The organism is Nonomuraea sp. NPDC047529 (genome assembly GCF_040642995.1).
Classification (GTDB): domain Bacteria; phylum Actinomycetota; class Actinomycetes; order Streptosporangiales; family Streptosporangiaceae; genus Nonomuraea.
The window spans coordinates 1-56,213 of the sequence record NZ_JBEYTJ010000032.1 but is presented as its reverse complement, the minus strand read 5'-3'; the positions used below and the strand labels follow the sequence as shown (position 1 = coordinate 56,213).

Annotated in this window: 58 protein-coding genes and 1 pseudogene (1 of these 59 running past the window's edge); 31 read left to right on the top strand and 28 right to left on the bottom strand. The window is 69.8% G+C overall.

Translation table 11 applies throughout. The annotated features are described in order from the left end of the window. On the top strand, positions 1-114 hold the final stretch of the coding sequence (locus ABZ815_RS37640; protein WP_357705974.1) for a xanthine dehydrogenase family protein molybdopterin-binding subunit. The gene continues 1,944 nt to the left of window position 1, outside the view; the window shows 114 of its 2,058 coding nt (coding positions 1,945-2,058); the start codon falls outside the window, past its left edge; the stop codon is at positions 112-114. On the opposite strand, the gene ABZ815_RS37635 is transcribed toward ABZ815_RS37640, so the two are convergent. Continuing rightward, positions 68-988: an AraC family transcriptional regulator gene (locus ABZ815_RS37635; protein WP_357705973.1), complete on the bottom strand. Its 921-nt coding sequence runs from the start codon at positions 986-988 to the stop codon at positions 68-70. The genes ABZ815_RS37640 and ABZ815_RS37635 overlap by 47 nt on opposite strands. A 325-nt stretch (positions 989-1,313) precedes the next feature. Between ABZ815_RS37635 and ABZ815_RS37630 the strand changes: the two genes are divergently transcribed. From ABZ815_RS37630 to ABZ815_RS37620, 3 genes are all read left to right on the top strand, one after another. After that, a complete protein-coding gene (locus ABZ815_RS37630; protein WP_357705972.1) occupies positions 1,314-1,700 on the top strand; it encodes a transposase in 387 nt (128 codons plus the stop codon). Between the two features lie 69 nt (positions 1,701-1,769). Then, positions 1,770-2,171: a hypothetical protein gene (locus tag ABZ815_RS37625; protein ID WP_357705971.1), complete on the top strand. Its 402-nt coding sequence runs from the start codon at positions 1,770-1,772 to the stop codon at positions 2,169-2,171. Next, a complete protein-coding gene (locus tag ABZ815_RS37620; RefSeq protein ID WP_357705970.1) occupies positions 2,107-2,652 on the top strand; it encodes a transposase in 546 nt (181 codons plus the stop codon). Before ABZ815_RS37625 ends, ABZ815_RS37620 begins: the two co-directional genes overlap by 65 nt. A 38-nt stretch (positions 2,653-2,690) precedes the next feature. Here the strand turns inward: ABZ815_RS37620 and ABZ815_RS37615 are convergent, their stop codons facing one another. From ABZ815_RS37615 to ABZ815_RS37585, 7 genes are all read right to left on the bottom strand, one after another. After that, positions 2,691-3,113, bottom strand: a complete 423-nt coding sequence (locus ABZ815_RS37615) for a S26 family signal peptidase (protein ID WP_357705969.1) — start codon at positions 3,111-3,113, stop codon at positions 2,691-2,693. Next, positions 3,110-4,948 (bottom strand): ABC transporter ATP-binding protein, encoded by a 1,839-nt coding sequence (locus tag ABZ815_RS37610; protein ID WP_357705968.1) that lies wholly within the window; start codon positions 4,946-4,948, stop codon positions 3,110-3,112. Before ABZ815_RS37610 ends, ABZ815_RS37615 begins: the two co-directional genes overlap by 4 nt. After that, entirely contained in the window at positions 4,945-5,493 is a 549-nt protein-coding gene (locus ABZ815_RS37605) for a hypothetical protein (protein ID WP_357705967.1), read from the bottom strand. Before ABZ815_RS37605 ends, ABZ815_RS37610 begins: the two co-directional genes overlap by 4 nt. Positions 5,494-5,571: 78 nt before the next feature. Then, entirely contained in the window at positions 5,572-5,748 is a 177-nt protein-coding gene (locus ABZ815_RS37600; RefSeq protein ID WP_357705966.1) for a hypothetical protein, read from the bottom strand. Positions 5,749-5,792: 44 nt separating this feature from the next. Further along, positions 5,793-5,963, bottom strand: a complete 171-nt coding sequence (locus ABZ815_RS37595) for a hypothetical protein (protein WP_357705965.1) — start codon at positions 5,961-5,963, stop codon at positions 5,793-5,795. A 27-nt stretch (positions 5,964-5,990) separates the two neighbouring features. Next, positions 5,991-6,179, bottom strand: a complete 189-nt coding sequence (locus ABZ815_RS37590) for a hypothetical protein (protein WP_357705964.1) — start codon at positions 6,177-6,179, stop codon at positions 5,991-5,993. A gap of 74 nt (positions 6,180-6,253) precedes the next feature. Beyond that, positions 6,254-7,600, bottom strand: a complete 1,347-nt coding sequence (locus tag ABZ815_RS37585) for a tetratricopeptide repeat protein (protein WP_357705963.1) — start codon at positions 7,598-7,600, stop codon at positions 6,254-6,256. 11 nt (positions 7,601-7,611) lie between these two features. Between ABZ815_RS37585 and ABZ815_RS37580 the strand changes: the two genes are divergently transcribed. Both ABZ815_RS37580 and ABZ815_RS37575 read left to right on the top strand, forming a co-directional pair. Further along, positions 7,612-7,773 carry a hypothetical protein gene (locus tag ABZ815_RS37580; RefSeq protein WP_357705962.1) on the top strand — a complete coding sequence of 54 codons (162 nt, stop codon included), beginning with the start codon at positions 7,612-7,614 and terminating at the stop codon, positions 7,771-7,773. A 107-nt stretch (positions 7,774-7,880) separates the two neighbouring features. Next, positions 7,881-8,216, top strand: coding sequence for a hypothetical protein (locus tag ABZ815_RS37575; RefSeq protein WP_357705961.1), 336 nt, complete (start codon positions 7,881-7,883; stop codon positions 8,214-8,216). A gap of 236 nt (positions 8,217-8,452) precedes the next feature. On the opposite strand, the gene ABZ815_RS37570 is transcribed toward ABZ815_RS37575, so the two are convergent. Beyond that, on the bottom strand, positions 8,453-9,037 hold the full coding sequence (locus tag ABZ815_RS37570) for a TetR/AcrR family transcriptional regulator (protein WP_357705960.1): 585 nt from the start codon (positions 9,035-9,037) through the stop codon (positions 8,453-8,455). 140 nt (positions 9,038-9,177) lie between these two features. Here ABZ815_RS37570 and ABZ815_RS37565 point away from each other — a divergent pair, with 140 nt between their 5' ends. Next, on the top strand, positions 9,178-9,972 hold the full coding sequence (locus ABZ815_RS37565) for an SDR family oxidoreductase (protein ID WP_357705959.1): 795 nt from the start codon (positions 9,178-9,180) through the stop codon (positions 9,970-9,972). Next, positions 9,969-10,910 carry a DMT family transporter gene (locus tag ABZ815_RS37560; protein ID WP_357705958.1) on the top strand — a complete coding sequence of 314 codons (942 nt, stop codon included), beginning with the start codon at positions 9,969-9,971 and terminating at the stop codon, positions 10,908-10,910. The genes ABZ815_RS37565 and ABZ815_RS37560 overlap by 4 nt, the downstream gene beginning before the upstream one ends. On the opposite strand, the gene ABZ815_RS37555 is transcribed toward ABZ815_RS37560, so the two are convergent. Continuing rightward, on the bottom strand, positions 10,817-11,185 hold the full coding sequence (locus tag ABZ815_RS37555) for a nucleotide disphospho-sugar-binding domain-containing protein (RefSeq protein WP_357705957.1): 369 nt from the start codon (positions 11,183-11,185) through the stop codon (positions 10,817-10,819). The genes ABZ815_RS37560 and ABZ815_RS37555 overlap by 94 nt on opposite strands. A gap of 113 nt (positions 11,186-11,298) precedes the next feature. Between ABZ815_RS37555 and ABZ815_RS37550 the strand changes: the two are divergent. Beyond that, a pseudogene (locus ABZ815_RS37550) lies at positions 11,299-14,451 on the top strand (Tn3 family transposase). Positions 14,452-14,569: 118 nt separating this feature from the next. Here the strand turns inward: ABZ815_RS37550 and ABZ815_RS37545 are convergent. Then, the gene (locus tag ABZ815_RS37545; RefSeq protein ID WP_357705956.1) at positions 14,570-15,208 is read right to left on the bottom strand and encodes a response regulator transcription factor; all 639 of its coding nucleotides are present in this window, start codon (positions 15,206-15,208) and stop codon (positions 14,570-14,572) included. 316 nt (positions 15,209-15,524) lie between these two features. Then, entirely contained in the window at positions 15,525-16,652 is a 1,128-nt protein-coding gene (locus ABZ815_RS37540; RefSeq protein ID WP_357705955.1) for a sensor histidine kinase, read from the bottom strand. A gap of 165 nt (positions 16,653-16,817) precedes the next feature. Here ABZ815_RS37540 and ABZ815_RS37535 point away from each other — a divergent pair, with 165 nt between their 5' ends. The 4 genes from ABZ815_RS37535 (at position 16,818) to ABZ815_RS37520 (ending at position 20,862) form a co-directional block, all read left to right on the top strand. Next, entirely contained in the window at positions 16,818-18,287 is a 1,470-nt protein-coding gene (locus tag ABZ815_RS37535; RefSeq protein WP_357705954.1) for an alpha/beta fold hydrolase, read from the top strand. After that, positions 18,284-19,243, top strand: a complete 960-nt coding sequence (locus tag ABZ815_RS37530; RefSeq protein WP_357705953.1) for an ATP-binding cassette domain-containing protein — start codon at positions 18,284-18,286, stop codon at positions 19,241-19,243. Before ABZ815_RS37535 ends, ABZ815_RS37530 begins: the two co-directional genes overlap by 4 nt. Beyond that, positions 19,240-19,992, top strand: coding sequence for an ABC transporter permease subunit (locus ABZ815_RS37525; protein ID WP_357705952.1), 753 nt, complete (start codon positions 19,240-19,242; stop codon positions 19,990-19,992). The genes ABZ815_RS37530 and ABZ815_RS37525 overlap by 4 nt, the downstream gene beginning before the upstream one ends. A 285-nt stretch (positions 19,993-20,277) precedes the next feature. Further along, on the top strand, positions 20,278-20,862 hold the full coding sequence (locus tag ABZ815_RS37520) for a recombinase family protein (RefSeq protein WP_357705951.1): 585 nt from the start codon (positions 20,278-20,280) through the stop codon (positions 20,860-20,862). A gap of 25 nt (positions 20,863-20,887) precedes the next feature. Here the strand turns inward: ABZ815_RS37520 and ABZ815_RS37515 are convergent, their stop codons facing one another. Next, positions 20,888-21,136 carry a hypothetical protein gene (locus tag ABZ815_RS37515; protein WP_357705950.1) on the bottom strand — a complete coding sequence of 83 codons (249 nt, stop codon included), beginning with the start codon at positions 21,134-21,136 and terminating at the stop codon, positions 20,888-20,890. 145 nt (positions 21,137-21,281) lie between these two features. Beyond that, a complete protein-coding gene (locus ABZ815_RS37510; protein WP_357705949.1) occupies positions 21,282-21,902 on the bottom strand; it encodes a hypothetical protein in 621 nt (206 codons plus the stop codon). Positions 21,903-21,996: 94 nt separating this feature from the next. On the opposite strand from ABZ815_RS37510, the gene ABZ815_RS37505 reads away from it, so the two are divergent. From ABZ815_RS37505 to ABZ815_RS37495, 3 genes are all read left to right on the top strand, one after another. Continuing rightward, positions 21,997-22,503, top strand: coding sequence for a MauE/DoxX family redox-associated membrane protein (locus ABZ815_RS37505; RefSeq protein ID WP_357706043.1), 507 nt, complete (start codon positions 21,997-21,999; stop codon positions 22,501-22,503). 156 nt (positions 22,504-22,659) lie between these two features. Further along, positions 22,660-22,809, top strand: a complete 150-nt coding sequence (locus ABZ815_RS37500) for a hypothetical protein (protein WP_357705948.1) — start codon at positions 22,660-22,662, stop codon at positions 22,807-22,809. 250 nt (positions 22,810-23,059) lie between these two features. Beyond that, positions 23,060-23,443, top strand: coding sequence for a tyrosine-type recombinase/integrase (locus tag ABZ815_RS37495; RefSeq protein ID WP_357705947.1), 384 nt, complete (start codon positions 23,060-23,062; stop codon positions 23,441-23,443). A 91-nt stretch (positions 23,444-23,534) separates the two neighbouring features. Here the strand turns inward: ABZ815_RS37495 and ABZ815_RS37490 are convergent, their stop codons facing one another. The 3 genes from ABZ815_RS37490 to ABZ815_RS37480 form a co-directional block, all read right to left on the bottom strand. After that, positions 23,535-23,681, bottom strand: coding sequence for a hypothetical protein (locus ABZ815_RS37490; protein WP_357705946.1), 147 nt, complete (start codon positions 23,679-23,681; stop codon positions 23,535-23,537). A 51-nt stretch (positions 23,682-23,732) separates the two neighbouring features. Next, entirely contained in the window at positions 23,733-24,548 is an 816-nt protein-coding gene (locus ABZ815_RS37485; RefSeq protein WP_357705945.1) for a hypothetical protein, read from the bottom strand. Positions 24,549-24,853: 305 nt separating this feature from the next. Next, on the bottom strand, positions 24,854-25,228 hold the full coding sequence (locus ABZ815_RS37480; RefSeq protein WP_357705944.1) for a hypothetical protein: 375 nt from the start codon (positions 25,226-25,228) through the stop codon (positions 24,854-24,856). A gap of 1,114 nt (positions 25,229-26,342) precedes the next feature. Between ABZ815_RS37480 and ABZ815_RS37475 the strand changes: the two genes are divergently transcribed. The 4 genes from ABZ815_RS37475 (at position 26,343) to ABZ815_RS37460 (ending at position 31,009) form a co-directional block, all read left to right on the top strand. Further along, entirely contained in the window at positions 26,343-26,777 is a 435-nt protein-coding gene (locus ABZ815_RS37475) for a DUF3237 domain-containing protein (RefSeq protein ID WP_357705943.1), read from the top strand. Positions 26,778-26,832: 55 nt separating this feature from the next. Next, the gene (locus ABZ815_RS37470; protein ID WP_357705942.1) at positions 26,833-29,601 is read left to right on the top strand and encodes an AAA family ATPase; all 2,769 of its coding nucleotides are present in this window, start codon (positions 26,833-26,835) and stop codon (positions 29,599-29,601) included. A 134-nt stretch (positions 29,602-29,735) separates the two neighbouring features. After that, positions 29,736-30,110 carry a hypothetical protein gene (locus ABZ815_RS37465; RefSeq protein WP_357705941.1) on the top strand — a complete coding sequence of 125 codons (375 nt, stop codon included), beginning with the start codon at positions 29,736-29,738 and terminating at the stop codon, positions 30,108-30,110. 74 nt (positions 30,111-30,184) lie between these two features. Next, positions 30,185-31,009, top strand: coding sequence for an enoyl-CoA hydratase/isomerase family protein (locus tag ABZ815_RS37460; RefSeq protein WP_357705940.1), 825 nt, complete (start codon positions 30,185-30,187; stop codon positions 31,007-31,009). Positions 31,010-31,012: 3 nt separating this feature from the next. On the opposite strand, the gene ABZ815_RS37455 is transcribed toward ABZ815_RS37460, so the two are convergent. The 4 genes from ABZ815_RS37455 to ABZ815_RS37440 form a co-directional block, all read right to left on the bottom strand. Beyond that, complete coding sequence (locus ABZ815_RS37455; protein ID WP_357705939.1) at positions 31,013-31,624, bottom strand: hypothetical protein; 612 nt, start codon at positions 31,622-31,624, stop codon at positions 31,013-31,015. An 86-nt stretch (positions 31,625-31,710) separates the two neighbouring features. Then, positions 31,711-32,124 (bottom strand): hypothetical protein, encoded by a 414-nt coding sequence (locus ABZ815_RS37450; RefSeq protein ID WP_357705938.1) that lies wholly within the window; start codon positions 32,122-32,124, stop codon positions 31,711-31,713. Between the two features lie 9 nt (positions 32,125-32,133). Further along, complete coding sequence (locus tag ABZ815_RS37445; protein WP_357706042.1) at positions 32,134-32,505, bottom strand: transposase; 372 nt, start codon at positions 32,503-32,505, stop codon at positions 32,134-32,136. A gap of 492 nt (positions 32,506-32,997) precedes the next feature. Further along, positions 32,998-34,320 carry an NAD(P)/FAD-dependent oxidoreductase gene (locus ABZ815_RS37440; RefSeq protein WP_357705937.1) on the bottom strand — a complete coding sequence of 441 codons (1,323 nt, stop codon included), beginning with the start codon at positions 34,318-34,320 and terminating at the stop codon, positions 32,998-33,000. A 181-nt stretch (positions 34,321-34,501) separates the two neighbouring features. On the opposite strand from ABZ815_RS37440, the gene ABZ815_RS37435 reads away from it, so the two are divergent. From ABZ815_RS37435 to ABZ815_RS37425, 3 genes are read left to right on the top strand one after another with little or no spacing between them, the layout of a single operon-like run. Continuing rightward, entirely contained in the window at positions 34,502-35,329 is an 828-nt protein-coding gene (locus ABZ815_RS37435; protein WP_357705936.1) for an alpha/beta hydrolase, read from the top strand. Between the two features lie 5 nt (positions 35,330-35,334). Next, positions 35,335-35,967 (top strand): VOC family protein, encoded by a 633-nt coding sequence (locus ABZ815_RS37430; protein ID WP_357705935.1) that lies wholly within the window; start codon positions 35,335-35,337, stop codon positions 35,965-35,967. Positions 35,968-36,013: 46 nt separating this feature from the next. Continuing rightward, positions 36,014-38,752, top strand: coding sequence for a LuxR family transcriptional regulator (locus ABZ815_RS37425; protein ID WP_357705934.1), 2,739 nt, complete (start codon positions 36,014-36,016; stop codon positions 38,750-38,752). Positions 38,753-39,082: 330 nt separating this feature from the next. Here the strand turns inward: ABZ815_RS37425 and ABZ815_RS37420 are convergent, their stop codons facing one another. Together ABZ815_RS37420 and ABZ815_RS37415 are read right to left on the bottom strand one after the other, a co-directional pair. Further along, the gene (locus ABZ815_RS37420; RefSeq protein ID WP_357706041.1) at positions 39,083-40,105 is read right to left on the bottom strand and encodes an aldo/keto reductase; all 1,023 of its coding nucleotides are present in this window, start codon (positions 40,103-40,105) and stop codon (positions 39,083-39,085) included. 2 nt (positions 40,106-40,107) lie between these two features. After that, a complete protein-coding gene (locus ABZ815_RS37415; protein ID WP_357705933.1) occupies positions 40,108-40,713 on the bottom strand; it encodes an NAD(P)H-dependent oxidoreductase in 606 nt (201 codons plus the stop codon). 105 nt (positions 40,714-40,818) lie between these two features. Here ABZ815_RS37415 and ABZ815_RS37410 point away from each other — a divergent pair, with 105 nt between their 5' ends. Continuing rightward, positions 40,819-41,451 (top strand): TetR/AcrR family transcriptional regulator, encoded by a 633-nt coding sequence (locus tag ABZ815_RS37410; protein ID WP_357705932.1) that lies wholly within the window; start codon positions 40,819-40,821, stop codon positions 41,449-41,451. A 586-nt stretch (positions 41,452-42,037) separates the two neighbouring features. Here the strand turns inward: ABZ815_RS37410 and ABZ815_RS37405 are convergent. Beyond that, the gene (locus ABZ815_RS37405) at positions 42,038-42,742 is read right to left on the bottom strand and encodes a MarR family transcriptional regulator (RefSeq protein WP_357705931.1); all 705 of its coding nucleotides are present in this window, start codon (positions 42,740-42,742) and stop codon (positions 42,038-42,040) included. Between the two features lie 189 nt (positions 42,743-42,931). On the opposite strand from ABZ815_RS37405, the gene ABZ815_RS37400 reads away from it, so the two are divergent. The 3 genes from ABZ815_RS37400 to ABZ815_RS37390 all read left to right on the top strand — a co-directional run bounded on the left by ABZ815_RS37400 (position 42,932) and on the right by ABZ815_RS37390 (position 46,234). Further along, positions 42,932-44,038 carry a serine hydrolase domain-containing protein gene (locus ABZ815_RS37400; RefSeq protein ID WP_357705930.1) on the top strand — a complete coding sequence of 369 codons (1,107 nt, stop codon included), beginning with the start codon at positions 42,932-42,934 and terminating at the stop codon, positions 44,036-44,038. Beyond that, positions 44,035-45,147, top strand: coding sequence for a DUF418 domain-containing protein (locus tag ABZ815_RS37395; RefSeq protein WP_357705929.1), 1,113 nt, complete (start codon positions 44,035-44,037; stop codon positions 45,145-45,147). Before ABZ815_RS37400 ends, ABZ815_RS37395 begins: the two co-directional genes overlap by 4 nt. A gap of 652 nt (positions 45,148-45,799) precedes the next feature. Continuing rightward, a complete protein-coding gene (locus ABZ815_RS37390) occupies positions 45,800-46,234 on the top strand; it encodes an SDR family NAD(P)-dependent oxidoreductase (protein WP_357705928.1) in 435 nt (144 codons plus the stop codon). 998 nt (positions 46,235-47,232) lie between these two features. Here ABZ815_RS37390 and ABZ815_RS37385 read toward each other — a convergent pair. Next, positions 47,233-47,394 carry a hypothetical protein gene (locus ABZ815_RS37385; RefSeq protein ID WP_357705927.1) on the bottom strand — a complete coding sequence of 54 codons (162 nt, stop codon included), beginning with the start codon at positions 47,392-47,394 and terminating at the stop codon, positions 47,233-47,235. A 29-nt stretch (positions 47,395-47,423) separates the two neighbouring features. Here ABZ815_RS37385 and ABZ815_RS37380 point away from each other — a divergent pair, with 29 nt between their 5' ends. The 4 genes from ABZ815_RS37380 to ABZ815_RS37365 all read left to right on the top strand — a co-directional run bounded on the left by ABZ815_RS37380 (position 47,424) and on the right by ABZ815_RS37365 (position 53,565). Continuing rightward, positions 47,424-48,008 carry an RNA polymerase sigma factor gene (locus ABZ815_RS37380; RefSeq protein ID WP_357705926.1) on the top strand — a complete coding sequence of 195 codons (585 nt, stop codon included), beginning with the start codon at positions 47,424-47,426 and terminating at the stop codon, positions 48,006-48,008. Then, entirely contained in the window at positions 48,008-49,063 is a 1,056-nt protein-coding gene (locus ABZ815_RS37375; RefSeq protein ID WP_357705925.1) for a CU044_5270 family protein, read from the top strand. The genes ABZ815_RS37380 and ABZ815_RS37375 overlap by 1 nt, the downstream gene beginning before the upstream one ends. 98 nt (positions 49,064-49,161) lie before the next feature. Continuing rightward, positions 49,162-50,043, top strand: coding sequence for a hypothetical protein (locus ABZ815_RS37370; RefSeq protein ID WP_357705924.1), 882 nt, complete (start codon positions 49,162-49,164; stop codon positions 50,041-50,043). A 468-nt stretch (positions 50,044-50,511) separates the two neighbouring features. Next, positions 50,512-53,565 (top strand): S8 family serine peptidase, encoded by a 3,054-nt coding sequence (locus ABZ815_RS37365; RefSeq protein WP_357705923.1) that lies wholly within the window; start codon positions 50,512-50,514, stop codon positions 53,563-53,565. Positions 53,566-53,727: 162 nt separating this feature from the next. Here the strand turns inward: ABZ815_RS37365 and ABZ815_RS37360 are convergent, their stop codons facing one another. From ABZ815_RS37360 to ABZ815_RS37350, 3 genes are all read right to left on the bottom strand, one after another. Further along, complete coding sequence (locus ABZ815_RS37360; RefSeq protein WP_357706040.1) at positions 53,728-53,910, bottom strand: GNAT family N-acetyltransferase; 183 nt, start codon at positions 53,908-53,910, stop codon at positions 53,728-53,730. 101 nt (positions 53,911-54,011) lie between these two features. Continuing rightward, positions 54,012-54,866, bottom strand: coding sequence for an IS5 family transposase (locus ABZ815_RS37355; protein WP_357705922.1), 855 nt, complete (start codon positions 54,864-54,866; stop codon positions 54,012-54,014). A 10-nt stretch (positions 54,867-54,876) separates the two neighbouring features. Next, a partial coding sequence (locus ABZ815_RS37350; protein ID WP_357705921.1) for a transposase occupies positions 54,877-56,213 on the bottom strand: 1,337 nt, incomplete at its 5' end.

The following is a 56,213-nucleotide window of genomic DNA, read 5'->3' as shown; positions in this document are numbered from 1 at the left end:
GCCGGCGAGATCGGCAACGTCGGCACGGCCGCCTCGATCGCGAACGCCGTCTGGCACGCCACCGGCGTCAGGCAGAGATCCCTGCCGATCCGTCTCGATCGCGTGCTGGAGTGAGGCGCCTGGCGTCCTGGCTCGGCGACGCGCCGAACTGGCGACGATACTCGCGGCTGAACTGGGACGGGCTGGTGTAGCCGACGCGCCGGCTGACGGCGGCGACGTCACCCGGCGCCGCGGCGAGCTGGAGCCGTGCCTGCTGGAGGCGGATCTGCTTCTGGAACTGGATCGGGCTCATCGCGGTGACGGCGTGGAAGTTGCGGTGGAAGGCCGAGACGCTCATCCCCGCCAGTCTGGCCACGTCCTCGACGCCGAAGGGCTGCGCGTAGTGGTCGCGGATCCACTGCACCGCGCGGGCGACGTGGCTGAGGCTGCTGTCGGGAAGCCCGAACTGGCGCACGATCGCGCCCTGCTCGCCCGTGATCAACCGCCACAGGATCTCCCGTTTGACCAGCGGCGCGAGGACGGTGATATCGCCGGGCCGGTCGAGCAGGCGCAGCAGGCGGACGAGCGCGTCGAGCAGCTCGGCGGAGGCGGTGCTGACCGCCAGCCCGGGCGGCGCATCGTCGCCGAGCTCCGGCAGATCGTCCGGGCCCGCCTGCAGCAACACCTCCGCGATGGCCGCCGGATGCAGGGTCAGCCCGACCCCGAGCCCGGGTCGTTCGGCGTCGGCCTTCGCGAAATGGGCGGTCACCGGCAGGTCGATCGAGGCGACGAGGTACTGCCCCTCGTGGTACTCGTACAGGCGGTCGCCCAGCGCGAACCGTTTCGTGCCCTGGGCGACGAGCGCCAGCACCTTGCCGTAGGTCGTCGGTGTCGGAGGCTGGGGGCGTTCGGCCTTGAAGATCAGCACATCCTCGATGGGAGTGGCGAGATCAGGTCGAGCATGGCGGATGAGGAGGTCGCGCAGCTCGTCGAGGGCCATGGTTCCCATCCAAACACCGCGCGAGGTTCGGCGACAATCGGGCCCACACACCCGGGTGGAGGCGTGGCGGCCGAGGAAGCAGAAGATGGCGCCAGCGCCAGTGCGCTGATCCGCCAGAGGGCCGCTCACGCCGCGGTGAGGTCGAGCCGGGTTTCCCTGTCCAGCCGGAACCGGCCGTAGGGGTTCACGTGAGCCCAGAACAGCGGGCCATCTGGCATAACCGAGCAACCGGCTGGCCCGCCGCCCAATCACCGATCAGACTTGGGACTTACTCGGGCCTTTCCCCTTGAGCGTGGACACCTTGGAGACTGGATCTTGAGGTCCAGGGGAAGAGATGTCCCTGATGGTGATGAAGAACTACCCGCCCGAGTTCAAGGCCGACGCGGTGGCGTTGGTACTGTCCAGGCCGGACCGGACGATCACGTCGATCGCGCGAGATCTCGGGGTCAGCCGCGAGACGCTGCGCGTGTGGGTACGCGCCGCGCAGGCTCAGGGTGAAAGCGGGCAACGAGCGGCCAGCCGGGTCGGACCCGGCAAGGACACCTCGGCCGGGCACCTACCCTCGGACGACGTGCTGGAAGAGGAGAACAAGCAGCTCAAGGCGCGGATCCGGGAACTGGAGCAAGAGCGCGACATCCTGCGCAAGGCGGCCAAACTTTTCGCGAACGAGACAAACGGGCCTTTCCCCTTGAGCGTGGACACCTTGGAGACTGGATCTTGAGGTCTAGATCGCTGATGTGAAATTTGGTGATCGGCTGCAGGCGTGACGAAGGGCGTCCATGGTCGGTGTGTGAAGACCGACTTGTACGCCCTTCTGACCGCACTCTATGTGCATCTGGACGATCACGTGATGCCTTCGCGGGGCCGGCCTCGCGGGCGAGGCCGGCCGCCGGTGCTGACCCCGGCCGAGGCGGTGGTCGTGGCAGTGGCGCAGGTGCTGCTGCGCTGTGATGACGAACGCCGCTGGATGCGGATGGCGGCCGGCCGGATCGGGCACCTGTTCCCCAGACTGCCGTCCCAGTCGCAGTACAACCGGCAACTGCGTGACCTGGGGCCGTCCATGTCAGCGGCGGCGCTGTGGCTGGCCCGCCAGATCCCGACCTGGCACGCACGAGCCGTTGCGACTGATGGACGGTATCCCGATCCGCTGCGGCGCCTCGCGGGTGACGGTCAACAGATCACACCTGGGTGAGATCGCCGGATACGGCATGGACAAGTCCCACCACGCCTTCTACTGGGGCGCCACGCTGATGCTGATCACCACCGCCGACGGCGCGGTGACCGGCTTCAGCCTGGCCCACCCCAAAGAGCTCGATGAACGCAAGCAGGCCCTGCACCTGCTACACGTCCACCAGATAGCCGACGGGCCATGCCCGATCGTGTGCGACAAGGGATTCGCCGGAGCCGGCATCGAGAAGGCCGCCGCCGATCTCGGCCATCTCCTGATCCGGCCGGCCCGCGAAGACGAGCCCGCACCTGCCCTGCCATTGCCCGGCTGGCTGCGTCAGCGCATCGAGGCGATCATCTGGACCCTGAAGAACCAGCTCGGCCTCGAACGCCACAACGCCCGCCACCCGAACGGCCTCTGGGCACGCATCAGCCAACGCATCCTCGCCCTCAACGCCGCCATCTGGCACAACTGGAACACCGGCGCACCCGTGAAACGGTCCTGACTGCCTACGACCACTGACCCAAACTTCACATCAGCGATCTAGCGCGGGGTCAGCTTGCGCAGGACCACGCCGAGCAGGCGGTCGGCCCTCAGGTACCCCGACACGCGGGAGTCGTACGACTGCGCGGGGTTGTCGCCCACGACGACGAGGCGACCGGCGGGCACCTGAGTTCCCGGCGCGTCGCGGAGCGCGGGGATCTGCTCGCGGGGGATCGGGTCGCCGGGGACCGCTGCCAGGCGTTTGATGATCCACCGAGTCTCACCCTCGTCCGCCATCCGTGCCAGCACGACGACCTGGCCGGTGCGGACGCGGGTGGGTCTGGCCCGCCGTACGAGGACGCGCTCTCCTGGCTGGTAGGTGGGCAGCATGCTGTTGCCCTCGACGGTCACCACCAGGTAGCGCAGCCGCAGCCAGGCCAGCGCGAGCAGCGCCGGGGCGGCGATGGCGACGACGGCGGTCACGGCGTGACCGCCAGGTCGTCGCGGTAGCCGCTGGCCTGGCGGCCGTACAGGCCCGCGTAGGTGCCGCCCGCGGCCAGGAGTTCGGCGTGCGTGCCCCGCTCGGTGACGACGCCGGCGGACAGCACCACGATCGCGTCGGCGTCGCGAGTCGAGCCGAGCCGGTGCGTGATCACCACGCTGGTCCTGCCCCTCCTGAGGCGCGCGAGCTGGGTGTGCACCTCGTACTCGGCCTCGGCGTCCAGGCCCGCGCTCGGCTCGTCGAGGATCATCAGGTCCCTGTCGCTGCGCAGGAACGCCCTGGCCAGGGCCAGGCGCTGCCACTGCCCGCCGGACAGCAGCACCCCGTCCTCCTCCTCGTCCTGCTCGGGCGCGAAATCGCGGCTGAGCAGCGTGTCATAGCCGTACGGCAGGGCCGACACCGCATCGTGGACCCCCGCCTCGCGGGCCGCGCGCTCCAGCCGTACGTGATCCTGGGCGGCGGTCAGGTCGCCGACGCCGACGTTCTCGCGGGCGGTCAACTCATAGGCGACGAAGTCCTGGAACACCGCGCCGACCCTGGCACGCAGCGACTCGGGCGGTACATCGCGGATGTCGACGCCGTCCCACAGGATAGAGCCCCGGGTCGGGTCGTAGAAGCGGCACAGCAGCTTGACCAGTGTGCTCTTGCCCGCGCCGTTGCGCCCCACGAGAGCGACCGTCTGCCCGTGCGGGATGAACAGGTCGACGCCGCGCAGCACCCACGGGTGCTCGTCGCTGTAGCGGAACCACACGTCGCGCAGCTCGATCCCGCCCCGCAGCTCGGGCAGTACGGCGGGCTCGGCGGGGGCGGGCAGCCCCGGGCCCTCGCCGGTAATCCTGATGTGGTGGTGGAAGATCAGCAACTGCTCGTGCGCCATCACGCCGGCCGACACCACCGTGTTCAGCGCGCCCTGCACGCCCGCCACGGCGGCCACGAACATCGACACGTCACCGACGCTCAGGCTGCCCTGCCCGGCCGCCAGGATCGCCCAGACCAGGCCGATCCCCGCCACCACCGCCGCCGCGCTCGCCAGCCCGGCCTGCACGGCGAACTCGCGCCTGTCCATCGAACGGCGGGCGGCGTTGGCGGTGCGCACCTCGCCCAGCATGCGCCCGCGCAGGAACGAGCCCAGGTCGAACAGCCGGATCTCCTTGGCGGCCTCCGCGGTCGACATCAGCCGGGCGTAGAACATCTCCCTGCGCTCGACCGGGCCGATCCGCCACATCATGTTCACCCGGCTGCGCGAGAGCCGCAGCTCGATCAGAAACGCGGGCAGCGCCGACAGCAGCACGAGCCCGGTGAACAGCGGGCTGATCACCAGCAGCGAGCCCACGAAGCCCGCTACGGTGATGGCGCTGCGCACGGCTGACAGCCCGGTGTCGATCAGCCTGCCGGGGTTGCTCGCGCTCTGCTGCGCCATCCGCAACCGGTCCAGGAAGGCCGGGCTCTCGAACGGCGCCAGGCCGGTGAAACCGCAGATCGCGGTGAACAGCTCGTCCTTGGCCCGCAGCGAGACCCGCCTGTCGACCTCGGCCCGCAGGTACTGCCCTGCCTGCGCGGCCGCCGCGGCCAGCGTGGTGATCATCGCGATCCCTACGGCCTGTCCCGGCAGCGCGGAGACCTCTCCGCGGGCGATGCCGTCGAGCACGGCCTTGGTCAGCCAGGCGAGCACGACCGGAGCGCCCGCGCCCACCAGCGTCACGGCCAGGTAGCCGATGACCTGCGCGGGCGCCGCCCTGCACACCATCGCGGCACCCCGCGCCGCGCCCGCGGCCAGGTGGCTGAACCCGGGGGTCTCCCGCCTGCCGCCTATCACGCCGCGGACCCGCTGGGCAGCCGCGCGACGTCGCCCACCCTTCCTGTTACCGCGCCCTCTCCGACCAGGAAGAAGCTGGGGAACGAGTTGACGTCGAACGCCGCGCTGACGGCACCGCCGCCGTCCTCGAGCACGACCTGGGCCACCGGGGACAGGCTGCCGACCATCTGCTCGTGGCCGCCGCCGTGCCCGTCGACCACGACGAGCACCCGGGATCTGTCCTGGCCAGATGCCCAGGAGACGAGTTCGGGCAGCTTCTTGCGGCAGGTGGCGCACTCGGCTGCGATGAACGCGACCACCGTGTCGTCGGGGAGCTTGTCTCGTGCCACCACGGCGCCGTCCACCGTACGCACGTCGAAGTCGCCGACACGGTCGCCTACGGCCAGGCCACCCTTCCCGAACAGCCCGCCCATCTCCACGACCTCGTCCAGGGCGTCGATCAGCTTGACGTGTTCCTTCAGCCGCCTGGTCACGGCGAGGGTCATCGCCAGGTCGACCAGGCACAGCACGCCGACAAGCACCGCGACGGCGATCACGAACGGCACAGCACACCTCCGGTCCGTAACGGGGGTGCCCGGCAGGGGGCGGCCGGGCACCAGATCAATCAGCGAGGCCGCTTACCGCTAGCAATAGCGGCGCGTGCAGTCGCCGCAGTGGCTGCTCCCGTTGGGGTAGAAGCAGCAGTACGCCCCGTTGAACGTGGCACCGCAGCAGTAGTAGCCGCAGTCGGTGGCGCGGGCGATGGCGTGGGGGGCGACCTTTTCCAGGATCCGGTCGGCCAGGTTGGTCAGGGTCTTCATCGAATCTTCCTCCGTTGTCACGGCATGTCGGTCCGCGGCGCCGCTCACACAGCGTTGTTCTCCTGTTTGGCCTCCAGCTCGCCCGCGACGGCGGCGTAGAGTGCGTCGATCCGCGTGGTGTGGTCACGCAACCGCCTGACCACCGCGAGGGTCAACATCAGGTCCACCGCGCACAGCGCGCAGGCGAAGACCACGAGAGCTACCGCGAACGGCATGACTACCTCCGGTTACTTGGGGTTACTTCAGCACCATTTCCGCGCGTCGTAGCTCGTGATGCAGGAACCGCAGTAGCTGTTGCCGTTGGGGTAGTAGCAGCAGTACCTCCAGTAGTCCGCGCGGCAGCACTGGTACTCGCAGTCGGTCGCACGGGCGGTGGCGTGCGGGGCGACTCTCTCCAGGAGCCGGTCGGCCCACCTGGACATCGTGCGCATGGAACCTCCCTTGTGGGGATTGGCCGGTTGCCCGGAGCATGCGCCGAAGGTCTCAGTGGATTCTCAACGGTTTCTCAATGCCTGCGCCCGCTGCCTGATCTTCGTGGCGTTCGCGTCGCCGACGGCCTCGTAGCACTCGATCGCCCGTTTCCACGCCTCGTACGCCGCCTCCACGTTGCTCGCCTCCGCCTGCGTCTCGCCGAGCCTGACCAGCGTCTCGGCGGCCGCGTGCAGGTCGTCGCAGCTCTGCAGCAGGTCGGCGGCACGCTCGTGGCACTCGTCCGCCCGCGCTTGGCCCGCCACCAGCTGGTGTTGTTCAGCGCCCGCGGCTTGCCGATGGCGTCGCCCGCCTGCCTGAACAGTTCCATCGCCCGTACGGCGTGCCCGAGCTCCCGCCCCGGCCTGATCCTGCTCAGCGGCACCGTCAGGCCCAGGTGGACGTGCGCCTCCAGCACCGGCTCGTCGAAGTCGGCGTGCAGCCGCAGCGCCCGCTCGAAGTGGGTGACGGCATCCCCGTCGTGGCCGAGCCGCAGGTGCGCGCGGGCCAGGCTGTTGTGGCAACGCGCCGCGGCCAGCCCGTCGCCCAGGCGTTCCGCCGCGCCGAGCGCGACCTCCTGGACGTCGAGGATCTCCGTCCACGGTCCCCGGCGCTGCCCGAACTCGGAGAACCCCCACCCCAGCAGCCGGGCGTGCCTGTCCAGCCCGGCCGCGACGGCCTCGGCGAGCAGCGCGGGCAGCACCAGCGGCTCCGCGACGAACCAGCGGGTGGCCTGGGCGGGACCCGCGAACGCCTGGACGATCACGCCGGAGCGCGGGGGATCCAGCGGCATGTTCTCCCGGTGCGGATGGCAGGCAGCGCTTGCCGCCGCCGCCGTGTGCACGTAGTGGTCGAGCAGGCGGCGCGTGGCGGCCTGCCGTACGGGCTGGTCGTCTGTGTCACGGCTGCGCTCGGCGGCGTACTCGCGCAGCAGGTCGTGCAGGCGCAGCCGACCGCCCATGCGCAGCTCGACCAGGTTGGCGTGGTCGAGCCGGGTGACCGTCTCCCTGGCCACGGGCACCGGCAGCGCCGCCAGGCTCGACACGGCCGCCAGCGGCAGATGGGCGCCCGAGTCGCGGCCGAGCAGGCGGAACAGCCGGGCGGCGGGTTCGGGCAGGTCGCGGTAGGAGCGACCGAGCACCTCGCGCAGGTCGATGGCCGGATCCTCGTGCGCGAACGGCTCCAGCCCCGGCCGCGCCAGATCGGCGGCGTCGGACAGCGACAGGTCGGTCCTGCACGACAGCCGCGCGCCCACGGTCGCCAGCGCGAGCGGCAGCCGGCCGCACCGGCGGATGGCCTGCTCGGCGGCGTCCGGCTCGGCGCGCAGCCGGGACGCGCCGAGCCGTTCCGACAGCAGCAGCCGCGCGTCGTCCTCGGGCAGCACGTCCAGGCAGCATGGACGCGCCGGCCGTCACCGACAGCCCGGACAGGTCCGAACGGCTGATGATCAGCGTCAGGCAACCCTGCGTGCCCGCGAGCAGCGGACGGACCTGGGCCGCGTCGCGGGCGTCGTCGAGCACGACCAGGACCCGGCGCGAGGACAGCACGCTGCGGTAGAGCCCGGCCTGCTCCTCCAGGCTCACCGGCAGCTCCCCGTCGGGCACGCCGAGCGCGCCGAGCAGCCTGGGCAGCACCGCGGCGGCGTCGCTGGCGCCCAGGTCGGCGTGGAGCTGGCCGTCGGGGTAGCGCTCGCGGTTCAGGTGCGCCCAGCGCAGCGCGAGCGACGACTTGCCCCCGGGCGGGCCGTGGATCACGCGGACGGCAGCCCGCTCGCTGCCCAGCCGTTCGAGCTCGGCCTCGCGGCCGACGAAACAGGCCAGGTCGAGCGGGAATCGCGCGGGCGCGGAGGACTCGGCCGCGCGCGACGCGTGCTTGTCGGCGTGCAGCAACCGCTGGTGCACCCGCTGCCGCTCCGGGCCTGGGGCGACGCCCAGTTCCTCCGCCAGTACGGCACGCGTGTTGGCCCGGCGCTCGGGTCCGTGACACCAGACGCAAAGTAGCTGTGAGTGACTGTAGGCTCCCAGACGCGTGGACATAAGCACCATTAGCGAGCAACGCAACCTGCGGAAACGTGCTCGCCACCGTTATCGGGGCAGGGGGCGCCGGACTGGGCGCCGGACTCATCCCCGAACGCCTGGATCGAAATCCGGAGTCGAGAGCCGCAGCCCTCACGCGCCGCGACCTGCGTCAACGCTCTACTTTGCCCCCAGTGACGGCGACCCGAGCACCGGGCCGTCTAGGGGGCGGAACGGGACGGCCGCGGCCCGGCGCCGTGGAGGAGGGTGTCGATGATGCGCGCCGCGAGCGTGTCGGGGTCGGCGCCTTCCGCGTTGCCGTGGAGCGATTCGCCGATGAGCGCGTAGTAGACCCTGCGCACCCAGTCGAGGTCGGCCTTCTCGTCGATGAGCCCGTCGTTCTGGGCCCTGCGCAGGGTGAGGGCGCAACTGTCGTTGATGTCGCGCTGCAACAGCGAGGCCTCGCTGCCCGGCTCCGCGGGCAGGGCCAGGGCGAAGGCCCAGGCGCTCTTCACCTCCAGCACGTTCGCGGTGATCCTGTGCATCGCGACGAGGGGCGGCGCGGTGTCGGGCCTGCCGTCGTCGATGGCCTTGACGAGCTGGCGGGCCGCTGAGGTGGCGAGCGCGTCGGTGAGCGCCTGCCGGTTGGCGAAGCGCCGGTGGATGGTCGTGCGCGCCACGCCCGCCTCGGCGGCGATCTGTTCCATCGACGCGCCCGGGTCTGCGGCGAGCACGTGTTCTGCCGCCTCCAGGATCACGCGAACGCTGCGTTCCGCGTCCGCGCGCAGTGTCTTGTCACTCATCATGCCTCCGGTATAGCCCACTTAACCAGCAGAATCTTACAGCATCGATGCAGTTCGAAGGCTAACTGCATCATCTGTGTTGCAGATTTTCTGAATATTGATACATACTGCTCTCAGTTGCTCCACCTCACCAAGGGGAAGACATGAACCGCACCGCTCTCGTCACCGGCGCCTCGTCCGGTCTCGGCGCCGAGTTCGCCATCCAGCTCGCCGCCCAGGGACACGACGTGATCCTCGTGGCCCGCTCGGGCGACCGACTGGCCGCGCTCGCCGAGCGCCTCGTCGCCGACCACGGCGTGCGTGCCCACGTGCTGGTCCAGGACCTCGCGAGGCCCGACGCCGCCCGGCGCGTGGCCGAGCAGGTGACAGACCGCGGTCTGCACGTCGACCTGCTGGTCAACAACGCGGGTTTCGGCACGTGCGGCCGCTTCGAGGAGATCTCGACCGGGCGTGACCACGAGCAGTTGATGGTCAACGTGGTCGCCCTCGTGGACCTCACCCACGAACTCCTGCCCGGCATGCTCGCGCGCGGCGGCGGCTCGGTCATCAACGTGGCCTCGAACGCCGGGTTCCAGCCCTCGCCGTACTTCGCGGTGTACGGAGCGTCCAAGGCGTTCGTCCTGAACTTCGGTCTCGCTCTCCGCCAGGAGTACCGCAAGCGCGGCATCCGCGTGCTCACCCTGTGCCCCGGCCCGGTTGAGACCGGCTTCTTCGAGGCCATCGGCACCCGCAACGCCGCCGTCACCGGCTCGTTCACCACGCCGAAGCCGGTCGTGCGCGCCACGTTGCGGGCGCTGGAGCGCGGGCGCGGCTACGTCGTCCCCGGGTTCGGCAACGCGCTGGGCGCGCACCTGACGCCGCGCCGTCCCCGCACGCTGGTCGCGGCGATCGCCGAGCGCGTCACCCGCAAGGTCCTGGTCGCCGAGTCCGCGGCGTGAAGCTCTCCGCTCCCCTCGCCGCGGGCTCGGCGATGCTGCTCGTCGGCACCTCGACCGCGGTATCGGCGACCGTCGCCGCCTACCCCGTCTTCACCGGCCAGGCCCTGCGTTACGCGCTCGCCGCGGTGATCCTCCTGTTCGTCGTCCGTCGTCAGCGGCTCCCCCGCGTCCGGCTGAACGCGCGTGACGTGCTGCTGCTGTTCGCGCTGGCCGGCACCGGCCTCGCCGGGTTCAACCTCTTCCTCGTCGAGGCCACCAGGCACGCGGGCCCCGCGATGATCGGCACGGTCATCGGCGCGGTACCGCTGGTCATGGCGCTCGTGGGACCGTTGTCGGAAGGACGGCGTCCCGCGCTCCGCACGGTCGGCGCGGCCCTCGTGGTCGCGCTCGGCGCGGCGGTCGCCGCCGGGCTCGGATCGGGAAGCGTGAAGGGCCTGCTGCTGTCGCTGGGCGCGCTCGCCGGTGAGGTGGCCTTCTCGCTGCTGGCCGTGCCCTTGCTGCCCAAGCTCGGCCCGCTGCGGGTCGCGGCCTATCCCGCGGCACTGTCGGTGCCGATGCTGCTGATGGCGGGGCTCCTGCTGGAGGGCACGTCGGCGCTTCGGCTGCCGACGGCCGGGGAAGCGGCCGGTTTCGTCTACCTCGGCGCGGTCGTGACGGCCGCGGCCTTCTTCCTCTGGTACGACGCGCTGCGCCGGCTCGGCGCCGACCGCGCGGGACTGTTCGCCGGGCTCGTGCCGGTGGGCGCGTTGCTCACGACCGTCGCCCTCGGCCTCGGCGAGGCGGGTCTCGCCGACGTGGCGGGAGCGCTGGTCGTCGCCCTGGGCGTGGTGCTCGGGGGGCGCGGTCAGCGGGCACCGAGAAGGCGGTTGACCGCCGTGACGACGGGCGCCGCGCCGTCCTCGGCCGCCACGCCCGCGGCCGGCGCCTCGGCCCGTTGACGGAAGCCGGGCTCGGTGAGCGCGGCGGTGAGGGCGTCGGCCAGGCGGGCGGGCGTCAGGCGGCGGAACGGGATCGGCGGCGGCGCCACGCCGAGCGCCGCCAGCCTCGACGCCCAGAACGGCTGGTCGTTCATGACCGGCACCGCCACGGCGGGCACGCCCGCCCGCGCCACGGCTCCCGTCGTGCCGCCGCCGCAGTGGTGGGCCACCGCCGCCACCTGGGGGAACAGCGAGTCGTGCGGGACGTCGGGGTTGAGGAACCCAGGAACAGCCATTGGCGCTGAGAATGATCTTGCTCGAAGTGTGACGTCCGGCTTCGGTGTGTGATCGGGCCAGCTTCGAGATCCGGGCATCTGGCGCGATCGTCGCTTTGACGGTGATCAGTGACATGTCTACCGTTGTCGCCCATGCCGGTGGGGTTTTGTCTGATGACCAGGTCAGGGCGTATACGGCGTTCGATGAGCTGCCGTCACTGTCGGACCTGGAGAAGTTCTTCTTCCTGGACGCGTTCGATCGGGACGTGATCGCGAAGTCACGCCAGGACTCGCATCGCCTGGGCGTGGCCGTTCAGATCGGGACGGTCCGGTACAAGGGGCTGTTCCTAGAGGATCCGCTGGCGGTGCCGTGGCCGGTGGTGGACTATCTGGCCGCGCAGTTGGGAATCGGCGATCCGTCGCAGGTGAAGAGGTACGGGGAGCGGCTGAAGACGGCGTATGAGCACGCGTGGATGATCCGGGACGCTTACGGTTACCGCGACTTTGATGATCACGAGCCGTGGGAGGGGCGGGTGCTGGCGAGGTGGTTCCGGACGTTCCTGCATGGTCGGGTGTGGACGCATGCCGAGGGGCCGACGGCGTTGTTCGATCAGTCGGTGGCGTGGCTGCGCAGGCACCGGGTGTTGCTGCCGGGGGTGACGGTGCTGGAACGCCTGGTAGCCAGCGTCCGTGAGCAGGCCGATGAGCGTTTGTATGCCACGGTGGCGCGTCAGGTAGACCGCGCCGATGCGGCGTTGCGGCGGGAGCTGTCAGGGCTGCTGGTGGTTCCTCCCGGGGCGCGGATGTCGGAGCTGGAGCGGCTGCGGCAGGCGCCCAAGAGGCAGTCGGGCACGGAGATGGCGCGGGCGCTGCAGCGGGTGGACGACATCGCCCGGTTCCGCCTGGGGCGGGTGCGCATCGACAAGGTGCCGGTCCGGCGACTGAAGACGCTCGCCAAGTACGGGGCAGGCAGCAAAGCGCCGCTGCTGGCCCGTCTGCATGAGCCGAGGAAGACCGCGACGATGCTGGCGGTGACCCGGTCACTGGAGGCCGAGGCGATCGACGACGCCCTCGATCTGTTCGCGCTGCTGATAGCCTCGCGGCTGATCTCGCCGGCGCGCCGCAAGTCCTCGGGCGACCGGCTGGCGATGCTGCCGAAGCTGGAGAAAGCCTCCAGGCTCCTGTCCCGGGCGGGCCGGGTGCTGGTTGAGCAGCTCGACCCGGTCGCCGAGGCGGGCGCCGACCTGGACCCAGCGGCGCTGTGGACGGCCGTCATCGCCGAAGCCGGGGCGAGCAAGGAGCAGGTCCTGGCCGCGCTGGAACAGGTCGACCAGCTCGTCCCCGACGACGACGGCGCGGCCGAGGCGGCCCTGCGCGCGGCGCTGGTCGACAAGTACAACACCGTCCGGCCGTTCTTGAAGCTGCTGGGCGAGTCCAAGGCCCTGGGCGCGGCGGCCGGAGGCCGCAAGGTCCTGGCCGCGGTGCGCGCTCTGCCGGAGCTGACGCGCCGGCACGTCTCCCGCAAGCCCCTCATCCCGAAGGAGATCGACGCGTCCCTGGTGACCGCGGCCTGGAAGCGGCCGGTGTTCGCCAACCCCGACCTGCCCGAAGGCGCGGTGGATCGCGACGCCTATGTGGTCTGTGTCCTCGAGGGGCTGTTTCGGGCACTCCAGGTGCGCGACGTGTTCGCCGCACCGTCGCTGCGGTGGGCCGACCCGCGCGCCCACCTGCTGGACGGCAAGGCGTGGGAGGCGATCAGCGAGGACGTGCTCGCCTCCCTGTCGCTCACCGACCCCGTCGAGACCCACCTCGATGCCAAGCTGCTGGCGCTGGACGCGGCGTGGCGGCAGATGGCCGGCCGACTCGAAGAAGCCGGCGACGACGCCCTGGTCCGTGTGGTCACCCCGTCTGACGGACACGCCCGCTTGTCGGTGGAGAAGCTCGGCGCGCTGGGCGAGAGCCCGTCGTTGAAGTGGCTACGTGCGGCCTGCCAGGCGATGCTGCCCCGCATCGACCTGCCCGAACTGCTGCTGGAGGTGCACTCCTGGACGCCTATGTGCACCTGGCCGACATCTCCACGCGCATGCACCACCTGCCCCGATCCCTGGTCGCTCTGCTGATCAGCGAGGCCTGCAACGTCGGCCTCACCCCGGTGATCAAGGACGGGGACGAGGCGCTGACCCGCGGCCGGCTCTCGCACGTCGACCAGAACTACGTGCGGGCCGAGACGCACGCCGCGGCGAACGCGATCCTGATCGAGGCCCAGCGCGGCGTGCCGATTGTGGGGCGGCGGGCTGCTGGCCTCGGTCGACGGGCTGCGGTTCGTCGTCCCGGTCCAGACGATCAACGCCGCCCCCTCGCCGGAGTACTTCGGCTACAAGCGCGGCCTGACGCTCTTGAACGCAGTCAATGATCAAGTGATGGGGATCGGGCAGATGGTCGTGCCCGGGACGCCGCGCGATTCGCTGTACATCCTCGACACCCTGATCAACATCGACGCCGGTCCGCAGCCCGAGGTCGTCACGACCGACCAGGCGTCCGATTCGGACACAGTATTCGGCATCTTCTCCATGCTCGGCTACCGGTTCGCGCCCCGCTTCGCCGACCTGGGCGATCAGCGGTTCTGGCGCTCGGAGGTGCCCGGCAGCAACACCCCGGGCGACTACGGGCCGTTGGAGGCGATCGCCCGTAACAAGATCAACCGGCAGAAGATCTGCACCCAGTGGTCGGATATGACCCGGGTTGCCGGGTCGCTGGTGACCAACCAGGTCCGCGCCTACGACCTGCTGCGCATGTTCGCCCGCAGCGGGCGTCCGACGCCGCTGGGGCAGGCGTTCGCCGAGTACGGCCGGATCGACAAGACGTTGCACCTGCTTTCCATCTTGGACCCGATCGACGACACCTACCGCCGCAAGCTGAACAAGCAGCTCACCGTCCAGGAGTCCCGGCACCGGCTCGCCCGTAAGATCTGCCACGGCAGCAACGGGCAGATCCGCAAGGCGTACCGTGAAGGACAAGAAGACCAACTAGCCGCGTTGGGGCTGGTCGTCAACGCGGTCGCGCTGTGGAACTCGAAGTATCTGTCGGCCGCGGTGGACCGGCTGCACGCCGAAGGCGTCCCGGTCAAGGATGAGGACGCTGCCCGGCTGTCCCCGCTGGGCCACGCCCACCTCAACGTCCTGGGCCGCTACTCCATCTCCTCCTCCGCCCCGGCCGAAGGACTGCGGCAGCTCGGCGAGATCCCGGACCTCCCCGATGGTGGCGGCGTGAACGAGGAGGGGGTGTAGATGCCCGGGCTCGCGGGCCACGACATGCGTCCTGGTCCCGATGCCTTCCTCGCATGCCCGGTGTGCGGGCCGGCGTGGTGGAGCGCTGACGCCGCCGGCGGTCACGGCGCGCGGTCGGCTAACGCGGCGTGACCAGGCGGGCCTCGTAGGCGGCGATGACGAGCTGGGCGCGGTCGCGGGCGTTGAGCTTGGCCAGCAGACGGCCGATATGCGTCTTGACGGTCCCGGGACTCACCTGGAGCTGCACGCTGAGCTCGGCATTGGACAGTCCGTGGGCCACGAGGGTGAGCACTTCGCGCTCCCGGTCCGTCAATGTGTCGAGCCCGTGAAAGGGCTGCTGGGGCGGCCGCTGTACGAACTCCGTGATCAGTCGGGTGGTGACGGTCGGCGCGAGCAGCGTCTCACCCGAGGCCACCACTCGGATCCCCTTCAGGAGGTCGTCCGGAGGCGCGTCCTTGAGCAGGAACCCGCTGGCGCCCGCGCGCAGCGCCGAATAGACGTATTCATCGAGGTCGAACGTGGTCAGGATGAGGACCCGAGTGTCCGCGGCGATCTGCCCGGTCGCGGTGATGCCGTCCATCTCGGGCATTCTGACGTCCATGAGCACCACGTCGGGTGACTCTGTACGCGCGAGCGCCACCGCCTCCCGCCCGTCGGCCGCCTCTCCGACCACGGTGAGATCGTCCTCCGAGTCGATCAGCAGGCGGAAACTGCCGCGCAGGAGCGCCTGATCGTCGGCGATGAGCACCCGAATCACGAGCCTCCCCCTGCCGCACCCACCCGGAGCAGGCCCGGCCCGGTCCGCGGACGTCCTGTCCGGACCCGCCGACTCCGCTTCCTCCGGCTCATGCTCGTGATCCTCGTCATCACGTCCATCATGACCGATCCGCGCCTACCGCTCGCACCACGTCGATGCTTTCTCGGAACGCCGGCCGTACGTACATCCATCATCCATGCGCCACTGCGGCGCTCTGTCGAATGGACCTGCCGTTCGCGCACGCACGCGCTCGCCGGAAGGTGTCCGGCGCCGCACCCCCTCCCTCCGTCGAGAGAGAGTGGAACTCCCAGGCGGGTCACGGGATCTCCCATGACGCGTGCACGCCGAACCCCCGTCCCGGGAGCGGGCCGGCCTCGAAGGTGCCGCCGTACAGCAGCGCCCGTTCGCGCATTCCGGCCAGCCCGTGCCCACCCGGCCGCCCCGGCAGCACCCTCTGCCCAGGCCCATCGTCGAGCACGGAGATCCGCAACCTCCCATCGGCGACCGACACGCTGGCCTGGCAGTGGGCGGGAGCGGCGTGCTTGACGACGTTGGTGATCGCCTCCTGGACGATGCGGTAAACGGCCAGCGCCATGCTGTCGGGCACGGCTCCGTCCACCGACAGATCGACTTGCACGCCGGCCTCCGCCGCCTGGCGCGCCAGGGACGGCAGGTCGGCGAGCCGGGGGAGCGGTGTGCTGTCGGGCGCGCTGCCGGGTGCGCGCAGCACGCCGAGAAAATGGCGCATCTCCGCGAGCGAGCTACGCCCGATCTCCTCGATGGCCCGCAACGCCTTGCGCCCTTCCTCTGGGTGCTTGTCCAGGACCTTGGCCGCCACCCCCGCCTTGACGGTGATCATGCTCATCGAATGGGCGACGACGTCGTGCAGCTCGCGCGCGATCCGCAGGCGTTCGTCGGCCGCCGCCTTCTCGGCCTGCATCCTGGCCTCGCGGGCGGCGAACTCGCGGCGGGTGCGCGCCGCCGTGCCAAGACTCCAGCTCGCTGCGAGGAGCAGCCAGGCCGTACCGAGGATGAAGACGGGGTCGGGCCAGCCGTTCGAATATCGTGCTGGGCCCGGCATCGAGACCAGCAGCGACCCTCCGTTGACGAGCAGGCCCGACACCAGGGCGATCGCCGATCGCCACACCGGCCGGCCGGCCGCCACCGGGTAGATGGCCAGGGCCACCACGGCCGTCGCCATCAGCCGGTTGCTCTGCAGCGCCAGCACGGCAAGGCCGATCAGGAGCGCACCGTAGTAGGCGGGCTCCGGCCATACCCGCCGCACCGCCACGGGCACCGCGAGCAGCCAGCAGAGCACGGTGGTCACGGCGTTCGTGGTCAGTTCCGGCGGACTCGCCGTGGACGCCAGCGCGAGCAGCACCGCGACCACGGTGTCGGCCAGGATGAGCAGCCAGGGCGGAGGCCGTCGGGCGAGCAGATTCACAGCCCGACGTTATCGAGGAACGGCCGGGGGCGAATCGGAGCACGGTCCGTCAGACCAGGGTCATACTCCGCCCACATACGCCCGCACCGTATGACCCTGGTCCAATCCCAAAGATCGGATCTGGCTCCGATGTGCGGCCCACCGCCGTACAGCATCGTTGCTGCCATGAACCGACGCAGACTCATCGCCCTGTGCCTGGCGGCCTGTCTCGCCGTGCCGCTCGGTGGTATCGCGCTGGCCTCGGCGCAGGCCCACGGCCTCGTGTGGAAAGACTGTGGTGACGGCCTGCGATGCGCCGAATTGGTCGTTCCCGTGGACTGGGCCGATCCTGGCGGGCCCAGAACCTCGGTGCACGTGGCCAAACTGCCCGCGACGGGCAAGAGCATCGGGCCGCTGATCGTCAACTTCGGAGGGCCCGGCACCAGCACGTCGATGCTCAGGCGGAAAAGCCAGCCCGATGCTCCGGCGGAGCTGCCGAACCTGCTTGATGAGTTGCAGAGGAGCTTCGACGTCATCGCCATCGATCCGCGCGGGATGTCGGAGCCCGCGGGCGGCAAGAGAGTGAGCTGCGCGGAGCCCGGGGCCTCCATCTTCGGACTGCTCCTGGCCAGGACGAAGCAGGACTGGGACGCCCACGCCGCCAAGAACGCGGCCCACCAGGCAAGTTGCCGCAAAATGGCCAAATCGGCCTGGCGCGGGATAACGGCATGGAACGTGGCGCACGACATCGACGCCCTGCGCGCCGCACTCGGCCAGGACAAGGTCATCTACGCGGGCAACTCCTACGGGACCGTCTACGCCCAAGCCTACCTGGAGCTGTTCCCGCAGCGGGTCGGCCGGATGTACTTCGACGGCACCGCCGATCACACCCAGCAGGACTTCGAGCCCTGGATCCGCAACTACGCGCTCACGCAGGAGCGCCATCTCGCTCGCTTCCGCGACTGGTGCGCCCGCCGCACCGACTGCGCCCTGCACGGCAGGGACGCGGGCAAGGCATGGGACGAGCTCGTCGCCAGGGTGCAGCGCGCGCCACTGCCGGCGTCGGCCGGACGGACGGTGACCGAGGGGCAGCTGTACGCCGGCGCGGTCAAAGGCATGAATCCGGCGCTCTGGCCCCAGCTCGCCACTGCCATCCGCAAGGCCCTCGACAGCGACGCCGGCGGCTTCCTGGAGGGGGAACTGCTCCCGGATGAGGGCGGCACGTCCGTGAGCCAAGACTCCTTGTGCAACGACTTCATGCCGAAGCCGCCGACGTACGAAGAGTTCCAGGGCATCGAGGCCAGACTCCATGAGATCGCGCCGAGGTTCGGCTGGCTCGAGGGACGCTTCGAGCTCGGGCGGTGCTGGGGCCGCAGCGGGGGCGCGTCCTGGGCGCCGCACCTGTTGCGTGTGAAGGACGCCCCGCCGATCCTCTTCGCGATCGGGGAGCTCGACAACAACACCAACTATCGCGGGCAGGCGCACGTGGCCGAGCAGATCCCGTCCGCGCGCGTCCTGTGGCACGGCGACGGCCACGCGTCGTGGGCAGCCAACATCTGCCTGCGGCGGCACGTCAATGCTTACCTGACCACGGGGGGGCTGCCCGCGCCGGGCACGCGTTGCCCGGCCGAGCGGATTCAGAAGGTGGGCAAATGATCGAGGTCACAGACCTGACGAAGCTGTACGGCTCCACCCGCGCGGTGTCCAGGCTCACGTTCGACGTCAAACCCGGACAGGTCACCGGCTTCCTCGGGCACAACGGCGCCGGCAAGTCCACCACCATGCGCATGATCCTCGGCCTCCACACGCCCACCTCGGGCAAGGCGTTGATCAACGGCGTCCGCAAACACGACCTGCGCGACCCCATGCGCGAGGTCGGCGCCATGCTCGACGCGGCCGAGGTGCAGGGCGGGCGCAGCGCGTTCGCTCACCTCCAGGCGCTGGCGCATGCCGGCGGGATCGGGCGCCGCAGGGTCGTGGAGGTGCTGGAGGAGGTCGGCCTGGCCGGGGCGGCGCGCAAGCGGATCGCCGGGTTCTCTCAGGGGATGCGCCAGCGCCTTGGTATTGCGGCGGCGCTGCTCGGTGACCCGGGCGTGCTCATTCTCGACGAGCCGGTCAACGGTCTCGACCCCGACGGCATTCGCTGGCTCAGGACACTGCTCAGATCCCTGGCCGCCGAGGGGCGCACCGTCCTGCTGTCGAGCCACCTCATGACCGAGATGTCCCTTACCGCCGACCGGCTCATCATCATCGGCCAGGGCCGGCTGATCGAGGACACCTCAACGGCGGACCTGCTGGCCCGTTTCCAGAGCGGCGTACTGGTCCGATCCCCCCACGCGGCCCGCCTGTCCAGGGCACTCGAAGCGGCCGGCGCAACCATACACCCCGCTCAGGACACCGACACCGATGAGGAGCCGGTGCCTGGCCGGCCCGCAGCGGCTGGAGTCGATACGCGCCCCGTGCGGGACGCCCGGGCCGGAGAGGAATTGCTGGTGACCGGCCTGACCGCAGCCGCCATCGGCGACATCGCCCTGGCGAACGGCTGCGCCGTTCACGAGTTGGTGTCGCGCCGGACATCACTAGAGGAAGCCTTCATGGAGATCACCCAATGATCAACGTCGTCGCATCGGAATGGCTCAAGCTACGCTCGCTCCGAGCCACCTACTACGTCCTGGCCTCCACGCTCTCGGCCCTTGCGCTCACCGGCTTCGCCGCCTACTCGATCTCGCGCAACTTCGACACCAACGGCCCCGGCGGCGATCCCGTCGGCACGGGTATCAGCCTCAGCGCCGACATTCCGCCTGTGCTGTTCGGCATGCTGGGCGTGTTCACCATCTCCGGCGAGTACGCCACCGGCATGATCAGACTCACGCTGACCACGATCCGGAGCCGGTGGACGCTCCTTGTGGCCAAGGCCGTTGTGGTGGCCGCCGTGGCCGCTGTCGCGGGCCAGGTGCTGGCGTTCGCCACCTACTTCACCGCACAGGCCGTGGTGGCCGGGCGTCCGATCGGTGCCTCGTTCGCCGAACATGCGGCCCTGGCCGAGGTTCTGACTACCGGCGCCGGCTCCGCCGTCGCCGGAGTGATGGGGCTGGGCCTGGCCACGGTCCTGCGGTCGACACCGGGAGCGCTCATCGTGCTGGTCGTCCTCCCGCTGTCCCCGACCGTGCTCGAGCGCTTCCTCCCGGCTCCGTGGAACGACTGGATCAGCTCCTTGACGATTCCGTCGCTGGCCAGGCAACTGGCCACCGTACCCGACGCAGGAGCCTTCGATCCCTCAACGGCCGCCGTCATCCTGGTGGGTTACGTCGTGGTGTCCCTCCTGCTGGCAACCCTGGCGATCAACCACCGCGACGCCTGACCGGACACTTATGGGCGGCCATGTACGTGGAAGGACAGCTATCACGTACATAGCCGCCCGCCGCTTCGCTACGGGTCGGGGCCGCGCCCGAGGTATGTGGGGTGAGTGCCACCACAGCCGCGCACAAGGGAGATCCAGAACGTGGCCGGGATGAATTGACGTTCCGTAAGGGGATCCTCAACCGGAACACCCACCAGCCGAGACAGACACCCAGGTCGAGGTGTTCCGTATAGGTGTTCCACACACTGCTCCGGTGAAGGCCCCCTATCCGGAACACTTGGGCACGTGAACGGAACCCGCGTCGGCTACGCCCGCTGCTCCACCGACGGACAAGACGTCATCATCCAGACCGAGCAGCTCCTGGCCCTCGGCGTCCCCGAGGATCGCATCTACATCGACCGCGGCGTCTCCGGAACCACCCGACGCAACCGCGCCGGCCTCGACCAGGCCCTCGCCGCCGTCTGGGACGGGACGGTCTTCACCGTCACCAAGTTCGACCGGTTCGCCCGCAACATGGCCGAGGCCAACGAGACCCTGACCGGCCTGTCCGGCCGTGGCGTCCTGTTCGGACTGGGCGCCTCCGTCTACGACTGGAACGACCCGTTCGGCCGGCTGTTCCTGCAAACCCTCGCCATGGTCGCCGAGTTCGAAGCCAACCTCGGGCACCTGCGTACCCGCGAGGGCATGGCCCTGGCCAAGAAGAACGGCAAGCTCAAGGGCAAGCAACCCAAACTGCCTGAACCCGCCCGGCGCTCCATCCGCCGGCGCTACGCCGAGGGCGAGGTGTCCCTGGCCGACCTTGCCACCGAGTACAGCGTCGGCCGCTCCACCATCCACCGCATCATCCACGGGCCAGAGACCTCCAGGTAGAGCGATCACGCACCGAAGCTGGACGTCACACTTCACCCAAGATCATTCTCAGCGCCAACGGCTGCTCCTGGGTTCCCCGACCCCGGACGTCGCCGACGCCCAGCACGTCGTCGGTGATCGGCCCCTCTCTACCTGTCTGCACCACTCCGCGCAGACCCGCCCGCCGCAGGGCGTCCACGACCAGTTCCGTGTACGGCTCGGCCCGCGTGCCCGCCAGGCCGCCGAAGCCGACGAACACCGGCGCGGGACCCGCGCCCAGGAAGTCCGTCAGCACGGGATCCGGCTGCCAGCCCCTCGGACGGACCGGTCACCAGTAGCCGGTGACCTCCAGCCCGGGACGCCAGCCGGTCGGCCGGGGCACGACGAGCGGGCTGAAGCCGTGGAAGTCCGGCCGTCCGGGAGCCCCCGGTTACTCACAGCTACTTTGCGTCTGGTGGCACGGACCCGAGCGGAGGGCCATGTTGGCGAAGCGGGCGAGCGCCTCCGCCGTACGGCCGCCGGAGTGCAGCGCCTCGATCAGCGGCGCCAGCGCTGCCACGGCCGCGCCCGGATCGGTCTCGGTCACGGCGCGCCCAGCGCAGCGAGACCTCCTTGCGCTCCTCGCCCAGCGCCCTTCGGGCCCGTTCCACCCACTCGCCGGGCACCCCCGCCAGCGGTTCGCCGCGCCACAGCGTGAGCACCTCCTCCAGCAGTGGCCCCGGATCGGGTGCGGTGACCGCGCGCTCGGCCAGCGTGCGGAAGCGGGTGACGTCGACTGCTGACTCGTCCACGTCGAGCAGGTAGCCGCCCAGCCTGCCTAACACGTCGCCGTCGTCGCCGAGCACCTCGCGGTGGATCTGGGTAATGATCGTGTACAGGGTCTTCCTGGCGCCGTTCGGCACCTGCTCTCCCCAGATCCTGTTCTCCAGCGTCTCCCCCGATACGACGTGCCCGACCTTCCAGGCCGGCGCGGCCAGTGCGAGCGCCACCTGCGGAGGACGTATCGGGATGATCTTGCCCGCGCGTTCCAGTTCGACCGGCCCAAGCAACGGAATCAGCACGATCTCGAGCGTAGTCATTGAGATGGCGTTGAGAAATCGCTGAGAACGACGGGCCATACTGCGTGCAGTGTCGTCGTGGACGGAGACGGTGATCATGCTTTACGTCGCTGTTGGGTGTCGTGTGCTGCTGGTCATCGTGTTCGCGGTGGCGCTGGCGAGCAAGGTCTCCGGGCGCGAGGCGTGGCGGCGTTTCGCCACGTCGGTGACGGACATGACGACCTGGCGCTCGCCGGCCGTCCCGTTCGCCGTGGCGGCGGGCGAGGCCGCGGTGATCGTGCTGACCGCGGTGCCGTTGGGGTGGGCGGGCGCGGCCGGGTTCACGCTGGCGGCCGTGCTGCTGGGCGGGTTCACCGTCGCTACCCTGCTGGTCATGCGGCGGGGCGCCGCGGTGCCCTGCCGGTGCTTCGGCGCTTCGGAGACACCGCTCGGGGTGCCGCACGTCGTCCGTAACCTAGTGCTCGTTTCGCTGGCCGTACTGGGACTGGTGGCTACGGCGGGATCGGGTGCCGCGGACGTGGGGATCGCGGTGCTGGCCGGGCTGCTCGGCGCGGCGCTCGGGGTGCTCTTCACCCGCTGGGACGACCTGGTGTCACTGGTCTAGGTTGGCCGGGTTCTCGCTGTCCGGAGCCTGCGTGGCCGGGATGATCGGGGCGAGGGCGGAGGCGGGGCTGCCCGCGAGCGCGGCGCTCCCACGCTGCGCAGGATCGTGCCCGCGCGGCGGACCGCCTCGGCTTGCGGGGCGGGCAGGTGGCGGCGCATGGTCCGCTCCTTGCGCCACCGCTCGCGTGCCCTGGCCCTGCGCTCGGCGCGCAGGTACCCGACCAGGCGGTCGCGGTCCTGGGTGGCGCCCGCGCAGCAGCCGTTTCAGCTCGCGCTCCTGCTCCTCGACGTGCGAGCCGAAGCGTAAAGGCTGCGCGCGATGGTCGACGCTCTGCCGGACGGCACCCCCGCAGGACGGCGTGACCGCGCCGTCCTGGTGCTCGGCTTCGCGTTGATGGGCCCGCCGCTCGCAGATCGCCGACATCGACATCGGCGACCTCACCTTTACCGCCGACGGCCTGGAGCTGTACGTCCCCTTCAGCAAGACTGACCAGGACGCCCATGGCGAGATCGTCGCCATCCCCTACGGCCAGCATCCGCAGACCTGCCCCGTCCGGGTGACCCGCGCATGGCTCGCCGACCTGGCGGGCGCCGGCATGACGACCGGGCCGCTGTTTCGCCCGATCGACCGGCACGGCCGCATCGCCGCCCGCGCCCATCCGGCTGCCGGTCGCGGCCGCCGCGAACGGCTGACCCCGCAGACCGTCAACCTGATCGTCAAACGCGCCGCCGCAGCCGCCGGCCTCGACCACGCCGAGGCCTACACCGCCCACGGCCTGCGCGCCGGCGGCGCCACCTCCGCTGCCAAGGCCGGCGCGCCCATGTCCGCGATCACCCGCCATGGACGCTGGGCCGACAGAGTGGGCGACGGCGGTGACCATGTCGCGTGGCCTGCGGCTGGTCCCAAAACGCGGCCGAGGCGATGGTGGCTCGCCGGGTAGGGTCTGGAGGAGCCGGTGGTAGGAGTCGGCGCCGAGCCGAAGAGGTACGGCTCGATCTTCCGGGCGTGGCATCTGCTCGTGTCCGTGCTGCTCAGATCTCGCCAAGCGCCGCTGCCGACGGAGAACCCGGTTCCACGGTGTAGAGGCCGAGCGTCTGGCCTGGGGCCCCGGCCGAGGTGAAGGCCTCGAAGCCGAGGGTGAGTTCGCCGGCGCGACAACCTGCAGGACGTCCGCTCATCCTGTCCCGATGCCGTGTGTCACGGTTCAGGATCCGAAGTCGTTCGAGGCGTCAGCCGATGGCCTGTCGCCACGCCGGGGCGAGCGCGATCCGCCGGAGTTGCTCAAGAGTCAGCGCCGGTACGCTGCGGTCGGCGGGAAGACGGTAGGCGCCCGCGTTGAGTGCCGAGATCACCACCCTCAGGCCGTCCGCGCCGAGGGTGTCGACGGTCCATTCGATCGCGCCCGCTCCCCCGCGCGGCGCCGGCCCCTGGCGCACCCCGACGCGAGTGCCGTCAGGCAGTGTGGCGGCGTTCCGGAACACCTGTGCCATGGCAGCGTCACCCGGCTTCCACTGCTGGACGTTCACGGCGACCAGGCTCTTGCCGTGGCCGTCGTCGGCCGTGACGTGCCCGAAGCCGTCGGCACCGCCCGGTCGCCCGGCGCGCACGCCTGCCGGAAGCAGTCGCTCGATGACGCGACTGATCTGCGGCGCGGTCAGCCGGGGTACCGATCCGGTACGGGGAGCGGCAGGCGGCGCGGGCATGGCCACGAGAACCGGGTGCCACACGGGAGAGGTCGCCACGGCGGCGAGTTGCTGATGAGTCAGAGGAAGAGTGGACCGACCGGCCGCCGACACGAAGACCTGCCTGCCGTCCCCGTAAGTGAGCAGAGCACTGAGGAGTTCGCCCCCTGATGGGTTGTTCTCATCGCTCGGGGAGCGGTCCAGCACGAGCCTGGCCCCGCTGGGCAGGACGGTCAGGATGCAGCGGCTGTAGGGGTGATAGGCGGAGTCCGGGCACTGGGCGTACTGGACCGGAACGGGGACGGGCCATCTGTTGAGCTTCACCACTACTTTCGCCGAGCTCCCGCCCGCCTCGAAGAGCACTTGAGCGGAGGGCGCCGGACCGGGCTCGGCGCTCAGTCCCCGTCCCTGCTGCCCTGAGAGTCTTCCCGGCGGAAGCTGGGTCTGGAGCAGATGAACCATCTGCTGGGCGGATACACCCGCTGCGGCGGATTCCGCGGGCCGAGCGGCAGCGCAGCCGGCGACGGCGACGGCGACGGCGAGGACGGACGTTGCGATCGAGGCGAGCAAGCGGACTGTTCTGCGCGGCCTGACTGGCATGGCGGGCCTCCGTTCATTCGATTCACCGGGCCTGCCCGGGGGGCGTCCGCCCCCCGGGCGGGGACAGGTCAGGCTCCGGGGTAGGAGATCGAGCTGATGGAGTTGTCGTAGGGGTAGTCCAGCGCGTTCCAGACGGAGTTCGGCGCGAAGTAGCCGTAGGTGCCCTGGAAGTTGACGTTCGTCCAGGCCTCGATGGCGACCGAGTTGGTCTTGATGGAGGAGATGGCGTCGTTGTAGGCCCAGGCGCGCAGGTCGGGCACCCTGGGCGGGTTGGTGTTGGTGCCGGTCAGGCAGGCGCGGGTGATCTCCCACATGTTCCAGTCGTCGCACAGCTTCCACGTGCCGGTGGCGGCGGCGGCGGGGCCGGCCGCGACGCCGTTGATCCCGATGCCCAGGACCAGGCTCGTAGCGGTCGCGATCAGGGCCTTGCGGAAACCTCTCATGATGATTCCCTTCTTGGTTCGTCCCTCCGTCCCACGACGGAGGTTGTTCGAGCGGGTTGGGGACGTGCTTGGGCGAACAGTCCAGAGAACTGGGTGGGCGGCGCCGTCATCGTGAAACGCGCGGCCCTTGACGAGACCAGGTCTCTAGGCACCATCCACCGACATCGACATCACTTTCAGTACAGGCTTGGACACTGTCTGTAACTTTCAAGGGAGGGTTTCGGACCGCCCCGGCGCGTTCCTGCGCGTCGGATCCGAGCGGAACAGTGCCGGAACGCCATGGGGCACCGGGCTCGGGCGCCTCGGCAGCAGACCTGAAGCGGTCAGGTCTCGGGTGCGCTCGGCGGAGACTCATGTTGCCCGGGTTCCGGGGTCTAGCCGCCGGTCGCAGGAGTCAGGCCGCCGACGTGGACCGAGTCGGACAGCCGCACCCGCTCGCTTCCGCACCGGCCTCGTGACAGCGGTCGCCTGCGGGGTTCCCGGTGGCGATGGCTCGTCGGACATCTCTGCTCCTCGGTGTGGCCGCCGGCTCGCTGGTCCGGATGCCTGGGGGATGATGTCTTCACGATCGTGCGCGGCCGACTCGCTTCGCGCCCGTGACAGGCCCTGGTCCTACCCTGGCCCCCTCGCTGGCTCGACGGCCCGCAGCGAGGGCGATCGCGGCCGGCACGAGCAGGGCCCTGCGGCGCCGAGGGCACCGACGCCGGCTCTGGCTTGGGCGTGGGCGCGATGCCAGGCGCGGCGGTCCGGATCGGCCTGCGGGTCGGCGGCCTCGGCCAGCGCCGCCTGCCCGCGTAGGACCGTGTGGGGCCATGGCGACCTTCCCGCCGAGCGAGCTGACGTCGACCACCGGCTTGAGCGGCGCAGCTGGGCGGGCAGCAACGTCCGGGAACGGCCACTCGCCGAACAGGTTGACCTCGAACAGCCGCCGCCACTCCTCCAGCGGCAGGGCCTCGATGAGCCAAACGGCCTCCGCCGGGCCCGCCAACACGGCTCTTTCCGCACGCCCCAGTCCATCGCGCTGACCGCGGAGGCGAAACGGTCGAACGAGCAGGCCTCACACCAGTGGGTCACACGGGCGCGAGCCGGCGACCCGGCGCGTCAGGCTGGACGAATGATCAATGAACTGCCCAGCCCAACTCTCACGCAGGTGCTTCGCCTGCACGTCGTGCTCGGCGCCCCCCTCGATCTCGGTGACGCCGGACACGGCAGGCGCTTGATCGTGCCCATGACCGGCGGCCGGTTCAGCGGCCCAGAGCTCAATGGCAACCTGGTGCCCGAAGCCGCCGCCGACCGGCAGATCACGCTTTCTGACGGCACGATTCTGGGCGATCTGCGATGCACGCTGCGCACGGACCTCGGTCACCTGCTCCAGATGCGCTCACGCACGGTCACGTACGGCGATGCGCCGGGCGAACTCCCGATCCGCGCCACCACGCGGCTGGAAGCCACCGATCGGCATCTTCGCTGGGTCAACCGGGGGGTGTTCGTCAGCGTCGGGTCCCTCCGTGGCTACAGCGCGATCTACGAGACGTATCTGGTGTCATAAGTCGCTCCACCGCGACAGATCGCCGCCGCTACCGGCCCACGGTCATACTGCTGTCATGACCGACCGCGCGTGGTCCGGACCGCACCTGCTCGGTCGCGGGGCCGAGTGCGCCGCCATTGACGCCCTGCTCGATCGCGCTCGCGACGGCCACGGATCGGTGCTGGTCCTGCGCGGTGAGAGCGGCGTGGGCAAGTCGGCGCTGCTGGACTACGGAGCCGCCCGCGCCTCGGCCTTCCGCCTGGCCCGGGTGGCCGGAGTGGAGTCGGAAGCAGAGCTGATGGGCGCCGGCCTGCAACGGCTCCTCGGGCCGTCGCTGATCGAGGGGGCCGAGCAGTTGCCCGCCCCCCAACGAGACGCGCTCCAGATCACGCTGGGGCAGCGGGAAGGGCCGGCCGCCGATCGGTTCCTGGTCGGCCTGGCCGTCCTCGGCGTGCTGAGCGAGCTCGCCGACCAGCGGCCGTTGCTGGTCGTGGTCGACGACGCGCAGTGGCTGGATTCGGTCTCCACCCAGGTCCTCGCCTTCGTCGCCAGAAGACTGGCGGCCGAGCACATGGCGATGGTGTTCTCCCTGCGCGAGCCCGGGGATCACACCGAGCTCGACGGGCTGCCCGCCCTGCCCGTGGCGGGCCTCGGCGATCACGACGCCCGCCTGCTCCTGAGCTCGGTCCTCCCCGGCAGGCTGGACGCGCAGATACGCGATCGGATCGTGGCCGAGACCCGCGGCAACCCCCTGGCCCTGCTGGAACTGCCCGCCGCGATGACACCGGCCGAACTGGCCGGCGGGTTCGGGCTGCCCGACGCCCGGATGCTGTCCGGGCGCATCGAGCACAGCTTCGTCCGGCGTATCGAGGCGTTGCCCAGCCACACCCGGCTGCTGCTGTTCACCGCCGCCGCCGAGCCGGTCGGCGACGTGCTGCTGCTGATGCGCGCGCTGGAGCACCTGGGCATCACCATCGGCGCCGCCGAGCCCGCCGAGGCCGCGGGCCTGATCGATCTCGGCCCGCGGGTCGCCTTCCGCCATCCTGCGGTCAGGACAGCCGCCTACCGGGCCGCGCCGCCGCAGGTGCGCCGTCGCGGGCACGCGGCGCTGGCCGAGGCCACCGACCCCGAAGCCGACCCGGACCGCCGCGCCTGGCACCGCGCCCACGCCACCGCGGCGCCCGACGAGGACGTCGCGGCCGATCTGGAGCACCGCGCCGCCCACGCCCAGGCCAGAGCCGGCGCCGAAGCAGCCGCGGCCTTCTTGGAGCGGGCGGCCGAGCTGACACCCGACCCACGGCTGCGCGGAGCGCGAGCGCTGGCCGCCGCTCAGGCCAAGCTCGACGCCGGTGCCCTCGGCGCCGCTGAGGCGCTGCTCGCGCTGGCCGCGATCGCCCCGCTCGACGCCATCGACCGGGCGCGGCTGGAGCGCGTGCGCGCCCACATCGCCTTCGCGCGCACCCGAGGCAACGACACCCCCACGCTGCTCAGCGCGGCAGCCACGCAACTCGAACAAGCCGATCCCGAGCTGGCGCGCGAGACCCATCTGGAGGCCATGTGGGCGTTGATGCGCAGCGGCAGATTCGGCCGCCCGGGCGGGGTCCTGGCGGCCGCCGCCGCCGCGCTCGCACCAGTCGGTGACCATCCTGTCCGGGCGGTCGACCAGTTCCTCGACGTGCTCGTCACCCGGGCGACCCGCGAGTACGTCCAGGTGCTGCCGTCAGTGCGGCGGGCGATCGCGACCTTCCGCCGCGAGGGCTTCCGGCGCGACAACATCGCCTGGTGCTGGCTGGCTTGCCAGCTGGCCATGGACGTGTGGGACGACGAGGCGTGCGCGGCGATGGCGGGCGGTCTGGCCGAGGCGGCCCGTGAGGGCGGCCTGCTCACGGTCTTGCCGTTCGCGCTGAACTACTCCGCCGCCCACCATCTGTTCGCCGGCCGCTTCGATCTGGCCCAGCAGCTCATCCAGGAAGCCGACTCGATCACCCAGGCGACGCGCAACGTCGCCATCGCCGACTTCTCCATCCTGCTCGCCGCCTGGCGAGGAGACCGGGAACGAACCCTCGGCATGCGCGATCAGATCATCGCCGAGGCGACCGACCGCGGCGAGGGTTTCGTCGTGGAGGCGGTGGAGTGGGCCGCCGCGACCCTGCATCTGGGCTACGGCGAGTACGGCGAGGCCACCGACGCGGCCCGCCGGGCCGCCGAGCCGGAGGGCATCGGGTTCACCGTGTGGGTGCTCCCCGAACTGATCGAGGCCGCCGTCCGCGCCGGCGACGCGGCAACGGCACATCAGGCCTTTGAGCGGCTGGAGGAACGTTCGGCGACCAGCGACACGCCCTGGGCGCGCGGCATCGAAACCCGTTCCCGGGCACTGCTGAGCGAGGATGGCGAGGCTGAGGAGCTGTACCGGGACTCCATCGAGCACCTGGCCCGATCCCGCGTCGCCGTCCACCACGCCAGAGCACAGCTGATCTACGGGGAGTGGCTGCGCAGACAGAACCGCAGGGTCGACGCACGAGCCCAGCTCAAAGCCGCTTTCCACGCTTTCGACACCATGGGCGCGCAGGCCTTCGCCAGCCGTGCTGAACGCGAACTGCTGGCGACCGGCGAAACCGTCCACAAGCGATCCACGGGCCCGAGCGTCCGGCTCACCCCTCAGGAGGCGCAGATCGCCCAGCTGGCCGGCGACGGGAACACCAACCCGGAGATCGCGGCCCGCCTGTTCGTGAGTCACCGCACTGTCGAATGGCACCTGCGCAAGGTTTTCAGCAAGCTCGCCATCACCTCACGCAAGGAACTGGCGCGAGCGCTTCAGACCACCGGGAACCTCTCAGCGGTCTGACCCTCCCGGGGGGGACCAGGGTAAGGCCAGGGGCTGTTACGGGCGCGAGGCGTCACGATCGCAGGCGATCGTGGACGTGTCACCCCCGGGGTCGCCTGAGCGAGCGGCCCCCACAGCCCACCACGGGAGAAGACATGTCCGCCAAGCGCAGAAGCATCACCATCCTGTTCGCCGCCCTGGCCACCGGCGCCGCGCTCGTGGCCACCTCGCCCAGCGCCCTGGCGCAGGGCAACTGCTACCACTTCGGCTACGCCGGCTACGCGCAGCTTTTCACCGGGTACAACTTCGACGGCGACTGCTTCGAGGTCCAGGTGGGCACCGGATGGCATACCCTTCCTGCCTACGCCAGCAGGAAGATCTCCTCGGTCAGAAGCTGGGGCTGGAACGGAAGCGAGCAGGTCCAACTGGCCGACTCGGTCTACAACGGCGGCCTGAACATCCCCGCCGGCAGCTGGGTCACCAACCTCGACTACATGGACGACAAGACCGACCACGTCAAATTCGACTGAACACGAAGACGCCGTGGAGTACGGCCCTGCTGTACTCCACGGCGACGTTGATGCCCTCGAGAGGGGGAACAAGCATGACGTATCGGACTCTGCACCTCACGCGGGCGGACGAGGGCGTACTAGGGGTGGTGATGGACGCGCCGCCGATGAACCTGATCGGACCTGAGCTGGTCCGCGACCTGGTGAACCTGGTTGGCCGGCTGGCAACGGCACAGGATGTCCGGGTCGTGGTCCTGGAGAGCGCCGACCCCGAGTACTTTGTCCCCCACGTCGACCTGACCAAGGTCGCCGACTACACCGCCGAGGCGGCCAAGGCGGGCGGCCCGGGCGACGCCTCGCTCGGCATGCTGTGGCATCGGCTCAGCGATCTGCCGGTCGTGACGATCGCGAAGATCCGCGGCCGGGCCCGCGGGGCGGGCAGCGAACTGGCGCTGGCCTGCGACATGCGCTTCGCCGCCCTGGAGAACGCCGTCCTCGGGCAGATCGAGGTCGGCACCGGTGCCCCTCCCGGCGCAGGCGGCATGCAGCACCTCGCCCGGCTGCTGGGAAGAGGGCGGGCGATGGAGGTGATCCTCGGATCCGAGGACTTCGACGCCCGTACGGCAGAGCGGTACGGCTGGATCAACCGGGCGGTTCCCGATGCCGAACTGGACGCCTTCGTGGCCCGCCTCGCCCGGCGGATCGCGTCGTTCCCCGCCGAAGGGGTCCGTACGGCCAAGCGGGTCCTCAACGAGCTGACCCTGCCCGCAGCCGACGCCTTCCGCGCGGACGCGATCCGCTTCCGAGACTTGGTCACGGCAGAAGCCACCCAAACCAGGGTGAAGACCCTCTTCGCCCAGGGACTGCAGACGCGGGGGCCACTCGAACTCAACCTGGGCGACCGCCTCGGCGACCTGTGAAGATCAACGCAACGTGAGCCCGCTTCCTCTGTGGACGACCCCGAGAGCACGCTCGACCGTCTCGTCGTTCTCTCCGACCGGCGCGACATAGTCGAGCACGGCGCGGGCCGCCGACTCACCGAGTGTGCGGGTGATCACCCACGTGGCAAGGTACTGCGACGCAAGGCACCCACCAGCCGTCGCGATGTTTCCCTGGGCATGGAAGGGCACATCCAGGACCGTGACATTCTCCGCCTCGACGAACGGCCGACTCGTCCGGTCAGTGCAGACCGGCATACCGCCCAGCAACCCCAGGCGCGCCAGCACCAGCGCCCCGGAGCACTGCGATCCGATGAGCTGCCTTCCGGGATCGAGCGGCAGCATGGACAGCAGCCGATCGTCGGCGACCACGTCGCGGGTCTTCACCCCGCTCCCGATGAGCACGACCTCGGCCTCGGTCACGAACTCGATCGGCCGCTGCCCGGTCACCGGAACGCCGTTCATCGACGTGACGACGGGCGTCGGCGTGGTGATGAACGCTTCCAGCCCGTCGGGCCGGCACCGGTTGATCAGCGCCGAGGCGATGAAACTGTCCAGCTCGTTGAACCCGTCGAAGGTGACCACCGCTACCCGCATGACGACTCCCCGAAATCAGACCCGACAGCTGCGGCCAGGTTGGCGCGCGCCATCCTGACATCATCACCCATCTATGGCCTTTTGCTCTATCGGGGCAGATGTTGGATCGAGCTGGAGTCCTTGAGCCCCGCAGGTGGCGACCGCGACTTCGCCGTCCGTGACCACACCGGCTTCGGAACCGCCCCGCTGGGCAGATGGTCCACCTCCAGAAGGATCACGGTGCCCTCGATCGTCGGCAGTTCAGCCGAATCGACCCAGGCCGCACGGCGGGTCAACCGCGGGTGCAGCCGATCCCAAGACCAGGCGGTGGCGCGCCCATACAGGCGGGTCTCAGCTTCGGTGGCCACGTCAGGCTCGTCCCAACTGCCCAGGTCACCGAAGACGAACTCGCCCCCATGACGCGGCAACTGGCCGTTGGTCCCCGGCACCCGCGCTGGGCCGAACAGCGCGGCACCCGATCCGAACGCATTCTGGCCGGGATCTGCCGTCTCCAACGCCACCACGAACGATTACGGCCAGCCCGGGATCATGATGTGCTGGTCCTTACCCCGCCCATAGGTGTGGCACAAAATCCGCTCCGGCGAGGTGTGCGCGTCCGGCCGCAGCCGGCAAGTCACATCCACTGCCAGCACCAACCACCCGTCTGCCGCTCTGGGCAAGGGCACTGTGCTCAACGCCTGACGCAGGCGCCCCACGTCGGGCCGGCCCCGATTCAACGCCGCATACAGCGCCCCATGGCCTCGACGGTGCTCACCGACCAGGGACAACTCCACCAGCGAACACACAGGTACATCACTGCATAACACCGCCTCGGCCAGCCCGATTGTCGCATCGGCCCGCGCCGTCAGACAGCCATAGAACTCAGCCCGGAACCGCGTCAGCTCCCCCGTGCATCAGCCGGCCATAGATAGGCACACTAGTCGTCACGACAGCCCTTGGTCATGAATCTTCTTCCCTCGACAAGGAGAATGATCATCCAAGGGCTGTCTTGTTGCAGCCGAGTCTCCAGTAGAGGGCCTGACCTCGGCAATGAGTGCTCGTTTGGGCTGGTGACACGTTCGTCAACGGCCTCCCGAACCCTCCTGGACGCTGGTCGCCGTCCAGGACAAGGCCAGCTCGCTCAAGCTGGAGCTCTCCATGTACAAGCATGCCAAGTCCACGGGTACGAGACCACCGCCTCTCACGTCCCGATGATCAGTCAGTCATCCTTGGTCACGCATCATCCAGAACGCCGCCCGCTCTCTCAGCTCATCTCAGATCGCCACGTTCGGCGAGGGAGGCCGGATACGGGCAGGTATTCATGTTGCCTGCGAACGTCCGGCGGAGCTCCGGTCACTCGGCCGACCTGGAGATCCACCGTTCATCGAGCTCTCTCACAGCAGGGCGCGCAGCACCGGCTGGAGGGCGCGGTGGAAGGTCGGGTACGCGAAGTGCATCTCCGCCAGCGTCGCGATCGGGACCTGCGCGTGGATCGCGGTAACGAGGGCGGATAACACCTCGCCACCCATGCTGCCGACGACGGTCCCGCCGATCAGCACACCCCGCTCCACGTCGGCCACGAGTTTGATCGGGCCGCTCTCGCCGGCGATCCAGCCGCGCGTGCCCAGGTCGCCGGTCGCCGTCCTGACGTCGACGCCGCGTTCGCGGGCCGCCGCCTCGGTGAGGCCGACGGAGCCGACCTCGGGCGCGGTGAAGGTGACACGGCCGACGGCCCGGTAGTCGGCCCAAGGGCCGTCGGCACCGGTCAAGTCGCGGATGACGAGGTCGGCCTGGTACATCGACATGTGCGTGAAGGCGCCCTTGCCGGTGATGTCGCCGATGGCCCAGACGCCGTCGGCGACGCGCATCCGCTCGTCGGGGTCCAGGACGCGGGCCTGCGGGTCCAGCCCGACGTGCTCCAGGCCGAGATCGCTCAGGTTGTTGCGTCGGCCGGCGGCGACCAGCAGGCGTTCCGCGATGACCACGTCATCGTCGAGGTGGATGCTGAAGCGGTCGCCGTCGTGCTCGACGCGTTCGGCTCGCGCCGACGTACGCACGGTGATGCGGTCGGCGGCGAAGGCCGCCGCGACCACGGCGGACGCCTCGGGCTCCTCCACGGCGAGCAGCCGATCGGAGGCCTCGATCACCGTCACCTCGACTCCGAAGGCGGCCAGGGCCTGGGCGAGTTCGCTGCCGATCGCGCCGCCGCCGAGAACGGCCAGGGAGGCGGGCAGTTCGGTGAGCCGGACGACGTCCCTGTTGGTCCAGTACGGGGTGCCGGCCAGGCCCGGGATCGGCGGCGCGGACGGCGAGGTGCCGGTGTTGAGCACGATGCCGCGCCGGGCCGTGTAGGACGTCGTCGACCCGTCGGCCGCGGTGACGGTGACCGTACGGGGCCCGGTGATGCGGCCACGGCCGCGCGCGAAGACGGCCCCGGCGGCGACCAGCCGGTCGACGGCGACCTGGTCGTTCCAGTCGTCGGTGGCCTCGTCGCGGATGCGGTCGGCGACCGGTCTCCAGTCGGGGTGGACGCTCGCCGTCTTGGCGTGCCGGGCCGTGCGGAGCTTGTCGGCCGCGGCGATCATCATCTTGCTGGGAACGCACCCGAAGTACGGGCATTCGCCACCCACCAGGCGCTCGTCCACGCCGACGACCGACAGCCCGGCCTTGGCCAGGCTCCCGGCCACGTGCTCGCCGCCGGGGCCCAAGCCGATCACTACGACATCGCACTCCATGACCTTGTCCCTTTCCTGTGGGTCCGTCTTGTCCTATGACCATGCAGTACCTCCCCGTCGCGTCGCACCCGTGTTCGCCCCTGGGCCGTAGGCCAGGGCTCGTCCCTGGTGCGACGGGAGCGCCGCCCGGACGAAGCTGAGGGCGTTCATGAAGGAGGAAGACATGATCACCACCAAGACCATCACCGTGGACGGGCTCACCGTCCGCTACGCCGAGACTGAGCCGCGCGGTCCCCACGCGCTGCTCCTCAGCCCATGGCCTGAGAGCCTGTACGCCTTCGAGCCGATGTGGGAGGAACTGGCGGGCGGCGTCCACCTGGTCGCCGTCGACCTGCCCGGGTTCGGCCGTTCGCAGGGTCGCCCGGACGTCCTCACCCCACGCGCCACCGGCGCCTTCATGCTCCGGCTCATGGACGCCCTCGGGCTCGACCAGACTCACGTCGTCGGGCCGGACGTGGGCACCAGCGCCTCGCTGTTCGCGGCGGCCAGCCGGCCCGAGCGCTTCCACAGCCTCGTCATCGGCGGCGGAGCCGCCTCCGCAAGCCTGGAGATCGGCGAACCGCTCGCCGCCTGGGTCCGTGACCCCGACCTGACCTGGTACGAGCGCAACGCCCCCGAGATCATGCGAATGACCCTGGACAACATCTACCCGGCCACGCCGCTGCCCGAGCACGTGCGCGAGGACTACACCGCCTCCTACGCCGGGCTCCGCTTCGCCGAATCGATGCAGTACGTCCGCACCTACCCGACCGAGCTCGACGCCCTCGAACCGCTGCTCCCGGCCATCCGCACCCCGGTCCGGATCATCGCCCCCGCGAAAGACCTGGTCGTCCCGCGCGCCCACGGCGAGTTCCTCGCCACCCGGCTGCCCAACAGCACGCTCGACGTCGTCGACGCCGGGCACTTCGCCTGGGAGGAAGCCCCGAAGGCCTACGCCTCCCTCGTCCTGAATTGGTGGGACCGCCACCAGCCCACGGAAACCGGAAGGTGAACATCATGAAGCAGACGGACCTCAAGGTCGAAGCCGTCGTCATCCCCGTATCCGACGTCGACCGTTCCAAGAAGTTCTACCAGGACCTGGGCTGGCGGCTGGACGCCGACTTCGCCTTCGACAACGGCTTCCGCGTCGTCCAGGTCACCCCGCCGGGATCGCCCGCCTCCATCCAGTTCGGCACTCTGATCACCGGCCAGAAGCCCGGCACCGCCGAAGGCGTCTACCTGGTCGTCTCCGACATCGCCGCCGCCCGCGAACAGCTCGTGGCCCTCGGCGCCGACGTCAGCGAGGTCTTCCACCCGGACGCGCCCGGCGCCCAGTTCGGCCAGGTCCCCGGCGGCCAGGCCGACGGACCGGCGCCAGAGCAGGCCAGCTACGGCTCCTTCGCGACCTTCCACGATCTGGACGGCAACGCCTACCTGATCCAGGAAGTCACCACCCGCCTGCCCGGACGGATGGAGGGCGACGCCACCACCTACACGACGGAGCATGACCTGGCCGGCGCGCTCGGGAGGGCCGCGACCGCACACGGCGAGCATGAGGCGCGCAACGGCGGCGCCTTCGACGAGAACTGGCCGGACTGGTACGCGGCCTACCTCGTCGCCGAGCAGCACGGCGGCCCGCTGCCTCGATGAGGACAGGCCCATGCCAGCCGGGCGAAATGATCCCTAGACTCGGGGTGTGGCAGCAGCGCCGATCCTTCACGGACGCCGAACCGAACGCGAACAGCTGGATCAGGCGCTGCGCCGGGTCAGACAGGGCCAGAGCGCCGCGCTGGTCCTGCGCGGCGAGGCGGGCACGGGCAAGACCACGCTGCTGCACCACCTCGAAAGCCAGGCCGACCACTGCAGGATCGTCCGGCTCACCGGCGTCGAGTCCGAGCTTGAGCTGCCATTCGCCGCACTCCACCAGCTCTGCGCCCCGATGCTCGCCGCCTCCTCCACCCTTCCGGAGCCGCAGCGGCAGGCGCTGAAGGTGACCTTCGGATACGCGGCCGGAGCAGTCCCCGACCGGATGGTTCTCGGTCTCGCGGTGCTGGGGCTGCTCGCCGAGGCGGCCACCGAGCAGCCGCTCGTCTGCCTCGTCGACGACGCCCAGTGGCTCGACGCCGCCTCCAGGCAGGTGCTCGGCTTCGTCGCCAGGCGACTGCTCGGCGAGGCGGTGCTTCTGGTCTTCGCCGTCAGAGAGCCGAACCAGGACACGCTGCTGGCCGGGCTGCCTTCCCTGACCGTGGACGGCCTGGCTGAAGCCGACGCGCGTGAGCTACTGGCCGCGGCCACCCCTGGACGGCTGGACAGCCGCGTGCTCGACCGCATCGTGGCCGAGACCCGCGGCAACCCCCTGGCCCTGCTGGAACTGTCCCGCAGCGGCCGGGCAGAACTCCTCGGCGGCTTCGCCCTCCCGGCCACCGGCGCCGACGCCCTCCAGGACCGCTACGAGCGCCGCATCCATGCGCTGCCGGAACCGGCCCGCCTCCTGCTCCTGCTCGCCGCCGCCGACCCGACCGGCGACGCCACCCTGCTCTGGCGCGTCGCCCACGAACTCGGCCTCGGACCACACGCGGTGGCCCCGGCGCAGGAGGCTCAGCTCGTCGAGATCGGAAGCGGCGTCCTGTTCCGGCACCCGCTGATCCGCTCGGCCGCCTACGCCGCCGGCACCGCAGGGGAACGACGGGCCGCGCACCAGGCGCTCGCCGCCGCCCTGGACCGTGAGACCGACCGGCAGCGACGGCTGTGGCACTTGGCGGCGGCGGCTGAAGCCCCCGACGACCCGCTCGCCACCGACCTCGCCGAAGCCGCGCAGGACGCCCGCACTCGCGGCGGGATGGCCGCCGCAGCTGCCCTGCTGCGCTGCGCGGCAGAACTCACCACCGACCCCTGGCTCCAGGTCGAGCGCACGCTGGCCGCCGCACAGGCCAGCCTTGACGCGGGAGCCTTCTCCGCCGCGCTCGGCCTGCTCGCCCGAGCCGAAGGCCTGCCCGCCGACGACCTGCAAAGCGCCAGGATCGACCTGATCCGCGGCCGCACCGACCGAGCCGCCCATTCCGGCAGGCAAGCGCCCGCCGTACTGCTTCGGGCCGCCAGGCGGCTCGAACCCCTGGACGCCCGGCTCGCTCGGCGCACCTACCTCGACGCGTGGAGCGCGGCCCTCGTCGCGGGTGGCCTCGCCCACCCCGGCGGCGACCTGGCCGCCGTCTGCGCCGCCGCCCGCCAGGCGCCGCCTGGAGCCGAGAGCGCGGCCGATCACTTGCTGGACGGCCTGGCGGCCCTCATCACCGACGGGCCTTCGGCGAGTCGTCCGCCGTTGCGCGAAGCGGTCATGGGCTTCCTCGACCACGACGTACCGGCCACCCTGTGGCTGGACTGCGGCGTGCTGGTCGCCAACGCGGCCCTGACGCTCTGGGACTACGAGCGCTGGGAGGCGGCCAACGCCCGGCACATCGAACTCGCCCGCGCCGACGGCGCGCTCGCGCCGCTCGCCAACGCGCTCAACGTACGGCGGGTCATCGCGCTGTGGCGCGGCGACCTGCGGCAGGCCCGGGAGCTGGGCTTGGAGGAGTCGACCGTCAAGCACGTCACCGGCACGCGCCGGGCATCCTACGGTGAGTTGTTCCTGCTCGCCTACCAGGGGCACGCGGACCAGGCACTGCCGCTCATCGTGGAGGCGGCCAGAGAGGCCACCGAACGCGGTGAAGGGCTCGGTCTCTACTTCACCGACCGGGCCACCGCTCTGCTGCACCTGGGACTCGGGCACTACGCCGAGGCGATGGCCGCCGCCGTACGAGCCGCGAGCGGCAACCTCGGCCCCTTCACCGCCCAAGCCCTTCCCGACCTGGTCGAAGCCGCCGCGCGCAGCGGCGAGGCCGCGCTCGCGCACACCGCGCTCGCCCGCCTCACGGCCTTCACGGAGAACGCCGACCAGAACTGGGCGCGTGGCCTGGAGGTCCGTTCACGAGCCCTCGTCAGCCACGCAGACGAGGCCGACCGGTACTACGCCGAGGCCGTCGAACGGCTCAGCCGTACCCGGCTCTCCTTCGAGCTGGCCAGGACACAGCTGCTGTACGGCGAGTGGCTGCGCCGCGAGCGCCGCCGCATCGACGCCCGCCACCACCTGAAGCCGGCGTTCGAGGCGTTCGTCGACATGCGCGCCGACGGCTTCGCCGAACGCGCCCGCCACGAACTCCTGGCCACCGGCGAGAAGGTCCGCAAACGCACCGCCGACACCGTGGACGACCTGACACCGCAGGAGGAGCACATCGCCCGCCTCGCCCAGGACGGCCGTACGAACGCGGAGATCGGCGCCGAGCTCTATCTCAGCGCCCGCACCGTCGAGTGGCACCTGCGCAAGGTTTTCGCCAAACTGGGCGTCACCTCCCGCAAGGAGCTTCGCGACACCCCGATCCACCCGCCCAGACGCTGACACAGTGACCAGCTCAGAGCCGCACCCCAACCGCTCGGAGGAACTGGGTGTGGAGGCCGGCACAGACTCTATGTTCGGCGGTCTCGCACCCCTGGACGGCCCAGATCCGCGGCCAGTGTGCGGCGGACCCGGCGCAGTCCATCCGGCGAGCTGGAGGTCAGGCAACTGCGCCTGACCTCCGCATGCGCTTGCCAAGCAGGAGTCGGCGACCTGGACGACCTCGCGCCAACCCGGCCGGACCGGCACGCAGACTTTCCAGAAGATCGTCACATTGCGCTCCAGGACGGCCCGGACGCCGATGGGCGGCGGCCGCGGGCCCGCGTTCTTCGCTCATGGCAGGGGTCTTCCATCGAGCCTGGCCGAGGCCTCGCCGAACACCGCCTGGTCGGTCTGGGCGAGGAAGTCGCCGGGAAAGCCGAGGGTGAAGTCGGTGGCCGCCTCCAGGCGTCGTACGGCGTGGTCGGGCAGGGTGAGGTCCAGGGCGCCGAGGGTGTCTTGGAGTTGCGTTGCGCTTCTGGCGCCCAGGATCGGGTGCACGGCGGCTGATCGCGCCCGGGTCCAGGCGATGGCCACCTGCGCGGAGGTGGCGCCGATCTCGTCTGCGACCTCTCGCACCGCCTGGGCGACGGCGTGCTCGCGGGCTCCGAGGGAGCGCGGGCTGACCCGGGTGCCGGCTTGCGGCCCGCCGGCGAAGGCGAACTTGCCCGACAGGACGCCGTGGGCAAGCGGTCCCCAGGCGGCGACCGTCAGGTCGAGCGTCTGGGCCATGGGCAGCAGTTCTCGTTCGATGTCCCGGTTGAGCAGGCTGTAAGGAGCCTGCAGGGCCGCGAACGGGGTCCAGCCGCGCCACTCGGCCAGGGTGTTGGCCTGCGCGATAACCCAGGCAGGCGCGTCGGACATGCCGATATGGAGGATCTTCCCGGCGCGGACGGTGTCGTCCAGCGCCCGCATGGTCTCCTGGATCGGGGTGTGCCGGTCCCACAGATGGACCCAGTACAGGTCGAGATAGTCGGTACGCAGCCGGCGCAGGCTGGCTTCCAGGGACAGGGTGAGGTTCTTGCGGTGACTGCCCGCGGCGTTGGGATCACTGCCGTCGCGTGAGACGGTGTACTTGCTGGCCAGGACGAACCGGTCGCGGCGGCCGGTCAGCAGTTCGCCGAGGATGGTCTCGCTGCGCCCGCCCGAGTAGAAGTTCGCGGTGTCGATGAGGTTGCCGCCGGCCTCGCCGTACAGGTCCAGGATGCGGCGGGCCTCCTGGGGCGAGGCGCCGAGCTCTTCCTCGCCGAAGGTCATCGCGCCGAGGAAGACCTCCGAGACCCGCAGTCCGGTACGGCCAAGCAGCCGGTATCGCATGCTCATGCGCCCACCGCCTTTTCCTGGCGCAGCGGCTGCAGCGCTCGGGACCAGGCGATGACCTCGTCGAGCAACTCGTTCAGGGTCGGCTCCTGGTGCGGGCCGGGGGCGATGGTGCCGGGCTCGGCCGCATCGGTGATCTCGAAAACGGTGAAGGCCGACAGCGCGACCTGGGTGCGCACGTTGGCGACCTGGAGTTCGGTCATGATCTGCCGCAGATGTTCCACGGCGCGCACGCCGCCGTGGACGCCGTGGCTGACGAACCCGGCGGCCTTGTTGTTCCACTCGGCGAACAGGAAGTCGATGGCGTTCTTCAGCGCGGCCGGGGCCGAGTGGTTGTACTCGGGGGTGACGAACACGAACCCGTCGAAGGAGGCGATGGTCTCGGCCCACCGGTTGGTGTGCGGATGGTGGTAGTCGCCGAACAGGGCGGGCAGCGGCTCATCCAGTATCGACAGGCCGTATTCGGCCAGGTCGACGACCTCGAAGGCGACCTCTCCCGCGGTGACGGCGGGGTGCCGGGCGGCGACATCGGCGACCCAGCGGGCCGCTACGGCGGTCCGGCGGCGCGGACGGGTGCTGCCGATGACAATGGCGATCTTGATCATGCGTGGTTCTCCTCACAAGGTGCCGCCTGGGTGGGGCGTGAGGTAAAGTACAACGTGCATGGCAAATAGTAAAACGATCAATGCAAAACTGTTGGAGGGTCCCAGATGACCACGGACGACAGCACGACACCCCGCCCTCGCCGAGGGCCGACCGGCAAGCGGCAGGCGATCCTGGACGGAGCCCTGACGGTGTTCGCCCGCGACGGCTACACCCGTTCCAGCGTGGACGCGATCTCGTCCGAGGCGGGGGTGTCGACCCGGACCATTTACAACCACTTCACCGACAAAGCCGAGCTGTTCGGCGTCGTGATTCAGGAAAGCGCCAAACAGGCCGCCGACATCCAGATCGCGATCATCGACCGCCACTTGCGCAAGGTCACCGACGTGGAGAGCGACCTCATCGAGTTCGGGCGGGACTGGGTGACACCGAGGCCCGACAGCGCCGCCCATTTCTCCCTGGTCAGACAGATCAACGCCGAAGCGGACCACATCCCTCAGGAAGCCATCGACACCTGGCAGGAGACCGGACCACGGCGGGTCCGCCGCGAACTGGCCGCCCACCTGCGGCAGTTGGCGAACCAAGGGATGCTCCGCATCGACGACCCCGACCGCGCGGCGCTACACCTGCTCCTGCTGATCTCAGCCGGGTTGCCGGCGCCGCACACCACCCTGTCCGCCGAGAAGATCACCGAGACGGTCACCGCGGGCGTCCATGCCTTCCTGCACGGTCACCTGTAACACAGCAGCACGCCCGGACACGAATGACACCTGACGCAGATGGCGCGAAGACAGTGTGCAGCCGCTGACGCGAGCTGAAGAGGGCCCCTTGAGCAGAACTCCGAGCTGGGAGGTTCCAGGTGGCGGCGGCCGCGGTGGTCCACCGGTCCATCACCACGGCGTACTGCTCGGGGGTCAGGTCGGCGACCGGATGTTCCGGCCCGGCCACGGCGGTCAGGCGGGCGAGGGTCTCGGCGTAGCCGGTGCGGGTGGTGGTCGCGGGGTCGGTCGGCGGGGTGGGCGGGCCGGGGAGGACCACGACGGACACGGGCGCCCTCCTGGCAGGCGATGTGACACATAATGTAGCCGAGTCGCATCCGGTGCGGCGGACGCCGAGCTGGGCGGACGCGGCTCTGCGGCGGCCGGTGTGACAGATAATACGAATTCGGTGTCACACCGCTGCGGCACGCATGGCCGCCGCGGCATGGGATCCTTCCCTCGGCGGGTAAGGCCGACGACAAACTCGCCGACGGCGGGCCGCAAGCTGATCGACGCGCGGAGCTTCGCCCGCGCTGGGACGTTTCACCGTTCGTATGGGGTCCTCTGTTTATTGGTCATCGAAGGTGTCGTGCCAGTGCTCGGCCGCGCGGATCATGTCGTTGCTGAGGTGCTGGAGGAGCTGGCCCATGTTCTTCAGCCGGGCGCCGGCGGGAGTGGCTGGGTCGAGGGCTTCGGCTCCGTGGAGAGCGGCGGCTGCGAGCCGGGCATTTTTGCGGGCGCTGGCCATCCAGGATGGGTACAAGATGTCGCCGTCGATGACGTAGCGATCTCGGCGGCGCCGCGGGTCTCGCTCGCGCCGGATCAGCTGGTGCTGTTCGAGCTGGCCGACGGCCTTGGAGACGGACGCCGGGCTGACCTGGAGCCGCTGGACGAGCTCAGCGGCGGTGAGGCTGCCGCTGTCGGTGATGTAGAGGCTGACAAGCACCCGGGCGGCCGTGCGCGGAAGGCCGGTGTCCACGAGCATGGCGGTGAAGTGCTCCTCCAGCTCACGGATGGTCTGCGGGTCTCGCCCGTCGAGGACGGACGGCACCGGCGGAGGGGCGGCAGGCATGCTGCGGCGAGCTCGGATCGCGGTCGCATGGTGGGCGCGGTCGGCGTCGTAGCCGCCAGCTCCGCCGTTTCGGGCGACTTCGCGGGTGATGGTCGAGACCGGGCGATGGAGACGCACGGCGATCTCGGTGTAGGTGAGCCCATCGGCCAGCCCTGCGGCGATATGACGACGTTCTTCGTGAGTCAGCCTTCCGCCCGGCATCGATGATCTCCCCTCCTACGTGGCTGAACAGTATTGCGTTCGCCGACACCTCATTGCAAATCCATTTTGCGTTTGACTGCATTGTCATTGCAATCACCAGCGTAAATACCGTTGACGGTAGCCTGAAAGCAAACTAGCTTTTGCATTCGACTGAACGCGTACTATCTTATCTGCGCAAGGGAGCTCGACATGGTCACGTCCCTCTTGCTCGCCGTCGTGACGGCGGTGAGCTCCCCCGGAGTGCGGACCGCGCTCGATCGAGCGATCGCCGACAGTGGCGCGCCAGGGATCGTCGCCGAGGTGCGCGACGGGCGCGAGCGGTGGTTCGGCTCCGCCGGCGTATCCGACACCGAGACCGGCCGTCAGCGCAAGCCGAACGAACGCTTCAGGATCGGCAGTGCCACCAAGGCGTTCACTGCCACCGTGGTTCTGCAACTGGCCGGCGAGGGCAAGTTGCGCCTGGACGACTCTGTGGAGCGCTGGCTGCCCGGCCTTGTCCAGGGCAACGGCTACGACGGCGACCAGGTCACCATTCGGCAGCTGCTCAACCACACCAGTGGGATCTTCAACTACACCAGTGACACCGAGTTCTTCGCCTGGGGGCAGGGCGCGGCTTGGTTGGAGCACCGCTATGACACCGTCGCCCCGGAGCAGCTGGTGAAGATCGCGCTGCGCAACGCACCGTACTTCGCCCCGGGCAAGGGGTTCGCCTATTCCAACACCAACTACATCCTGGCCGCCATGATCATCGAGAAGGTGACGGGCCACGCCTTCGGCCAGGAGGTGACGCGGCGCATCATCCGGCCGCTGCGACTGACCGGCACCTACCTGCCCGGGACGGAGGCGAAGATCAGAGGGCCGCACCCCGTGCACTACTCCACCCTGTTCTCCCAGGACCCCGACCCCGCGATCTACGACGCGACCGACATGAATCAGTCCGCCGCCTGGTCGGCGGGCGGCATGGTATCAACAGTCGGCGACCTCAACCGGTTCATGGGTGCCTTGCTGGGGGGACGCTTAATGCCCGCCGCCCAGCAGAAGGAGATGTTCACCACCGTCGTCACCCAGGGGTGGATCCCCGACACCCGATATGGTCTCGGTGTTTTCGCCCAGAAGCTGCCGTGCGGCGTCTGGGTCTGGGGCGCCGCAGGGGCGACCTACGGCTCCTGGACGTATGCCATGGGCTCGCGTGATGGCAGGCACATGCTCGCCACCGAGATCAACGGCGACTGGAGCGGCTTGAGCGTCTTCGCCGACATCCTGTCGGCGGGATTCTGCGCCAAGGGGTCGCGTTGATCACGCCCGTCCAGACCGCCCGCTCGCTGGCGCCCGACCTCGCCCGCGGCATCATGCTGCTGCTCATCGCCCTTTCCCACGCCCCGGCATTCGTCGACGACTGGAACACCGGCCCACCCGCGCTGGACGCCGCGGCGAAGATCGTCAAGTCCCTGCTGGCCGACAACCAGGCCCGCAACATGTTCGTGTTCCTGTTCGGCTACGGCCTGGTGCAACTGACCCGCCGTCAGGAGGCAAGGGGCGGCGACTGGACCTCCGTCAAAAAACTGCTGCGCCGCCGGGCGTTCTGGCTGATCGTCATCGGCTTCGCCAACGCGGTGGTCTTCGTGCCCATCGACATCGTCGCCGTCTACGGCCTCACCCTGCTGGCACTCGCCCCGCTGGTACAGGCCGGAGAGGCGGTGCTGTGGCGGACGAGCGCACTGACCCTCGTTCCTGCCGCCCTGCTCATGGCCTGGCAGAGTGTGGCCGCTCAGGCCGATCCGGCCACCATTGCCGAGATCATGGAGCCGACGCTCGCCGCCCACCTTGTCGCCAGTGTCCCGTCTTGGCCCGCCAACACCCTCGTCTCCACCGTCATCGTCGTGCCGGCGATGCTCGTGGGCATCCTGGCCGCCCGGCGCAGCCTCCTCGACGAACCCGAACGGCACCTGCCGCTGCTACGCCGCATCGCCGTGATCGGCATAGGCCTGGCTCTCATCGGCCGGCTCCCTGCCGCGCTGCTGGCCGCCGGAGCGTGGGCCACCACCTCGACTCCGGTCGGCTGGGCGGTCGCCATCGCGCACGACCTGACCGGATACGCCGGCGGCATCGCCATGGCCGCGGCCGTCGGGCTCGCCGCCGCCCGGATCCGGCGCGGCCGCCTTGCCACCGCTCTGGCCGCGCTGGGGCAACGATCACTGACGTTCTACCTGTTCCAGGCCCTGGTGTGGGTGCTGCTGTTCTACCCGTTCACCCTGAGCCTGCACGACGACATGGGCTTCGCCGCGACCCTCGCGATCGCAGTCGGGGTGTGGCTGCTGTCGATCGCGCTGGCCGCATGGATGCACGTCGCAGGTCACCGGGGACCGGTCGAGATCGTGCTCCGCCGGCTCACCTACCGCGGCTGATCCGGCTCGGGCGGCTCTCCGACCAGGAAGACAGTTGCGCTGAACGGATACGGTCAGCGCTCCGGCCGCGTGGACGTGCGGCCGTCGCTCCGGGTCCGGCTCGAGGAGGCGAGGTCGCGCTCACGCGTCGACCGTCGAGGTCCCACAGCGATGCCGTGAACGAGGCCCGAAACGAGTCGGCGTAGGCCAGTGCCCGGCCGTCACGCCGGAAGGCGGCGATCACCGAGCACCGGGGCACTCCTGGGACGGTCGCCGAGCAAGTTGAGGGCGGTGGTCCGGGCAGGCGCTGCCCGCTGGTGTCATCGCGCAGCTCAACCCGGTTCTCGTATGTGATCGCAAGGCGGCGGCTGTCGGAGCTGAAGGCCGCACCGGTAGCGAGTTCGTCTCGCCAGCCGCCGTCGGCGGCAGCGTTGAGCTGAAGAGTGCGGACGAAGGTCATCGCGATGGTTATCGAGGGTTCTCACGCGAGGTAGCTGGTCAGCCGCATGAAGGCTTGTAAGGCATGTCAGGCAAGTGAGTTGGCCCGCGCTGCCGCACCGAGGTCCGAGTTGGCTGACGGCAAGAGAGGTGGTGGCGTTCACCCTGACCAGGGATCATCTCCAGATGACCGTCGAAGAGAGCGCAAGCGGGCAGCGAGGTCCTCTGGCAGGCCGTGTCGCCGTGGGTGACTGGCGTGAGTCGGCAGGCGGGGATCGGGTTCGCTGTGACGCGGGAACTGCTGGCCGCTGGCGCCAAGGTGCTGGTGCAGGCATGGACACCCCATGACGCTGATCAGGTATGGGGCAGCGACCCAGCGGGGATGGCCGGCGTGCTGGAGGCCCTGGGCGGCCTAGATGACCGGCTGGCGTATGTCCAGGCCGACTTCGCCGATCCGCTGAAGCCGGCTTGGATGATCGAGCAAGCTGTCGAGCGGTTCGGGCATGTTGACGTGCTGGTCGCTAACCATGCCCGCAGCTCGAAGCAGTCTCTGGAGCAGGTGACCGCGACCGAGCTCGACCTGGCCTGGGAGGTGAACGCTCGCGGCAGCGTGCTGCTGACCCAGGCGTTCGCCACTCAACACGACGATGGCCACCGTTATCTTGGGTGACTCTTGGTAGTCAGGCATGTCAGGCATGTCAGGTTCGTTGCCTCGCTGCTACCGTCCTGAGCGGGCGGTGGGCGCCGATGAGTCGGTGTGGTGAGTGGTGGTGGATGAAGGCTTCGGGTTGCATGTCGAGGCGTGCGCGTACCTGGCGACGGCGTGGACTGGTCGAGCCCGAGCCTCCGGAGCTGATGGCGATGATGCGGTGGCTGGTGGACGGGCCGATGTGGCCGCGCTCGCGCCGGCCGGGGGCGACGGCGCGGTATCGCAGTGAGGGCACAGCGAACGCGATCATGGGACGGTCGGGGAGTTCCTGTCGTGGTGCTGTCTGCAGGGGTGGCTGCCGCCGACGCTGGTCAACGCGCTGAGCGGGCCGAAGTATCTGCGCTGTCTGCCTGCAGGGTTCGACGCGGGCGAGGACGGTCAGAACCGGATGGTGATGGCCCGCACGATCAAGTTGCGGGTTGCGGTCCCGGGCTATGAGCGGCTGTCGGATGAGGAGATCGCCGTGCTGCTCGGCCTGGCCCGGCACGCCCGCGACGCCTTCCTGCTCCCAACTGCTTGCGGAGGCCGGCATCCTTCCCCAGGTCTTCATCGCGCTATAGGCATGAGATCGTTAGCGCTCTCGCTCATGGGCGATCAGGTCCACAACGAAGGCCAGGTGCTCGCGTTGGGAGTGTGTCGGCTGCGTCGATGACGCCGCCCGCGTCGCCGGTCGTGTTGGTGGCCAGCCCGTGAGCGTCACCGAGGACGTGCTGGCCGCGGTCCAGGCCGCCGTGAGCGCGGCCAGTCGGTCACCCTGATCGCCCGCGAGGGCCGAACGGGATGACAAAGCCTGCTTGTTCAGGTAACCGATGCGGACGAGGGCTGCCGATCATGGTCTATGGCTGCGACATTCCATCTCTTTGTCAGGGGATCAGGGCTGCCGACCGGAGCGTTGGGCCGATACGCGGCCTTGGCCTGCCCGGCCGGACAGGAGCTGGCTGGATGACCTGGACGGGCGCCTATGTCTGGACCGCATACGGCCCGGCACCACGCCGATCCTGGACGCTTTCGGTGTGGGCGGCCTTCAGCGCGTCCTCGGCGTTGAGGGCGCGTTCCCGCTGGGTCGCTTCGATGGCCGCGCCGGAAATTGGCGTGAAGAAGATCTGCCGAGCGGCGAACACTGGGAGACAGTCGCCTTCGGAAGGACGCCATGGCTGCACCACCTGACGCCAACGATGTGCTGGAAGACGTCACCATGGTCGAGCGGTCGATGGACAATCCTGAGCTTTTCGCCCTCCTGTACGACCGGTACTTCAAGGAGGTCTATCGCTACCTGGCCGCCCGGCTCGGCGGCGAGCAGGCCGAGGACCTGGTCGCGGAGGCCTTCCTGCTCGCATTCGACGGCAGGTGCGGCTTCGATCCGCAGCGGGGCACCGTGCGGTCGTGGTTATTCGGCATCGCCACGAATGTCGTGGCCCGGCACCGCCGCAGGGAGGGCCGCCGCCTGAACGCGCTCAGCAAGATCGCGGCTGAGGACTCCGATGACGGGCACGAGGACCGAGTGACCTCGCAGCTCGCGGCGCAGGCCAGCCGGCCGGAGCTCGTACGGGGGCTGAAGGGCCTGGCGAAGGGCGATCGCGACGTGGTGTTCCTGCTCGTGTTCGGCGGGCTGGGCTACGAGGAGATCGCCGCCGCCCTGGACGTACCGGTGGGGACCGTCGGGTCCCGGTTGAACAGGGCGCGCAAGAAGCTGCGAAAGGCCCTGGGCGACGTCAACCCGATCGGGGAGTGGTGATGGACGAGTTGAAGCTGATCGAGGCCGTGTTCGCGGAGCCCGAGCCGACGCCGGAGGCGGCAGCGAGGGGGCGTGACCGCCTCCTCCGCCTGACCCGCCAGGCACAGGCGTCACGGTTGGACCGTCCGCGCCGCTGGTGGCCCACCGCGCTGCCGATCCGGCGCGTCGCCCTGGTCGGCGCCATGGCGGTGATGCTCACCGGCGGAATCATCGTCAGCCAGGTGAGTCTGGGCGGCTCCGACTCGCGTACCCCCGGGTACCTGATCGCTGCCCCTCCGGCCGACGCCAAGGCGCTGCTCACCCTGGCCGCGCGGGCCGCTGCCGACCGGCCCGACACGGTGCCGGCCCGCGGTCAGTACGTTCACACCAAGACGCTGGCCCAGCACAGCCTGTACACCAGGGACAAGGCGGGCACCATGCAGTACACCAAGGTGATGGTCAACGAGGAGCGCTGGGAGGCCGCCGACGTGGGTAAGCCCTGGCTGAGCCGCAAGCAGAGCCTGTCAGCCACGGGACCGGCGCCTCGGCGTTTCTGGGACCACGGCGTCGAGGACATCCTCTCCGAGTCGTCGGGCTGCCCTGGCCAACCGGCCTACGCCCGGCTGCGCACCTGGCCGACGGACCCCGCCCAGGTGCGCGCGAAGATCGTGGCCGACACGGGCGAGGAGCCGCTGCGCATCTGGTCCTCCCTCCAGGGCCTGATCCGCGAGTCCGTGGTACGGCCCAGCCTGGGCGCCGCGCTCTACCAGGTGGCCGCCGGGCTGGACGGCATCGTGCTCATCGATGACGCGGCGGACGTCTCCGGCCGCCCCGGGCTGGCCGTCGCCATGGACGAGGGCAACGGCACCCGGTCCGAGCTGATCTTCGACCGGCAGACCTATCACTACCTGGGCGAGCGCACGGTGGTCACCAGGGACAAGAGGGTGAAGCTGCCCAAGGGCGAGTACATCGAGAAGAAGGGCATGGTGACCGGCACCGCGGTGCTCGCCGCAGATCTCGCCCCCGGCCTGCCCGAGGTGTCGCCGAAGGCGTCCCGCATGAAGATCCCCTGCTGAGACCTTTCCCCACCTGATCCGGCCTTTCCGGCCGTGAGTTCTGTTTCGCATGCCCTCAGATCGATCCGGCATGCCCTCAAGGAAAGAGGAGAACCTGCATGTTCATCGCCAAGGCCGTCGCGGTCACCCTGCTCGCCGGTTCATTCGGCGGCCTCACCTCGCCGCCGTCGGGGGACGCCACCGCGTACGAGAAGCAGACACGACTGGAGGCCAAGCGCGTCGCCTGCATGATGGAGCAGGGCCTGGACTACGTGGCCTCCCCGGAGCCTCGGTACACGTGGCAGCCCGGGGAGCAGGAGCGGCTCGCGGGTGACCTGGAGGCGCTGCGGGAGTACCGGGCCAAGTACGGCTTCGGCGTCTGGTCCCCGAACGTCTATCCCAAGGACAAGGTCGTCAACCCCGTCCAGCACGAGGACCCGAACAACAAGATGCTGATGTCGCTCTCGGCCGGCCAGCTGAAGAAGTGGCGCGCCGCCGACGACGCCTGCTTCTCCCAGGCGGTCAAGGAGGTGCTGGGCAAGACCGTCACCTCCCAGGAGGACTACTACGACCAGCTCGAAGCGGCGGTGGACAAGTCGCTGAGCGTCCTCGACCAGGACAAGCAGCTCGTCCAGCTGGGCAAGCAGTTCGCCACGTGCCTGGGGGTCGGCGAGACCAGGCCGACCGCGCTGGACGGTCTGAGCCACACGAAGATCGTGCGGCAGGCTTCGGATGTCGCCAAGAAGACGTGGAAGGGCGAACTACCCAAGGAGGCCGAGGGCAAGACCGTCATCTTCCGGCCGAACCTGAAGCCCGCGCAGGCCAGGCCGTACCTGGACAAGGAGATCAAGGCGGCGCTGAGGGACCTGGAGTGCGGAAAGGCCTTCTACCCCGCCTATTTGCCCAAGGCCGTGGAGATCACGTCGCGGGTCTACCAGGAGTTCGGCAGGGAGGGCGCGGCCCAGGCGGTCCCGTCCCGGATCTACGGCAAGCTCGTCTGACGCAGCGCTCCCGGGGTGCCGCTCGTGGCGCGTGAGCGGCACCCCTCGCAACGAGTGACGCACGAGTTCGGATCTCACGGGCCGGCCTGGGCGCCCCTTGCCCGCGCCCACCTCCAAGGTCCCCTGCTGACCAGAAGGTAGGGCAGAGTCACTTCCCAGGCCATCAGCGTCTCTGCCCCATCGGAGGGCCTCCGTGAGCGAGGGCGGTGGTGATGATCGCGGACTCTCCTGATCCGGCCATTGCCCCGACGCCAACCGGCGATGATCGCCTTCCCAGCACATGGTGATCTCGCGCCTCGGCGTCGAGAACTGATGTCAACTCTCCGCACATCGACAACGAGAGAGCAAATGAAATTAACCCACGCAACCCTCGCCGTGATCGTGGCGGGATCTCTCATCGCAGGCGGTACCACGAGTGCCGCACAGGCAGCCGAGCCGGCATCTCCCGTGACCGGGGTGTCGGGCTCAGTGACGCTGCTGACCGGCGACCGGGTGACTGTCACAGCGAACGGCTACCGGATCGAGCCTGGTCCGGGCAGAAACCATCGCTTCGACGTCCAGCGCCGTCAGGGCCACCTTCACGTCATTCCAGAGGATGCCAAACGGCTGCTGGCCCAGGGCCTGCTGGATGAGCGCTTGTTCGACGTCACGCAGCTGCTCACCTGGCGGTACGGCGACGCCTACAAGGCGGAGATACCGCTGATCGTCCAGTTCGCCGAAGGGAAGGCGGCACCGGCGCTCAGCGGAACGCGCAAGGCGAAGGAGTTCGCCGGGCTGGGGCTGGCCGGCACGAGCGTGTCCAAGGCGACGGCGGGCCAGACCTGGCAGAGCCTGGTCGGCGGCGCCCGATCACTGGCCGCCGGCAAGTCGAAGATCTGGCTGGACGGGAAGCGGCCCATCACCCTTGACCGGAGCGTCAAGCAGATCGGGGCTCCGCAGGCGTGGCAACAGGGGCTGACCGGATCCGGTGTCACGGTCGCCGTGCTCGACTCCGGTTACGACGCCACCCACCCCGATCTCAAGGACGTGGTCACGCAGTCGCGGAACTTCTCCGACGAACCAGACATCACCGATAACGTGGGGCATGGCACCCATGTCGCCTCCATCGTGGCGGGCGCCGGAGAGAAGTATCGGGGTGTCGCGCCGGGCGCGAAGATCGCGCTTGGCAAGGTCGGCGGAGAGAACATCAGCGAATCGGCAATGCTGGCAGGCATGGAATGGGCCGCTGTCGAGGTCAAAGCAAAGATCATCAACATGAGCATCGGCGGCCCGGACACACCTGGCATCGACCCGATTGAGCGGGCCGTCAACACCCTGTCAGCGCGTACGGGAGCGCTGTTCGTCATCGCGGCGGGCAACGACGGAGCACCCGGCTCGGTCAGCAGCCCGGGCAGCGCCGATGCGGCGTTGACGGTCGGCGCGGTCGACAAGTCCGACAAGATGGCCGAATTCTCCAGCCGCGGCCCGAGAAATGGCGATCACGCGATCAAGCCCGACGTGACCGCACCCGGCGTCGACATCATGGCGGCGGCCGCGCAGGGCACGGCAGACGGCCCGTACGTCGCCCACAGCGGCACCTCCATGGCGGCGCCGCACGTCGCGGGTGCGGCGGCGATCCTCGCCCAGCAGCACCCGGACTGGAGCGGCGAGCAGCTCAAGGCCGCGCTCATCGGTAGCGCCGCGCCGCAGGCCGGCGCCACGCACTTCGACCAGGGCGCCGGGCGCGTCGACCTGGTTCGCGCGGTCGGTCAGCAGGTGTATGCCAGTCCCGCGAACATCGGCACGGTCCTCCGCTGGGGCAGATCCGGCGAACGGCAGGCGACCAAGGAGATCACGTACACCAACGCCGGCGACTCTGCGGTCACGCTGGACCTCGCCGTGGACGGCGACGTGCTGCGCACCTCGGCACAGCGGGTCGAGGTGCCCGCCAAGGGCACGGCATCGGTCACCGTGACGATCGACGGGACCGGCAAGGAGCCCGGCGATCATCCGGGCACCATCACGGCCCGATCGGGTGACCTTCTCGTCCGTACCGTCGCCACCTCGTACGTGGAGCCGGAAGCCTACGACGTGAAGATCAGCGCACTGGGCACCGACGGCCAGCCCGTCGACGCGGTCGGGGAATTCTACAACGGCAAGGGCGAGAGTCTCCGGATGGTCCTTCGCGGCACGCCGGACACCTACCGGCTCCCCGCCGGCGAGTGGAGCCTGTACGTGGACATCTACGAAGGCACGCGCATCACGACCACGCACTTGCCGGTGAAGGTCGGCGAACAGGGCACGGAGATCGTCCTGGACACGCGCCAGGCCAAACCGATCAGATTCACCCTGGACGAGCCCACGGCTGTCATCAGCGGGTGGACCGAGATGTGGGTGATCAACGGTTCGTGGTACCTCGGCTGGGCCGGAGGCAGGCCCGACCCCAGCGCCGTGTACTTCGTGCTCGGCTCCAAGCAGCCCGGACTGAAGTACGTCACCAGAATGCATTTCCACAAGAAGGACGCCTCTCCCACCCCCGTCCGCTACGACCTGGTGGACGAACGCCATGACGGCGTGCCCGAAGACCCCACGTACGCGGCCAGGGTGAAGGACCTCGACAAGGTGACCACCACCTTCCGCGGTGCCGGAACGGCCGCGAAGGGCACCTACTTCGTGGCGAACGCCATCGAAGGCGTTTCTGACGGATTCCTGACCCCCACGAACGATGTGCCTCTGCCGGGCAAGCTAACGGAATACCGGACGCGAGGGCACAAGTGGTCCAGCGCGCTGCGCGTCGGCGAATCCGCGGTCACGGGGGCCACGGGACCCACCGGCGACGGCCGCGATCGGCAGACGTGGGGCGTCGCGGTCAGCGGCCCGTCCTTCGCCACCTCGGGCGCCTGGCGGGAGGGGAACACCGTGACGTTCGACGGCGCCCGGCTGTTCTCCGAGGGCGTGCCCGGCCGGGTCGGCATGGACGGCGCCGCCACCGGCACCGTCAGGCTCGCCAAGGGTGATCAGGTCATCTCCACGATCGACTACACCAGGTGCGGGCTGTGGGAGGCCGATTCCTGCCGGCTGAGCACCGGTCTCCCGGCGGAGCCCGCCAGGTACACGCTCAGCGCGACGGCCAGCCGACAGGTGCCGCACTCCACGCTGTCCACGAAAGTGGAATCGACGTGGACGTTCCGCTCGGCGAGCACTGCCAAGCGGGAAGCGCTCGCCCTGGCGGCGGTTCGCTTCGCCCCGGAGGGGCTGGACGAGTACAACCGTGCCAAGCCCGGATCGTCCACCCGGCTGCCGATCTGGATCGAACGCAATCCCGGCGCTCCCGCGGCAGCCGTGAAGTCCATCCACCTGCAGATGTCCGTCGATGACGGAGCGACCTGGCGCGACATCCGGGTCAGAGCCAAGGGCTCGGACTGGACGGCGCAGATGACCAACCCGCGCACGGCGGGCTTCGTGTCCCTGCGCGCCACGTCGACCGACACCGCGGGCAACACCGTCAGCCAGACCATCCACCACGCCTACGCGGTGGGATAACCCTCCCCGCAGGGCGGTAGCGATCTCGGACGCCTTGATCACGCACGAGCTTTGGCCCACCTGGGTGAGATCCCGGTTCGAGGGTTCAGTCCGTCTGTGGGTTCGGGGACTGCCGTCCCCGAACCCCTGCAGGGCGTGAACATCGCCCCCGCGGGCGCGGGCTCAGCATCCGTGCCGCAAGAGGACCTCACTGACGGCATAGACCTCGTCTGAGGAGCTCATTCCCATCGCGGTTCCTACCCCTTGGCCCCACCTATGCGGGTGAACAACATAGGTGATCTCGCCTTGGCGTTGTTCTTGACTCCGGACGTGCAGCTCACCCCTGCCAACCACGTCGCCGTCGATCCGCGCTGCATACGGAAATCAGCTGAGGCGCCTGCGACCACGCCTCGACCGCAGCCGTCACGAACGTGCGAGTCTGCTCCTCAGAGCCTGCTGACGAAGGCTTAAGTGCTGGTGGGCATCGGGCCGTAGAGGGCAGGACCGATCTTGTTGATGTAGCCCTGGTGGGAGCATTGGGACAGTTGGACGCGGAAGCTGTTGACGTTCTCGATCCCGAGGATGGCGGCAAGTTCGCTGCCCTTCCAGGCCCGCCAGGGCTGAGCGGCCAACAGTTGCAGGACCTTGCCGCGCCGGTCGGGGCTGAACAAGTGCGGAAGCGGCGGCGGGTCGCCCCAGCGACTGCTGGGTGGCCGCCCTGCCAGTTCGCGCGTCAGGCGGCGGGTCATCTGGTGCACGGTGGCCCACCAGATCATGGCTTCGTGGTGGTCGGGTCTGCGCTCGTAGACGCGCACCAAGCGGCGGTAGCGGACCAGCCAGGCGAACGTCCGCTCCACCACCCACCTGCGAGGCAGCACGACGAAGCCGCGCAGGTCGTCGCTGCGTCTGACGATCGTGACGGCCAGAGCCAGAACCTGCCCGGCCCAGGCCTGCAACCGTCCGGCGTAGCTGCCATCAGCCCAGACCAGACGGAGGGTGGAGAACTTCTCCCGCAGCAGCGCCAGCACCGGATGCGCGGCGTCACGGTCTTGCACCGACGCGGCAGTGACGATCACACACAACAGCAGCCCGAGCGTGTCGACCACGACATGCCGCTTCTGCCCCTTCAGCTTCTTGCCCGCGTCGTAACCACAGACTGGCGCCTCGACGGTCTCGGCCGCTCTGACGGTCTGGGAGTCGAGACATCCGGCGGTGGGAAGCTCACCCCGTCCGGCCAGGATGCGCAGCCGACCGCGCAGCCGCCCGGCCAGCCGTTCAGGCAAGCCACGCCTGGACCAGCGCAGGAAGGGGGCTTCCCCCAAGGCCAGGTAGTTAAGGTTTCTGGGCAGTTGGCAAGGGTGCTGTGGAGATCGGCTCGGCGGTGTAGATGCCTGGTCTTATCTTGCGGATGAGTCGGCTGGTGGCCCAGCGCGAGAGCTGCCGATACATCGTGTTCAGGGTGACGTCGCCGAGGTGTTGGGCGATGTCACGGGCCTTCCAGGGGCGGGCGGGGTCTTGGTGGAGGAGGGCCAGGACCTGTTGTTGCCTGCGGCGGTCGGTCGGGGTCATGGGTCGCTCGTCTCGGGACGCGGCGGGCGGGGTAGGTGGGGGTGGCAAGAGAGCGATGTCGAGGCCGGTGATGGTACGGCTGTGGTCGGGTCTGCCGTCGTCGAGTCGTTCGTTGTATCGGGAGGTTGGTGATTTGACCTTGCGGGTGCTGACGCGCGGGCGGCGGGGTGGCAGCAGCGCGGCTAGGACACGGCGTCCGATGGTTGCGACCAGGCCAGTGGCGGTGCCGGGGTTGTCGCCCGGCTGAATGACCAGGTCGCGGGCGGTGTGCAGAGCGATGGAGAAGCTGCAGCGGTCGGGGTCGGTGCCAGGCCGGGACTCGGCGGCGTCGACCATCACGGTGCGCAGGAGTTGATAGAGCGTGAGCACCGACCACATCTCCTGCTCCAGGCCTGAGGGGTCGCCTGAGCGCAGGAGCCGCCCTTGCATGATCGTGTGGCGGAGCGCGTAGTAGGCGGACTCGTGTTCCCATCGCTGGTGGTAGAGCCTGACCAGGGCGGCGGCCGGGTAGCGGCGGGCATTGGTCAAGGTGGTGGCCAGGCGGTAGGCGCCGGTGAAGGTGGTGCCGTCGGTGCAGGTCACCGTGATGCGGGCTTCGATGACGCGGATCTGCAGATTGCCGATCACCGACAGGTAGGAGCCGTCGGTGAGGGTGGCCAGAATGGGGGTGCGCCGGTTGCTGCGCAGCCGGCCGAGCACCTGGGCGCCGGTGGCGCTGACCTGGGCGAGGAAGGCGTTGCCGTCGAAGCCCTTGTCCCATAACACGAGCATGTCCGGCTTCAGCAGGTGCAGCAGGCGCCGGGCATAGCCGCTCTCGCCCTCGCCGGTGGGGCCGAAGACCGCGCCGATCAGGGCCCGCGTTCCGGTCTCCACCAGAGTCATCAGCTCTAGCAGGGGATAGCCGCCGTGGCCGGGGCTGCCCAGCCAGCCCCGATTACGGAGGGTGTCGGGGGCCTTGAGCGAGCTGCAGCCGTCGAAGGAGACTGTGCGGTAGGTCCCGAACCGTACTCCGGGCGTCGTGGGCTGGGCCAGCGGTCCGCTCAGCACTTCGAACAGGCGCTGCATCGGCGCTTTGCCGACTCTGCGGCGCAGGTCACGCA

Coding starts and splice junctions, on each gene's coding strand:
- ABZ815_RS37635 (WP_357705973.1), bottom strand. CDS start 988: ATGGGAACCATGGCCCTCGACGAGCTGCGCGACCTCCTCATCCGCCAT.
- ABZ815_RS37630 (WP_357705972.1), top strand. CDS start 1,314: ATGTCCCTGATGGTGATGAAGAACTACCCGCCCGAGTTCAAGGCCGAC.
- ABZ815_RS37620 (WP_357705970.1), top strand. CDS start 2,107: ATGGACGGTATCCCGATCCGCTGCGGCGCCTCGCGGGTGACGGTCAAC.
- ABZ815_RS37600 (WP_357705966.1), bottom strand. CDS start 5,748: ATGAAGACCCTGACCAACCTGGCCGACCGGATCCTGGAAAAGGTCGCC.
- ABZ815_RS37595 (WP_357705965.1), bottom strand. CDS start 5,963: ATGCCGTTCGCGGTAGCTCTCGTGGTCTTCGCCTGCGCGCTGTGCGCG.
- ABZ815_RS37590 (WP_357705964.1), bottom strand. CDS start 6,179: ATGCGCACGATGTCCAGGTGGGCCGACCGGCTCCTGGAGAGAGTCGCC.
- ABZ815_RS37580 (WP_357705962.1), top strand. CDS start 7,612: ATGGACGCGCCGGCCGTCACCGACAGCCCGGACAGGTCCGAACGGCTG.
- ABZ815_RS37570 (WP_357705960.1), bottom strand. CDS start 9,037: ATGATGAGTGACAAGACACTGCGCGCGGACGCGGAACGCAGCGTTCGC.
- ABZ815_RS37565 (WP_357705959.1), top strand. CDS start 9,178: ATGAACCGCACCGCTCTCGTCACCGGCGCCTCGTCCGGTCTCGGCGCC.
- ABZ815_RS37555 (WP_357705957.1), bottom strand. CDS start 11,185: ATGGCTGTTCCTGGGTTCCTCAACCCCGACGTCCCGCACGACTCGCTG.
- ABZ815_RS37535 (WP_357705954.1), top strand. CDS start 16,818: ATGAACCGACGCAGACTCATCGCCCTGTGCCTGGCGGCCTGTCTCGCC.
- ABZ815_RS37530 (WP_357705953.1), top strand. CDS start 18,284: ATGATCGAGGTCACAGACCTGACGAAGCTGTACGGCTCCACCCGCGCG.
- ABZ815_RS37525 (WP_357705952.1), top strand. CDS start 19,240: ATGATCAACGTCGTCGCATCGGAATGGCTCAAGCTACGCTCGCTCCGA.
- ABZ815_RS37505 (WP_357706043.1), top strand. CDS start 21,997: ATGCTTTACGTCGCTGTTGGGTGTCGTGTGCTGCTGGTCATCGTGTTC.
- ABZ815_RS37500 (WP_357705948.1), top strand. CDS start 22,660: ATGGTCCGCTCCTTGCGCCACCGCTCGCGTGCCCTGGCCCTGCGCTCG.
- ABZ815_RS37490 (WP_357705946.1), bottom strand. CDS start 23,681: ATGAGCGGACGTCCTGCAGGTTGTCGCGCCGGCGAACTCACCCTCGGC.
- ABZ815_RS37480 (WP_357705944.1), bottom strand. CDS start 25,228: ATGAGAGGTTTCCGCAAGGCCCTGATCGCGACCGCTACGAGCCTGGTC.
- ABZ815_RS37475 (WP_357705943.1), top strand. CDS start 26,343: ATGATCAATGAACTGCCCAGCCCAACTCTCACGCAGGTGCTTCGCCTG.
- ABZ815_RS37470 (WP_357705942.1), top strand. CDS start 26,833: ATGACCGACCGCGCGTGGTCCGGACCGCACCTGCTCGGTCGCGGGGCC.
- ABZ815_RS37465 (WP_357705941.1), top strand. CDS start 29,736: ATGTCCGCCAAGCGCAGAAGCATCACCATCCTGTTCGCCGCCCTGGCC.
- ABZ815_RS37460 (WP_357705940.1), top strand. CDS start 30,185: ATGACGTATCGGACTCTGCACCTCACGCGGGCGGACGAGGGCGTACTA.
- ABZ815_RS37455 (WP_357705939.1), bottom strand. CDS start 31,624: ATGCGGGTAGCGGTGGTCACCTTCGACGGGTTCAACGAGCTGGACAGT.
- ABZ815_RS37435 (WP_357705936.1), top strand. CDS start 34,502: ATGATCACCACCAAGACCATCACCGTGGACGGGCTCACCGTCCGCTAC.
- ABZ815_RS37430 (WP_357705935.1), top strand. CDS start 35,335: ATGAAGCAGACGGACCTCAAGGTCGAAGCCGTCGTCATCCCCGTATCC.
- ABZ815_RS37420 (WP_357706041.1), bottom strand. CDS start 40,105: ATGCGATACCGGCTGCTTGGCCGTACCGGACTGCGGGTCTCGGAGGTC.
- ABZ815_RS37415 (WP_357705933.1), bottom strand. CDS start 40,713: ATGATCAAGATCGCCATTGTCATCGGCAGCACCCGTCCGCGCCGCCGG.
- ABZ815_RS37410 (WP_357705932.1), top strand. CDS start 40,819: ATGACCACGGACGACAGCACGACACCCCGCCCTCGCCGAGGGCCGACC.
- ABZ815_RS37405 (WP_357705931.1), bottom strand. CDS start 42,742: ATGCCGGGCGGAAGGCTGACTCACGAAGAACGTCGTCATATCGCCGCA.
- ABZ815_RS37400 (WP_357705930.1), top strand. CDS start 42,932: ATGGTCACGTCCCTCTTGCTCGCCGTCGTGACGGCGGTGAGCTCCCCC.
- ABZ815_RS37380 (WP_357705926.1), top strand. CDS start 47,424: ATGGCTGCACCACCTGACGCCAACGATGTGCTGGAAGACGTCACCATG.
- ABZ815_RS37375 (WP_357705925.1), top strand. CDS start 48,008: ATGGACGAGTTGAAGCTGATCGAGGCCGTGTTCGCGGAGCCCGAGCCG.
- ABZ815_RS37370 (WP_357705924.1), top strand. CDS start 49,162: ATGTTCATCGCCAAGGCCGTCGCGGTCACCCTGCTCGCCGGTTCATTC.